The 57671-nt window shown below is 38.9% G+C and carries 57 protein-coding genes (1 of these 57 cut by a window edge); 49 read left to right on the forward strand and 8 right to left on the reverse strand.

The genetic code is table 11. The annotated features are described in order from the left end of the window. Positions 1-573 (forward strand): MucBP domain-containing protein (locus tag A5883_RS19605; protein WP_254907899.1); only part of this gene is annotated, 573 nt, incomplete at its 5' end. 104 nt (positions 574-677) lie between these two features. Here A5883_RS19605 and A5883_RS17675 read toward each other — a convergent pair. Then, entirely contained in the window at positions 678-1112 is a 435-nt protein-coding gene (locus A5883_RS17675; RefSeq protein WP_086339204.1) for a hypothetical protein, read from the reverse strand. Positions 1113-1642: 530 nt separating this feature from the next. On the opposite strand from A5883_RS17675, the gene A5883_RS17680 reads away from it, so the two are divergent. Continuing rightward, positions 1643-3145, forward strand: coding sequence for a helix-turn-helix domain-containing protein (locus A5883_RS17680; RefSeq protein WP_086339205.1), 1503 nt, complete (start codon positions 1643-1645; stop codon positions 3143-3145). A 585-nt stretch (positions 3146-3730) separates the two neighbouring features. Beyond that, positions 3731-5524, forward strand: coding sequence for a mucin-binding protein (locus A5883_RS17685; RefSeq protein WP_086339206.1), 1794 nt, complete (start codon positions 3731-3733; stop codon positions 5522-5524). A 210-nt stretch (positions 5525-5734) separates the two neighbouring features. On the opposite strand, the gene A5883_RS17690 is transcribed toward A5883_RS17685, so the two are convergent. The 3 genes from A5883_RS17690 to A5883_RS17700 all read right to left on the reverse strand — a co-directional run bounded on the left by A5883_RS17690 (position 5735) and on the right by A5883_RS17700 (position 6783). Beyond that, positions 5735-6085 carry a hypothetical protein gene (locus A5883_RS17690; RefSeq protein WP_016610497.1) on the reverse strand — a complete coding sequence of 117 codons (351 nt, stop codon included), beginning with the start codon at positions 6083-6085 and terminating at the stop codon, positions 5735-5737. Further along, the gene (locus tag A5883_RS17695) at positions 6075-6314 is read right to left on the reverse strand and encodes a helix-turn-helix transcriptional regulator (RefSeq protein WP_015509117.1); all 240 of its coding nucleotides are present in this window, start codon (positions 6312-6314) and stop codon (positions 6075-6077) included. The genes A5883_RS17690 and A5883_RS17695 overlap by 11 nt, the downstream gene beginning before the upstream one ends. A 148-nt stretch (positions 6315-6462) precedes the next feature. Next, positions 6463-6783, reverse strand: coding sequence for a DMT family transporter (locus tag A5883_RS17700; RefSeq protein ID WP_086339208.1), 321 nt, complete (start codon positions 6781-6783; stop codon positions 6463-6465). A gap of 380 nt (positions 6784-7163) precedes the next feature. Here A5883_RS17700 and A5883_RS17705 point away from each other — a divergent pair, with 380 nt between their 5' ends. Both A5883_RS17705 and A5883_RS17710 read left to right on the forward strand, forming a co-directional pair. Beyond that, on the forward strand, positions 7164-7754 hold the full coding sequence (locus tag A5883_RS17705) for a nucleotidyltransferase family protein (RefSeq protein WP_086339209.1): 591 nt from the start codon (positions 7164-7166) through the stop codon (positions 7752-7754). A 319-nt stretch (positions 7755-8073) separates the two neighbouring features. Next, on the forward strand, positions 8074-8502 hold the full coding sequence (locus tag A5883_RS17710; RefSeq protein ID WP_086339210.1) for a GNAT family N-acetyltransferase: 429 nt from the start codon (positions 8074-8076) through the stop codon (positions 8500-8502). Between the two features lie 84 nt (positions 8503-8586). Here the strand turns inward: A5883_RS17710 and A5883_RS17715 are convergent, their stop codons facing one another. Continuing rightward, a complete protein-coding gene (locus A5883_RS17715) occupies positions 8587-9414 on the reverse strand; it encodes a LysR family transcriptional regulator (protein ID WP_086339211.1) in 828 nt (275 codons plus the stop codon). A 150-nt stretch (positions 9415-9564) separates the two neighbouring features. On the opposite strand from A5883_RS17715, the gene A5883_RS17720 reads away from it, so the two are divergent. The 5 genes from A5883_RS17720 to A5883_RS17740 all read left to right on the forward strand — a co-directional run bounded on the left by A5883_RS17720 (position 9565) and on the right by A5883_RS17740 (position 14362). Then, positions 9565-10533: a TDT family transporter gene (locus A5883_RS17720; protein ID WP_086339212.1), complete on the forward strand. Its 969-nt coding sequence runs from the start codon at positions 9565-9567 to the stop codon at positions 10531-10533. Between the two features lie 93 nt (positions 10534-10626). Next, a complete protein-coding gene (locus A5883_RS17725) occupies positions 10627-11586 on the forward strand; it encodes an L-lactate dehydrogenase (protein WP_086339213.1) in 960 nt (319 codons plus the stop codon). Positions 11587-11904: 318 nt separating this feature from the next. Next, positions 11905-12981: an ABC transporter permease gene (locus A5883_RS17730; protein WP_086339214.1), complete on the forward strand. Its 1077-nt coding sequence runs from the start codon at positions 11905-11907 to the stop codon at positions 12979-12981. 5 nt (positions 12982-12986) lie between these two features. Continuing rightward, complete coding sequence (locus A5883_RS17735) at positions 12987-13688, forward strand: ABC transporter ATP-binding protein (protein WP_086294630.1); 702 nt, start codon at positions 12987-12989, stop codon at positions 13686-13688. 47 nt (positions 13689-13735) lie between these two features. Beyond that, positions 13736-14362 carry a TetR family transcriptional regulator gene (locus A5883_RS17740; protein WP_086339215.1) on the forward strand — a complete coding sequence of 209 codons (627 nt, stop codon included), beginning with the start codon at positions 13736-13738 and terminating at the stop codon, positions 14360-14362. A 115-nt stretch (positions 14363-14477) separates the two neighbouring features. Here the strand turns inward: A5883_RS17740 and A5883_RS17745 are convergent, their stop codons facing one another. Together A5883_RS17745 and A5883_RS17750 are read right to left on the reverse strand one after the other, a co-directional pair. Further along, a complete protein-coding gene (locus A5883_RS17745; RefSeq protein ID WP_074934531.1) occupies positions 14478-15905 on the reverse strand; it encodes an APC family permease in 1428 nt (475 codons plus the stop codon). 558 nt (positions 15906-16463) lie between these two features. Then, on the reverse strand, positions 16464-17003 hold the full coding sequence (locus A5883_RS17750) for a hypothetical protein (RefSeq protein WP_074934532.1): 540 nt from the start codon (positions 17001-17003) through the stop codon (positions 16464-16466). Positions 17004-17143: 140 nt separating this feature from the next. Here A5883_RS17750 and A5883_RS17755 point away from each other — a divergent pair, with 140 nt between their 5' ends. The 29 genes from A5883_RS17755 (at position 17144) to A5883_RS17895 (ending at position 51464) form a co-directional block, all read left to right on the forward strand. Continuing rightward, positions 17144-19621 (forward strand): vitamin B12-dependent ribonucleotide reductase, encoded by a 2478-nt coding sequence (locus A5883_RS17755; protein ID WP_086339216.1) that lies wholly within the window; start codon positions 17144-17146, stop codon positions 19619-19621. A gap of 87 nt (positions 19622-19708) precedes the next feature. Further along, positions 19709-20098 carry a DUF4430 domain-containing protein gene (locus tag A5883_RS17760; protein WP_086339217.1) on the forward strand — a complete coding sequence of 130 codons (390 nt, stop codon included), beginning with the start codon at positions 19709-19711 and terminating at the stop codon, positions 20096-20098. Between the two features lie 305 nt (positions 20099-20403). After that, positions 20404-23178 carry a sigma 54-interacting transcriptional regulator gene (locus A5883_RS17765; RefSeq protein WP_086339218.1) on the forward strand — a complete coding sequence of 925 codons (2775 nt, stop codon included), beginning with the start codon at positions 20404-20406 and terminating at the stop codon, positions 23176-23178. 82 nt (positions 23179-23260) lie between these two features. Continuing rightward, positions 23261-23680, forward strand: a complete 420-nt coding sequence (locus tag A5883_RS17770) for a PTS sugar transporter subunit IIA (RefSeq protein ID WP_034858298.1) — start codon at positions 23261-23263, stop codon at positions 23678-23680. A 10-nt stretch (positions 23681-23690) separates the two neighbouring features. Further along, the gene (locus tag A5883_RS17775) at positions 23691-24161 is read left to right on the forward strand and encodes a PTS sugar transporter subunit IIB (RefSeq protein WP_034858201.1); all 471 of its coding nucleotides are present in this window, start codon (positions 23691-23693) and stop codon (positions 24159-24161) included. Positions 24162-24178: 17 nt separating this feature from the next. Continuing rightward, a complete protein-coding gene (locus tag A5883_RS17780) occupies positions 24179-24964 on the forward strand; it encodes a PTS mannose/fructose/sorbose/N-acetylgalactosamine transporter subunit IIC (protein ID WP_074934984.1) in 786 nt (261 codons plus the stop codon). Next, positions 24951-25769, forward strand: a complete 819-nt coding sequence (locus A5883_RS17785) for a PTS system mannose/fructose/sorbose family transporter subunit IID (protein ID WP_373193366.1) — start codon at positions 24951-24953, stop codon at positions 25767-25769. Before A5883_RS17780 ends, A5883_RS17785 begins: the two co-directional genes overlap by 14 nt. Before the next feature lie 12 nt (positions 25770-25781). Continuing rightward, positions 25782-26831, forward strand: a complete 1050-nt coding sequence (locus tag A5883_RS17790; protein ID WP_086339219.1) for an SIS domain-containing protein — start codon at positions 25782-25784, stop codon at positions 26829-26831. Positions 26832-26842: 11 nt separating this feature from the next. Next, positions 26843-27847: an SIS domain-containing protein gene (locus A5883_RS17795; protein ID WP_086339220.1), complete on the forward strand. Its 1005-nt coding sequence runs from the start codon at positions 26843-26845 to the stop codon at positions 27845-27847. 989 nt (positions 27848-28836) lie between these two features. Beyond that, entirely contained in the window at positions 28837-29919 is a 1083-nt protein-coding gene (locus A5883_RS17800) for a replication initiator protein A (protein WP_086339221.1), read from the forward strand. Positions 29920-30017: 98 nt separating this feature from the next. Beyond that, the gene (locus A5883_RS17805) at positions 30018-34643 is read left to right on the forward strand and encodes a SpaA isopeptide-forming pilin-related protein (RefSeq protein WP_086339222.1); all 4626 of its coding nucleotides are present in this window, start codon (positions 30018-30020) and stop codon (positions 34641-34643) included. 164 nt (positions 34644-34807) lie between these two features. Further along, on the forward strand, positions 34808-35401 hold the full coding sequence (locus A5883_RS17810; RefSeq protein WP_086339223.1) for a class A sortase: 594 nt from the start codon (positions 34808-34810) through the stop codon (positions 35399-35401). 16 nt (positions 35402-35417) lie between these two features. Continuing rightward, positions 35418-35687 carry a DUF5415 family protein gene (locus A5883_RS17815; RefSeq protein WP_086339224.1) on the forward strand — a complete coding sequence of 90 codons (270 nt, stop codon included), beginning with the start codon at positions 35418-35420 and terminating at the stop codon, positions 35685-35687. Beyond that, a complete protein-coding gene (locus A5883_RS17820) occupies positions 35684-35956 on the forward strand; it encodes a hypothetical protein (protein WP_086339225.1) in 273 nt (90 codons plus the stop codon). Before A5883_RS17815 ends, A5883_RS17820 begins: the two co-directional genes overlap by 4 nt. Before the next feature lie 458 nt (positions 35957-36414). Further along, positions 36415-38592: a hypothetical protein gene (locus A5883_RS17830; protein ID WP_141108429.1), complete on the forward strand. Its 2178-nt coding sequence runs from the start codon at positions 36415-36417 to the stop codon at positions 38590-38592. A gap of 81 nt (positions 38593-38673) precedes the next feature. After that, a complete protein-coding gene (locus A5883_RS17835) occupies positions 38674-40989 on the forward strand; it encodes a pLS20_p028 family conjugation system transmembrane protein (RefSeq protein WP_086339228.1) in 2316 nt (771 codons plus the stop codon). Then, positions 40979-41290 carry a DUF5592 family protein gene (locus A5883_RS17840; protein WP_086339229.1) on the forward strand — a complete coding sequence of 104 codons (312 nt, stop codon included), beginning with the start codon at positions 40979-40981 and terminating at the stop codon, positions 41288-41290. Before A5883_RS17835 ends, A5883_RS17840 begins: the two co-directional genes overlap by 11 nt. Positions 41291-41294: 4 nt before the next feature. Continuing rightward, positions 41295-41861, forward strand: coding sequence for a hypothetical protein (locus tag A5883_RS17845; RefSeq protein WP_086339230.1), 567 nt, complete (start codon positions 41295-41297; stop codon positions 41859-41861). A gap of 9 nt (positions 41862-41870) precedes the next feature. Continuing rightward, positions 41871-42338, forward strand: a complete 468-nt coding sequence (locus A5883_RS19610) for a hypothetical protein (protein ID WP_254907900.1) — start codon at positions 41871-41873, stop codon at positions 42336-42338. A 30-nt stretch (positions 42339-42368) separates the two neighbouring features. Continuing rightward, positions 42369-43802 carry an ATPase gene (locus tag A5883_RS17850; protein ID WP_254907901.1) on the forward strand — a complete coding sequence of 478 codons (1434 nt, stop codon included), beginning with the start codon at positions 42369-42371 and terminating at the stop codon, positions 43800-43802. Between the two features lie 32 nt (positions 43803-43834). Next, on the forward strand, positions 43835-44956 hold the full coding sequence (locus tag A5883_RS17855; protein WP_086339231.1) for a lysozyme family protein: 1122 nt from the start codon (positions 43835-43837) through the stop codon (positions 44954-44956). A gap of 12 nt (positions 44957-44968) precedes the next feature. Continuing rightward, the gene (locus A5883_RS17860) at positions 44969-45625 is read left to right on the forward strand and encodes a hypothetical protein (protein WP_086339232.1); all 657 of its coding nucleotides are present in this window, start codon (positions 44969-44971) and stop codon (positions 45623-45625) included. Positions 45626-45653: 28 nt separating this feature from the next. After that, on the forward strand, positions 45654-45860 hold the full coding sequence (locus tag A5883_RS17865) for a hypothetical protein (protein ID WP_086339233.1): 207 nt from the start codon (positions 45654-45656) through the stop codon (positions 45858-45860). Beyond that, positions 45847-46674, forward strand: a complete 828-nt coding sequence (locus A5883_RS17870; protein ID WP_086339234.1) for a hypothetical protein — start codon at positions 45847-45849, stop codon at positions 46672-46674. The genes A5883_RS17865 and A5883_RS17870 overlap by 14 nt, the downstream gene beginning before the upstream one ends. Before the next feature lie 821 nt (positions 46675-47495). After that, complete coding sequence (locus tag A5883_RS17875) at positions 47496-48287, forward strand: hypothetical protein (RefSeq protein WP_086339235.1); 792 nt, start codon at positions 47496-47498, stop codon at positions 48285-48287. Between the two features lie 20 nt (positions 48288-48307). Further along, the gene (locus A5883_RS17880) at positions 48308-50068 is read left to right on the forward strand and encodes a type IV secretory system conjugative DNA transfer family protein (RefSeq protein ID WP_086339236.1); all 1761 of its coding nucleotides are present in this window, start codon (positions 48308-48310) and stop codon (positions 50066-50068) included. Continuing rightward, positions 50013-50471, forward strand: a complete 459-nt coding sequence (locus tag A5883_RS19745; protein WP_086339237.1) for a CPBP family intramembrane glutamic endopeptidase — start codon at positions 50013-50015, stop codon at positions 50469-50471. Before A5883_RS17880 ends, A5883_RS19745 begins: the two co-directional genes overlap by 56 nt. A 19-nt stretch (positions 50472-50490) precedes the next feature. Continuing rightward, positions 50491-50766: a helix-turn-helix domain-containing protein gene (locus tag A5883_RS19750; protein ID WP_176324025.1), complete on the forward strand. Its 276-nt coding sequence runs from the start codon at positions 50491-50493 to the stop codon at positions 50764-50766. After that, on the forward strand, positions 50748-51464 hold the full coding sequence (locus tag A5883_RS17895) for a hypothetical protein (protein WP_086339239.1): 717 nt from the start codon (positions 50748-50750) through the stop codon (positions 51462-51464). Before A5883_RS19750 ends, A5883_RS17895 begins: the two co-directional genes overlap by 19 nt. A 346-nt stretch (positions 51465-51810) precedes the next feature. Here the strand turns inward: A5883_RS17895 and pepG1 are convergent, their stop codons facing one another. Next, positions 51811-51951 carry a type I toxin-antitoxin system toxin PepG1 gene (gene pepG1 / locus A5883_RS17900; RefSeq protein WP_086339240.1) on the reverse strand — a complete coding sequence of 47 codons (141 nt, stop codon included), beginning with the start codon at positions 51949-51951 and terminating at the stop codon, positions 51811-51813. 226 nt (positions 51952-52177) lie between these two features. Between pepG1 and A5883_RS17905 the strand changes: the two genes are divergently transcribed. The 10 genes from A5883_RS17905 to A5883_RS17940 form a co-directional block, all read left to right on the forward strand. Beyond that, positions 52178-52738 (forward strand): hypothetical protein, encoded by a 561-nt coding sequence (locus tag A5883_RS17905; protein ID WP_086339241.1) that lies wholly within the window; start codon positions 52178-52180, stop codon positions 52736-52738. Positions 52739-52759: 21 nt separating this feature from the next. Further along, complete coding sequence (locus tag A5883_RS17910; RefSeq protein ID WP_086339242.1) at positions 52760-53872, forward strand: hypothetical protein; 1113 nt, start codon at positions 52760-52762, stop codon at positions 53870-53872. Between the two features lie 554 nt (positions 53873-54426). Continuing rightward, complete coding sequence (locus A5883_RS17915; RefSeq protein WP_086339243.1) at positions 54427-54951, forward strand: hypothetical protein; 525 nt, start codon at positions 54427-54429, stop codon at positions 54949-54951. A gap of 29 nt (positions 54952-54980) precedes the next feature. Beyond that, positions 54981-55124 carry a hypothetical protein gene (locus A5883_RS19300; protein ID WP_176324026.1) on the forward strand — a complete coding sequence of 48 codons (144 nt, stop codon included), beginning with the start codon at positions 54981-54983 and terminating at the stop codon, positions 55122-55124. Positions 55125-55144: 20 nt separating this feature from the next. Continuing rightward, positions 55145-55486 carry a hypothetical protein gene (locus tag A5883_RS17920; RefSeq protein ID WP_086339244.1) on the forward strand — a complete coding sequence of 114 codons (342 nt, stop codon included), beginning with the start codon at positions 55145-55147 and terminating at the stop codon, positions 55484-55486. Next, positions 55483-55641: a hypothetical protein gene (locus A5883_RS19305; protein ID WP_176324027.1), complete on the forward strand. Its 159-nt coding sequence runs from the start codon at positions 55483-55485 to the stop codon at positions 55639-55641. Before A5883_RS17920 ends, A5883_RS19305 begins: the two co-directional genes overlap by 4 nt. A gap of 30 nt (positions 55642-55671) precedes the next feature. Next, entirely contained in the window at positions 55672-56160 is a 489-nt protein-coding gene (gene ssb, locus A5883_RS17925; protein ID WP_086339245.1) for a single-stranded DNA-binding protein, read from the forward strand. 514 nt (positions 56161-56674) lie between these two features. Continuing rightward, complete coding sequence (locus tag A5883_RS17930) at positions 56675-57001, forward strand: hypothetical protein (RefSeq protein ID WP_086339246.1); 327 nt, start codon at positions 56675-56677, stop codon at positions 56999-57001. Between the two features lie 141 nt (positions 57002-57142). Continuing rightward, positions 57143-57295 carry a hypothetical protein gene (locus tag A5883_RS17935; protein ID WP_254907902.1) on the forward strand — a complete coding sequence of 51 codons (153 nt, stop codon included), beginning with the start codon at positions 57143-57145 and terminating at the stop codon, positions 57293-57295. Positions 57296-57355: 60 nt separating this feature from the next. Continuing rightward, on the forward strand, positions 57356-57671 hold the beginning of the coding sequence (locus A5883_RS17940; protein ID WP_086339247.1) for an N-6 DNA methylase. It continues 446 nt past the right edge of the window; the window shows 316 of its 762 coding nt (coding positions 1-316); the start codon lies at positions 57356-57358; its stop codon lies beyond the right edge, outside the window.

Below are 57671 nucleotides of genomic sequence, written 5' to 3' on the forward strand. Positions count from 1 at the left end.
CCCTATACAAGTGAAGCTAAAGCAATTAATGGGTGGTACGTTTCTCAAACACCAATTAACGCCAACGGGACTTACAGCGAAACAGCTCAAGAAGTCGTTTATGTCTATGAGCGAAGTGATGCAGCGCCAGTGACGGTCAAGTATGAAGATAAAGAAGGAAATCAATTAGCTGAACCAACGATCCTTAGTGGAAAAGTCGGCTTGTCTTATGAAAGCAACGCCAAAGAAATATCTGGCTGGCGGGTTTCAAAGACGCCTAAAAATGCAAAAGGTACCTTCAGTGATGCCGTCCAAGAAGTTATTTATGTTTACAGTGCTGATAAAGAGAATGAACCGGGAGAAGATTCAGGAGAAGATACACCAGAATCAGAAAACAAGACGCCGAAAGAAGAGAACGGGAATAGCTCAGGAAATAACAGCAAGCAAACAAACACACAAACCAAATCAAAAAATAAGTTGCCTGCAACAGGAGAACAACTTACAGGTCAACGAATCATGGGCTTTTTGGGAGTCATCACTGTTCTGATTTCTTTCGTAGTAATTTTGAGACGAAAAAGAAAAACTGAAAATTAAAAGCTATTTAATAGAGAGGAAAGAGTATCCAGAATTGATTATTTTCTGGATACTCTTTGTTTAACCCTATTTAAATATGAGCGAGAATATTAGATTTTTATCAGTTATCTTTCGAATGTTACGTTCTTGAATTCATCATTCAAGCCATCCCGATAGGCAATAGTCAAGACTAATTTTCCTGTTGTTTTGTCATAGTCTATCACGTTTAGTTCTAGAGAGAAGTTCTTAACATTGGCATCAATATAAGAAACAATTTCTTTTTCTTCCTCGCCGATTTTTATCGAAAGTGTACTTTCTCCTAATAAATTCGCCTCCTCCAGAGCTGATTTTGCTGAGCGAATTTCAGGCTGATAGAAGACAGTGTTTGTTTGAGTTAAATAGGTTCTATTTATTCGCAACGGAACGGTGATTTTTCCAAAGTCATTTGAGATAACGATCCTAGCTTTATTACTAGGGGAGAAAAAGACAGAGAGACCTATTAAAATTAGAACGAGAATACTAGCAACACTTGACCATACTATTTTTTTTGATATTTTCATTGATTTCAGTTCATTCAGCGAAGCATGAATAACTTTCCCCCATTCTTTTTAAATATCGTAAGAAGTTAGATTGATTATGGCGAAGATACTTTAAAAATGACTGTACTAATTTTCAATTTTATATAAGCGTAATTGATAGAAAGTAGAAGCTTTTGGAATTGTTGAAATGCTCAAAGGCTACCTAACTATTCGATTGTAAATACTCCTAAAAACCGAACCTCTTTTTATCGTAGCAAAATATACGATTTTTTACTTTTATTATTATAAAATAATTTTTTGATAAATATCGGTTTGGACTGTTTTGTCGTCTTAAACTAGCTGTTAGAAAGAGCAATGCTCTCCAGACGTAGTAACTCGTAGTTCTAAGTAGTTGTAGCCATGCTTTTGCTTATCCTAAATGATTCAGAAGGTGATAGTTTCAGAGATAACTTCTTATAAAATGAAATAAGTAATCAATGAATACACACTGAATGAAAATAGATCGTGAAAGGAGTATAATTACCTTAAAAATAAAGTTAAGAGGTATTAGTATGTATAAATTTCTTTTAACTAAATTAGACCAAGATGTTTATGAATTGTTTGCGCATTTTTTTGAGCAGGCTGTGGAGCGTGAAAAACTAAATATTCTTGCTGAAAAGACTAACTTATCAAAACGAAGAATCGTCTTAGTTTTTGAGCGAGCACTCGATTTGCAAACGGCATATCCTTATTTTGAGATTGCGTTGCATGAAGGTAGAGAGATGACGCTTTATTTTGCGCCCAATTTTCTTTTGTCTAAGCTTTATTCGGTCATGCTAGCAGAAAGTATGCCATTTCAAATTTTAGACAGACTCTTCAGTGATAAATATGTGTCGCTGGAAGAAACCGCCCAACAACATTATGTCAGCAATCGCACGGTTCAAAGAAAACTAAAGGAAGTAGAAACGATTCTTGAAAATTATCACATTCGATTGAACCTAAAAAGAAAACCGCTTTTTGTGGGCGAAGAATACCGCATTCGGCATTTTTTCCACATCATGTATTGGCAAATCTATGATGCAACGAACGCGCGTTATAGTGGATTGACGAAACAAAGTGTCAGTACATTGAAGAAAAAGTTGACAAGTTATCCCAGTTTTTATCGGGGGATTGATCAGGAGAAATTTGTTCAATTGCTGGCATTGAGTATTTATCGTTTTAAAAGAGGCTTTCCTGTAAAAGAGATTCCTCAAGAGATGAGGGAGATGAGGCATCTGACGATTTCCTTTGAAGAATTTAAAGAAGAGCTCATCAAGCCATTGCTAAGAGACAATTTGATTCTAAATGAGCTTCCAGAAACAGAATTTCTCTTCTTGTATTATATGTTTTCTGTCATGACGACGTACTTACCTGAAGAGATTCCTAGTCAGTTAACAATTGGGGAACATTTTTCTCCTCAAGCCATCGCTGCAGCAAGGCTATTTACGGAAACCGCCCAGAAAGTTTTTCTCGTTTCTGAAAGCAAGATTGATTATCTGTTGGTGAATGCCTTGAATATTCATTCGGTTTCGCTTCTTTTTGCATCGAAAAATAAGATCGATGCCTTTGGAAAAACAACAACAGACAAAGATTATCGTCGTGTCTTTCCTAAGATTTTTCCGCTTGTTCAGGAGATGTATCCATCGTTAGCGCAACAATCACCAATTTTTGCAACCATGTATGAAGCGAACAATCGCTTGCTTTTTCAATATAGTATGCTTCTTTCCCTGGTAGCGAAAATTGATCGTTCTACGGTTCGAATTTTTCACGAATCAAAATTCGGAAAAATCCAAGAAATCAGACAAAAGGAACGATTGAAACGCTGGTTCGGTTACACACTTTCATTTGTTTCCGAAAATCCCGATTTTGTCGTGACAGATTACCCCGTCAATCGGCAAGCCTTTATTGACCAAAACCCCAACGTCCAATTTTTTAAATGGAATAGTTTTCCAACGGGGGATCGCTGGCTTGAACTGATTGAAGCAGTTGAAAAATTCCAGAATGAGTTGCTCAAAGAAAAAGAGTCGAAGGAATAACCGTTTTCGTTTACTAAAAAATGCCAGAAGATTAAGACCGCATTACTTTTGTCAACCATGTATTTTTTTAGAAATCTATTCATTTTTTTATGACTGCAACAGAACTAGAACTACTCTCTCCATACGATGTTTTTCAATCGCAAGATGCGAAGGAAACAATAGTCATTTATCGTTAAGAGAAAGTTAGTTTAACTTCTTCTGTTGCAGTCTTTTTTTGATAATGTAGTGGTGAAGCAATGTGATTCAAGAATAGCGATTTTGGAAATAAGGGATCTGATAAGGCGTTCACAAATTTCTAAAATTCAATATACTTAGAAAGTATATTTATATTATTTCTCTACTCATTTTTCATAGAAAGAATTACTTTCTTTTTATTTCTATTTGCATAACGGATTTTGTATAACAGGACTTATTTTGTTTTTGCCAAGACATTTATTGACGCCTTTTCAATGAAAAACCGAGTGATAATACAGGCATAAGGAATGAGGACAACGAATAACCAACCAGCCGCTGGCAGTTGAGGACTTGTTTGTATCTGTAGAGTTAGACTGTTTTCATTCACTTAAATAGAAAGAGGTAAGAGTAATGAAAAAATCAAAGAAGCAAGAACTTTTATCACGTCTTATTGTCAGTTCCTCTATTTTTATCTTAGGAAGCCCAATTATAATGCAAGCAACTGTCAATATTCCAGCAGTGGCTGAAACATTCAGTACTCCAGAAACTGAGGAATCAACGATAGCTACAAGCGAAGCATTACTAGAACAACAAGAAATTATAGAGGAAGAAAAAGTACCTGCTGAGGAAACCAACACAACAGAACCTGAAGTAAGCAAAGAAACAACAGTTGCTGATGCGGAAAAAATGATAAACTATCCCATTAGTTCTATAGCCTCAGAAAACACACCAGTTAAGGTTCATTATGTTGATCTCAACGGCAATAGCTTAGCCAGTACTGTCACAATAGATGGCGCACCAACAGGTAAAGCCAATGCTTTTGGTGACTTCTCTTATGAGAAAGCTGTGGTTGATCCTAAAAATATTCAAGGGTACAGTTTAGTAAATGATCATAAGACATTACCAATTAACCAACTCCATCAATTGGAAGCCACTCTTTCATTAATGGGAGAATATGTGCTGAATCCTAATTTTATAGAAGATAAGATTATTTTTGCTACGAAGCAACTCAATGTACCTTATCCAGGATTCGCAGATAGATTCTATGATTTTGCTGGTAATATCGTGACAGATGGATCTGCGCCGTATGGAAGAGGCTACGGACAAACAGATGTCTATTACTTCTATGTACCAAATCAGCAAAAAGTGGTTTATAACGTGATTGATGATACTGATGGAAATATTTTAGAAGAAAATATTACTTTTGAGGATGGAGCAGCTGAAGCGAATCTAAATAAAAAACAAGCAGATTTACAAGCAATTGCAGAAGGATATTTACCAAAAGGATATGAAATCGTCTCTGTCGACTCCATTCCTAGTTTTTTTGACAAAGATGACATGAAAGATCAAGTTGTCAATATTCACTTGAAACATAGAACAGATGTCAAAGAAGAAACGAAAGAAGTCAAACAGACAATCTATTATGTTTATGAAGATGGCACGGAAGCAGCAGGCGATCAAAACGATAAGATCATCTTTACTCGCGATATAATCACAGATTTGGTTACTGGATTGTTCACCTATTCAGAGTGGGAAGCTAAAGATAATGATACAACATTTGATGAAGTAGCTAGTCCAGAAATTAAGAATTATATAGCTGATAAATCAATAGTTGATGAAGTGAATGGAGTAACGCCAGAGGACAGTTCTACCGAAATAACTGTCACTTACAAAGCTAGAATGAAAACCATAACAGAAACCAAAGAAGTCAAACAAACGATCCATTATGTTTACGAAGATGGTAAAGAAGCTTTACCAGACAAAGTAGATACAGTCTCTTTTACACGTACAGTGACAACGAATGAAGCAACAGGTGTTACAACATATGGAAAATGGCAAGCTAAAGATGACGATACAACCTTTGATGCGGTGAAGAGTGTGGAAATTGATGGTTATAAAGCTGATCTCGAAATAGTTAAAGAACAAACAGGAATGACAGCAGAAAATAAAGATTCAGAAATAACGGTTACTTATACAAAAAATACAACATACCCATCAACAGATTCTAGTGATTCTCCGACAAAATCGGGCGTTACCAAAGCACCGACAACAAAAGTGTCAGTAAAGCAATCAGCAGCAAATAAACAAAGCTTACCAAAAACTGGTGAACAAATAAATTCATACGTTTTATATAGTGGGGTCACGCTAATCACTGCAACATTGCTTGGTATTTTTGTGAAGCGTTCAAGACATAATGTGAAGTAACTCTAGAAAAAGATGAATAAATAAAAAGACTGAAATGGTTCCTTTATAAAAAGCTTCTCACAGGAATGATAGTCTGCAAGACTGCAGACGTTAATCGTATTTTGACTGTTATTGCAGTTTTTCTCTGAATAAAAAGTGAGTGATCTATGAACAGGTACTGATCACAGAAAACAAACTCGGCTCCCATCTTAAAGGGACCGAGTTTGTTTTTTATAAAAATTGTTTTCTATACTGATAAACCAAACTCAGCCCGCTCACTATAAAAGCCAGAGCATACTTGTAAAGGAAAAACTGATTCCACATGTAATCTTTTGGAAAGAGAATGTCTAAAAAGACGATCGTTAGCAGCATCGCATTCACGGAGATGTAATAAATTTTTTGCGAATGTTCATCTTCTTTGCCAATTTTTTTAGTGTAAACATAAACCAAAGCAATGCCAAAAATCAGTAAAAGCATACCGATACCTAGCAATAGGTTCCAGTTGGCATTAGAATATTCTGCCCAAGTTTTCAGACGGTAAAATAATGCGCTGGGAATATCTGAAAGTGATTTAATGACCATATTTCCTCTCTCCTTCTGTATAAGTAAATAAATCTGTGATGTCCACTTGAAAAACGTTCGCTAGACGATAGGCTAATAAAAGCGTTGGCGTATAGTTGCCTTTTTCCATGACAAAAATCGTTTGTTTTGAAACACCTACTTTGTCCGCAAGTTCTTGCTGAGTAAGCCTAGCTAACACCCGATATTCATATACTTTATTAGCAATAGAGTCGCCAAAATCTTCCTTCAAACGATCACCTCCCACAATCATTGTAAACCATAGTTTTATAAAAGTAAAGTTTAATTATACTAAAGCTAACTATATCTATACTGAAACTGAATGAATTGCCATAAAATAGCCGCCAGAAATGAACTGACGGCTGTTTTTTTAGATATCATCAATGTCCGCTGGTAAACTTGATGCCCAAAATCCCGACTATTAATAAAGCAACGAACACCCAAGTCAGAAGGGATAGCTGGTCTTTGAAGAACACGACGCCGATAATGATCGAACCAACTGCGCCTATCCCTGTCCAAACGGGGTAAGCAATACTTAATGGTAAGTTTTTTACCGCTAAAGCCAGGAAGCCAAAGCTGAAAATCATTCCGAGTAGTGTAGAGAGACTATACCAAAAGTGGGTAAACCCATTACTTAGCTTCATAGTCGAAGCCCATACTACTTCAAAAAAACCGCCTAAAAATAAATACATCCATGTCATATACTTTTTCCTCCTCAAAAAAAAATAAGCATCCAGTAAACTCTTCAAGGACCTAATGAGTTTACCAAACACTTCTATCACCCGGTGGTGGTTTGGATATTCAATTAATGTGACAATAAGAAAATCTTAGCTGAAAAGGGAGGGATTGTCAAATAAGTGGAAATTGTTGGTAACTATCGCTCTTTTGATTTTTAGTTGATAGTTGTCATTTTTTTCTATTGAAAGCAATTACTTTGAATAAAATGATACAATGTCTATAAGTAAAAAAAGCTTTGTCAGAGTCTAGTTAAATATACATTCTCATCTTATTTAGATGGTATAGAATCTCACAATTATTTTGAAAATTAGTTAAAAATAATCTTTAGGGAAGGAGAAGAACAATGTATCAGAATAAGAGTCTAGCTATTCAAGAAACGGTATTGATTGATATTTTGAAAAAAGATACTACTCTTTACAAGATCATTAAAGATGTCTCGGCTTTAGGTATTCCAAACCTTTATGTCGGCGGTGGAAGTATCACGCAGTCTGTATGGAATCATCTTTTTTCTAAGCCCATCGGTTACGGAATAAGTGATGTGGATATCGTTTATTTTGACACAGATTTGAGTCAAGAGAAAGAACGAATGGTACTAGAACAAATAGTGAAAACTACTAAACAAAATCAATATGCGCTGGATGTAAAGAATGAGGCAAGGGTGCACCTATGGTATGAAGAAGAATTCGGGTTTTCTATTCCCGCATATACCTCTACTGAAGAAGCGATCAGTACTTGGCCCAGTACTGCAACTTCGATCGGTGTTTTTTTCGATCAGGAAAGCAAGCTCCAGGTTTTTGCCCCTTATGGCATGTATGATCTCTTTTCTGGGATAGTAAGACCAAACAAAGCGATGATTTCCCGTGAAGTTTATGAAAAAAAGATTGAAAAATGGTGTTCGAAGTGGGCAGAACTTAATGTGATTGGCTGGCAGTAATGAATGCTTAGAAAAAAATTTTTTCGTTTTTTTATACTATAGCATTATCCGTCCCTATGCTCACTAAGCAATAACATATTGAATACTATTAGCTAATTTACACCTGACACCTCCCTTAAAAGATGTGTAATAGTCTCTCATTTGTTTCAGTAAGAAAGGGTGAAACAGACTGTTTGCCGTTTTTCATTCATTTCTTGTTTGAATCTCAGTTCGTGTACTTTTATCGTGTTTCACACTAGCAATGCAGAACGAGCGTTTCTTGACAAATAAGCATTCAAAAAATATAGTTAAGTCAAAAGCTGCAAGACAGGAGAATACTATGAAAATTAGAGCCGCAGCATTGTCTGATCGTAAAGAACTAGCTCACTTATCGAAGGTGCTAGGCTATCCAATCGAAGAAGAAGTATTGATCGAGGGTTTAAAGAGGATCATAGCTGAGGAGGACCATCTCTTGCTTGTTGCCGAAATAAAGGGTAAAGCAGTTGGGATGATTGAAGCACAGCCGTATTCAACAGTTTATTCTGCTGGGCAATTTTTTAATGTCTTAGGTTTGGTAGTGGATGATCAAGTGCAAAAGCAAGGCGTTGGCGGGAAACTACTGTCGGCAATTGAAGAAGAAGCCCGACAGCGAGGAATGCAAGGCATTCGATTAAATTCGAATGTTAAACGCCATGCTGCTCACAGGTTTTATGAAAACCATGGCTATCATAGCAGTCATGAACAGAAACGGTTTATCAAGGAATTATAAAAATACAAAGACGCTGGAGGAGTGACAAACGACACTCCAGCGTCTTTTTTTGTATTAACTTTAATTGGTTCAAAAGACTAATATTTATGGAATCAATGCCAACAACAGCCGTTTAATCTCCTCATACACCTCTCCGGTTTCCGGCGTCACACGTTGACGATTCTGAATGATAAAAAGATCACGATAGCGGTACTCTGGATCAAGTTCCTGCCAAGGCAACCCTTCTGGTAATGAAAGTTTCGAAATGATCGATTTGCCGATGTTTTGTTTTAATAGGGACAAAATCACTTCACTGTTATTGGCTTTGATGATTTGCGGATGCAGGTGCTGTGCGTACAGATAGGTTTCGTTAATGTAATACATCCCCGAGTCGTTTTCTCGCAAGACCCAAAAATCAGAAGCGATGTTGCCTGCTAACACCAATTCATCGCGATAAACGAATTCTTTTTGGATCAATGGCGAAACGATTGATTTTTCGATCAGGCCGATATGGGCTTTGTTTGATTCGACGGCATCGATCACTTCTTGCGAATTCATGATTTTGATTTCAAAGGCAAACGTTGGAAATTCTGCAATCAGCTGTGCCATGATGCTGGGCAGTAAGTAAACGGCGGTGGTATTCGAACAAGCGAGCACACACGCTGTTTTAAAATTTTTGGTGTCTTTGGCTTGCGAAAAAATAGTGGACAAAGAGCGGAGGGACTCGACCACACGAGGATACAAAAACTCCGCTTGGCTAGTGGGTAAAATCAATTGTTTTCCTTTACGTTCAAAAAGTTTGAAGCCAAGTTCCGCCTCTAATCGTTGGATTTGTAAGGAGATCGTTGGCTGAGTTTTATAGAGCCGTTTGGCGGCAAGACTAAAATTTCTCGTTTCATAAACAACAATGAAGGTTTTGAGCAATTCAATCATTTTGCGGACTCCTTTATTATTAATAAAATTTATAATTAGTATTTAAAAGTGCAATTTTACAAATAGTTATCAGGTGATTATAGTATAAGTGTAGAGAAAAAAGAAAGCAAATTTAATTGAAATTTTCATACGTTTAGAAAGGATGAGTTGATGAAAACATCGATCCAGCATTTTTTACATTCATTGCCAATCCCGATTTGCGGCTTGATTTTAGGCACTGTGTCTTTGGGGAATTTATTGTATTCAGAAGGAATGGAGACGGTTGGAAATGCGTTTTGCACCCTTGGTATTTTCATCATGGGGCTCTTCCTTCTGAAAGTATGCTTTACATTTAAGCACACGATGTCAGAGTTGCAAAACCCAATCGTTGCTTCGGTGGCGCCGACTTTTACGATGGCGCTGATGGTGATCTCCACTGTTTTTGAACGGGTCATTCCCAATGCAGTGGTGAATGATCTGCTCTGGTGGGGGGCTATCGGCTTACATTTTGCTTTAATGATCTATTTTGTTGTCGTGCATATTTTGCCTGTTGACCTTTCGCTGGAATACATTTATCCAAGCTGGTTTATTACCTTCGTCGGGATTGGCGTAATTCCCAATACTTCTGCTGTCTTTTTTAAAGAGCTAGGGGAAGTGATCGTCTGGATCGCATTGGTATTGTATTTTGCGCTTTTGCCGATTATTTTAAAGCGAGTCGTCCATCAAAAGCTGACGGAACGTGCGGCAGTTCCTTTGATCACGATTTTAACAGCACCAGGTTCTCTTTGCTTAGCAGGTTACCTTTCCGTATTTGAACAAGGCTCTGCTTGGTTTGTCGCCTTTATGCTGTTATTGTCACAAACGATTTATTTCTGTGTCGTCGCTTATATGAAAAACATGCTGGCAGTCGGGTTTTACCCAAGCTATGCGGCATTTACGTTTCCTCTTGTGATCTCGGCGACTGCAATGTTCAAATCAGCACTGTTTTTTGCAAATCACCCACTGATATTTGGGTTTCTACAAGCCTTAACGATTATTGAAACCAGCTTTGCCGTAATCGTCGTCAGCTATGTGTTAGGAAAATATGCTGTTCATTTGTATCAGCAAACCAAAGCGCTGATTGCCGGTCATAGTTACTAAGGAAGCACAAGAGATTATCTATTTTTTAAGAAAATGCGTACTCTACGCAAAACAATAGTACAAGTATTTGAAAAGAAAGGGAAGGGATCGCACATGAAAAGTACAAGCAGAAAAGTTGTCGTTGTCGGAACAGGTTTCGTTGGAACGAGCATTGCGTATTCCATGATCAATCAAGGACTGATCAATGAATTAGTCTTGATCGATGTCAATCGGGACAAAGCAGAAGGAGAAGCCCTCGATTTGTTAGACGGTATGTCATGGGGGCAAGAAAACATCAAAGTTTGGGCGGGAGAGTACTCGGAATGTAAAGATGCTGATATCGTCGTTATTACTGCAGGGATCAACCAAAAGCCAGGACAAACACGGCTTGAATTGATCGATGTGAACGCCGAAATTATGGCAAGCGTCACAAAACAAGTGATGGCTTCAGGCTTTGATGGCGTGCTTGTCATCGCTTCAAACCCAGTCGATGTCTTAACTTATCAAGCATGGCGTGTGTCAGGGTTGCCAGCCAATCGTGTCGTTGGTACGGGAACGACCCTCGATACCACAAGACTTCGAAAAGAAGTGGCGGCAAAATTAGCCATCGATCCACGGAATATTCATGGGTACATCATTGGGGAACACGGTGACTCGGAAGTCGCTGTCTGGTCCCATACAACGATCGGTGGGAAACCGATCGTAGAATTGATCAAGCAAAAGGATCGTTTGACCGTTGCCGATCTAGCGGTTCTTTCTGAACGAGTAAAAAATGCTGCCTATGAAATCATCGATCGAAAACAAGCAACTTTTTACGGGATAGGGATGAGTGTCGCAAGAATCGTTCGAGCGATCTTAAATGATGAGCAAGCGATTCTGCCGGTATCTTCCTACCTTAATGGGGAATATGGCATCAACGATTTATTCACAGGGGTTCCTGCAGTCGTGGATCAAAACGGCGTCCGCGAAATTATTGAATTGACGCTTACACCTGAGGAAAAACGGCAGTTTGATACTTCGTGTCATCAGTTACGAGCAGTAATTTCCACAATTGGACAAAGCAAAGTCAGCTGATCTCTAGAACACCAATAATGAAATCCTCGTGTTCGTTTTTGCCAAAGCATGGTTCGACTATTTACGGTCTGCCATGCTTTTTTTCATCTAGCAAAGAATGTTAAAAGGAAATGGCGTATTTTACGCGAAACGCCCAGTATTCAACTCTCTTTATTCACACTCCTTTAGGAAAAAACATCCTCAGTGAATGACAGAAAAAGAATGATCGATCAACCTTACAAACTTTCCGAGATGTATAAAGTGACAAAGTGTCACTTTATGTGGTATTCTTCAAAAAGTGACACTTTGTCAATATTTGGAAAGTAGGAGGAAAGAACAATGTTTCTGGCTATAAAAGAAATGCGTTATTCAAAATTAAGATATGGGCTGATCGTAGGAATCATGTTTTTGATCGCCTATGTTGTTTTTATATTGTCTGGGTTAGCAACGGGACTTAACTGGGATTTTAAAAAGGCCATCGTCGACTGGGATTCATCCGCGATCGTTTTATCAGAAGATGCGAATGACACATTTGCGGCTTCGCAATTGACGAGAGGGGATCTAGACCGTGTAGCAGGGACTCAAAAAGCCCCGATTGGTTTATATAGCAGTGTCATCACGGTCAATGATGAACAAGTCAATGTGACTGTTTTTGGTACACAAGACGATGCGTTCTTGTTACCAGAAGTCTTAGAGGGCAAGCTGTTTTCAAAAGAAAATGAGATCACGATTTCAGAAAACTTAGCAGAAGAAGGTATCAAGGTCGGGGATCAAGTGAAAATCGGGCGTTCAGATGAAACCTTCAAAGTCGTTGGGATCACCCCAGAAACGTCTTATACGGTGTCACCAGTGATTTATACTTCCCTGGATACTTGGACGAAAATGAAGTTTGCTAATCAACCATTTCCATCTGACAAGGAGCAGCCCATCAATATCATTGTGACCAAATCAAGTGATCCGAAAGTCGATAACCAAGAAGGAACCCAGCTCAAAGTGTTGGCAACGGAAGACTTTATTGAAAAGCTTCCTGGATTTTCTGCCCAAAACTTGACCTTAAATGCCATGATCTACTTCTTGTTTGTTGTTGCAACGGCAATCGTGGGGATTTTCATGTATGTGATCACCCTACAAAAAACGGCGATTTTTGGTGTGATGAAAGCCCAAGGGATTCGGACCAGCTTTATTGCCAAATCAATTATTGCGCAAGCATTTATGGTCGGTGTGATCGGGGTAGCCCTAGCCTTTGCGGCGGCATACGGCACCAGCTTGTTTTTACCAGATGCCATGCCATTTTTCTTTGAATTAAAGCAATGGCTGCTTTATAGCGGCATCTTGATTCTCGTGGCAGTTCTAGGCGGCTTATTCTCCATTCGGACGGTCACAAAAGTCGATCCAATTACGGCAATAGGAGGGTAACAAAGATGAAAGACATTTTAGTAATGAAGGATATTATAAAAAAATTTGGCAAGCAGCATACCGAAGTAACGGCATTAAAAGGACTGAATTTTCATGTTCAAGAAGGGGAGTTTGTCAGTATCATCGGTCCTTCTGGTTCAGGAAAAAGTACCTTTTTGACCATCGCTGGCGGCTTACAAAGTCCAACATCGGGAGAGATCATTATCAACCAGGTGAACTTTTCCCAATTAAATGAAAAGCAACGAGGAAAGTTACGTTTTAAAGAGATTGGGTTTATCTTGCAAAGCTCGAATTTGATCCCTTTTTTAACGGTAAAGGAACAATTTTATTTGGTCGACAAAGTTTCAAGAAAAGCCAAGGAAAAGGAAAGGATTGATGAATTGCTTGCTTCATTAGATATTCTCGATCTTCAAGACAAGTTTCCCCGCGATTTATCTGGTGGGGAACGTCAACGAGTAGCGATCGGCCGGGCGTTGTTTAATGACCCAAGCTTGATTTTGGCGGATGAACCAACTGCCAGCTTAGACACCGATCATGCGTATGAAGTCGTGAAGTTATTGGTGAAAGAAGCGCATGAGAAAAAGAAAGCGACAGTCATGGTCACCCACGACGAGCGAATGATCCAATGGAGTGATCGCATTTTCCGAATGGAAGATGGCAATCTGATCGAACAAAACGCCCCGTCAAGAGAAACTGCACAAGTCTGAGTGGAAAAGTAGAGGGATTTGTTTATAATAGAGGGAGTAGATTGCGAATGATGGAGGAGAATCCCTTGCCAAGTACAACATTTTTTCATTTAAAACAAGCGAAAAAAGAAAAAATCGATGCCGTGCTTTTAGAAGAATTCTTCAGCAAGCACATCAGTCAAGTCAAGGTCTCTGCCATCGTCGAAAAGTCGCACATTTCTAGAGGGGCGTTTTACAAGTACTTTCAAAACTTAGAAGATGCCTATGACTATGCGATCGCCGACTATTCAAACCAAATCCATTCTGCGATTTTTACGTTTATCAATCGCAACAAAAATGATTTTTTCAAAGGGATCGAAGAATACTTGGCTTGGTGCAGTCAATGGTCACCTGAAGATGATCATTGGAAAATGATCCACTTATGTACCCAAAGCAATGCCTGGACGAAGCGCGATGCGATCCCTGACGATTCGCCCATGATTCGCCAGTGGTTGGAGCTGTTGGAAGAAAATCGCTTCACGATCCATGATACGCAAGAAGCCGTCAGTTTCCTTTACTTTATTATGGCGGTCGTGATGGATAGTCTGACAGATTTTATTTCGAATGAATGGACCGCAAAAGAGCTGATCAAAGATTTTCGCTATAAGGTGCAATGGATCAAGTATGGAATCAAAGAGGAAAATGACGAAGAATGAACGCTTCGGCAAGAGGATGGAGCAAATGCCTCGCACGGCGGAAAAGTTCATATATAAGGAAAGAGGTGCCCGACAACCGAAATAGTTGTCGGACACCTCTTTTTTGAGGGAATGATTATTTTTTATTTACACGTTTCGCAATGATCGGCAAGATCAAGCCAATCAAAAGAAAGGCGATTGGCGTAATGATATTTAAGGCCAATTGGAAGAACCAAGCTTGCGGATCTGCCGCATAATCAAGTTTAGGAACCATCCCTAAAATGCAGGCAAAGGCCGTGAACAAGAAGCACCATAAGCCGATCCCAAAGCCAACCTTGGTGTTTTTCACGAATTTATAATCGGAAGTAAAGCGATTGGCGTGTTTGTTGACTAGCATAAAGGCTAAGAAGACCCATAAGTAACGCAATGGCATGACAACTGAATTCAAGTTCAGCAACCAACGATACAGTTCGGTCATATTGCCGATTCCTAGTGCTGGAATAATGATCAAAATGCTGACTAGGATACCAGTCATAATATACCCATTCATTGGTGTTCCTTTTTTGTTTAGTTTTGCTAAGCCATTTGGTACAAATTCTGAATCAGCATCAGACAATAATATTTTCAATGGGGCATCAATTGAAAATGCCAACGCAGAAATTTGCGCTAACGCATTGGCGATGGAATAAAGAATGACAAAGAAATTGCCGATTCCGTAGAAGTTTCCTAGTCGTTGAAAGGCTTCATAAGCGCCGTTGACCATCAAATCTTCTGGAATATGATTGGCATCAAAAAGCATCCCCATAGCAATCGAGCCGAGCAAGGCACATAACGCCACCATACCGGCTAAAAAGATCATGCCTTTTGGAAATTCTTTGGCAGGATTTTTTGTGTTATTTACGTAAGGCGAGATTTTTTCACAGCCACCTACCGCAAATACCAGCATCGAGATCGTGGTTAAATAGGTAAAGTCAAATTTAGGGATATAGGTTGAAACAGATGACATGTTTGGTGTAGCAATTTCAGCACCAGTCATTGCTGGAGCAGTGACTGCTAAAAGAATAAAAAGAATCGACATCACGAACATGGCTGTTCCGGCGATGTTCCCAATCATTTTTAAGGTCGTCAATCCTTTAGAGGCAATCCATAAAAAGAATAGAAAAATAGCTAAACAAATCAATGAGACTTCCATGGAGCCCATCGTTGATACAAATGTACCATTTCCTTTAAATAACCAACTCAATGACACTAAGATTCCTTGGGGTTTTTGTGCCAAATAAGGCACGTGAACGACCCAATAAGTCCAAGCAGCAAAAAAAGCCAACCGCTTTGTTGAGGTTTCTTTGATCCATGAGGAAACCCCACCACTTGACTCTTTGAAGGTTGATCCTAACTGACCAACACTTAATGCATAGGGTACAAAATAAAGAGCCATAATTAATAGCCACGAAACAACAACAGTCAACCCTTGTTGAGCGTAGTTGTTTACAACATTTCCCAGTCCCCAAACAGAGACGAACGCCATCAGCGCAATATTATACCAGCGTAATTGTTTCTCATTCATCGCTTTCTCCTTCTTAAAATGATTTTTCTGACTGGTTAAAATAGAGCGTTTTTTGAAATTTAGTGAGAAAAAAATTTCTTTCCATAAGCGCTTGATCACGATCAAGTTTCTTATGCACTTTTTCACAAATGTCAAAGGTCAAATTGAATAAAAAATTTCACTTGCTTCTTTTTTATCCAGTCGTTGATTTTCCATAGTTAGGATAAACCTCTGAATTCTTTTGGTCAAGAAAAATTAAATTGTTATTTAAAAAAAATAATAAATTTCTGATGATAGCAAAAGCAAACATCATCATTCATTAATAATCTGAAAGGAATCCAACTACATTCGGTCAAGGGCATGGATGAAAGAGGAATCGTTTCATTTAAATGGATGGACGCATAAAGATGGAAGAAACCCTTTCGAAAGGCTTTTCGCTGGTGCTTTTTGGATAGTTTTTAAGCAAAGTAAGTAGGAGAGTAGTCGTAGTTTTTTTGGTTTTCTAAGAAAAATTTTACGCGAACATTCTTTCAAAGAAACACGAAATCAAAGTTAGCCGAATGCTTCGTTCCATCGAAATCACTCGTTTTTTTTCGCCAATTTATAGGAAGTGGGTGTTATTCGCTCAAATACTGGCGATAAAAGCAGATAAAAGACGAAGTTTCCACTGGCATGGAAGAAATCGAACAGTAGTCCTTGAAGGTAATAGGCAAGAAACGAAGGAAACTGATAAAGCCAAACCTCCATCAACGAAACGATCAAGCCATAAAGAAGTCCGCAAAGAAAGGCAAAGAAAGCTTGCAAGAAGCGGTTTTTCTTGATGATCGGTATTTTTCCAATCTGATGAAAAAGAACGATGGTGACAGTAAGTGCAGCCAATTGACTGATCGTCCAGGGACCCATGCCTAGATAGATATTTGTTCCGAGCAAACTTAATAAGGCAATCATCAACGCATCAGATAAACGGTAAGAAAAAGCCATTAAAAATAAAAGGGCACTCATAGGCTGAATGTTAGGGATAAAGACAAAAACTAACCGTCCAACGATACAAGCCGCAGTGATCAGTGCTAAATGAGAAATTCTTTGGATGGAAAATATCTTGGTTTGGGGAGGAAGCATGAGAATCGCCGTCTTTCTAATTGATAATCATTCTCATTATACATGGAAAATAATAAAATTCAAGATTGAAATACACATTATATAGTACGATAATTAAAAACGAGCACAATATGTTGTGTTTTAGAAGGCGAGGGAAAGAAATGGAATACAAAAAACAAACGATTGAGAATTTGAACGAGGATATCAAGTTGTTCCAAGAAGTTTCGGCGATTACACCAGAAATGACCCAAACATTTGAGGGAATCGCTCGTTTGATTATGCTGGATCGTTATTCATACAAGGATCAAACCCATCATACATTGCGTAAGGATGATTTGGTGATTTTGACAACGAAAGCTGATCCTAAATATCCTGCAAGAGGAATCGGTGTTGTGAAAGCAATCGATGGGGAACTAGTCTCTATCGAAGTGGAAGAGGCCTATCGCTCAGCGTTAGAAGATATTGATGAACAAGCAAATGGACTTGTTAAAAGAAGAAAAAGTGACATTGAAAAACCATTAGAACTCTTTTTTGAGCAAGTGGCGCATCGTGTAGCCAAAGGGATTTCTGCCAACGAGTCCCATGACCAGGAGCGCTTCTTCGAGGCGTTTTACCAACAAATCGTAGCGCAAAACCTAATTCCCGCAGGCAGAGTACTTTATGGAGCAGGAACAAATTCTCAAGTTACCTACTTCAATTGCTTTGTGATGCCTTTCATCCATGATTCCCGAAAAGGGATTGCTGTTCATCGACAAGAAGTTATGGAAATCATGAGTCGAGGTGGCGGGGTCGGAACCAATGGGTCGACCTTGCGACCAAAATCAAGTGTGGTCCACGGTGTCAGTGGTCGGTCTTCTGGGGCAGTTTCTTGGTTGAATGATTTGGCAAACTTGACGAACCTTGTCGAACAAGGAGGTAGCCGCCGTGGAGCGCAGATGATTATGATGGCAGATTGGCATCCAGATATTTTTGCGTTTATTCTTTCTAAAATTCAAAATCCTGCTGTATTGCTTCACCTAAAAAAAACAATCACAAATGCGACGATCAAACAACTGATCAATGAAAAACTGCAATTTGACCCTCTGACAAAAATGGAAGAAAGAATGTTCACTTATCTAGCACAACTGCCTGAATCGTCAGATAAGGAACATAATGACATGATCCAAAAGGCAAAAGAAAAATTGCGCATAGGTGGCAGCTATACGGTGAAAGAAAGTGATTTCTTAACTGGCGCGAATATCTCAGTCTGCTTGACAGAAGAATTCATGGAAGCAGTGAAGACAGATGGGTGGTATGAGCTACGCTTTCCAGATATCGACAATTATTCAGAAGCAGAGATGGCGCAATATGATGCAAAGTGGGCTGAAGTCGGGGATGTGCGAGAATGGGCAGCTGCTGGTCATAAAGTCAAAACCTATCAAAGGATCAAAGCTCGTGAGTTATGGGAGTTGATTACTTTTTGTGCAACGTATTCTGCTGAGCCAGGTATTTTCTTTATCGATAATGCCAACAAGATGACGAATGCTACAGCATACGGACAAAAAGTCGTGGCAACCAATCCGTGCGGTGAACAGCCCCTAACCCCTTATGCGGTCTGTAACTTGGCAGCCATCAATCTCGCAAACATGGCGGATCACCAAAAGGGCACCGTTGATTTTGCCAAACTAAAAGAAACCGTGAAAACAGCGGTTCGTTTCCAAGACAATGTTATTGACGTAACGCCTTACTTTTTTGACAAAAATGAGCAGCAGGCGAAAGGGGAAAGACGTGTTGGATTAGGGATCATGGGCTTGGCAGATTTATTGATCTACTGCGGGAAAAAATACGGATCGGCAGAAGGAAATCAATTCGTTGATCAAATTTTCGAGGCAATGGCAGTCACTGCCTATGAGGCATCCATTGAATTGGCGAAAGAAAAAGGCAGCTTTCCCTTCCTGATTGGAAAAAATGACCAAGAGACGCAAGCGTTGCGGAAGAAATTTATCGATACAGGATACATGAAAAAAATGCCAGCGCACATCCGCGAAGGCGTGCTGCGATTCGGTATTCGCAACTCTCATCTTTTGACTGTTGCGCCAACAGGATCGACAGGCACGATGACGGGAGTTTCAACTGGTTTAGAACCTTACTACTCCTTTTCTTATTTTAGAAGCGGTCGACTAGGTAAGTTTATTGAAATCAATGCGGAAATCGTTGACGAATACCTGATGGATCATCCTGAACGAACCAAAGCGGAGTTGCCGGCATGGTTCATTTCCGCTATGGAGTTGACGCCCGAAGAGCATGTCGGTGTGCAATGTACCATACAACGCTGGGTGGATAGCTCCATTTCAAAAACGGTCAATGCACCAAAAGGATATACAGTAAGCCAAGTAGCCAAGGTTTATCGAGATCTTTATGAAGGAGGAGCCAAAGGAGGGACCGTCTATGTAGACGGCAGCCGAGATTCACAAGTACTTACCTTAGAAGCGGTTGAAAATGAGCTGACCGCACAAGTTGAACCGCTGTCTGTCGTTCAAGTAGATGAACCCGTCGCCTCTGGTGAAATCTGTCCCATCTGCCATGAGGGAACCATTGAGGAAATCGGCGGCTGCAGTACCTGCACAAACTGTAAAATCCAATTAAAATGCGGGCTCTAAGAAAAAACGAGATTGATAAAATAACTCTTATCCGCATACTGGATAGAAAAACGATTAGTATTTTGACTATTGGAGAGGAAGAAATAGATGAAAAAAGTATTTGTCGTATTCATGCTAGTGAGCACACTACTTGTCGCTACAGGATGCCAACAGGCAAGTGTAACGCCAGAAAGCACGCAGCAAAGTTCCTTGAAGCAAGAACAAGGAACAGCTACGATCGTCATCCAAAATCAAGAAGCTGTGACCTCAAAAGAAGTAACGTTCCGAGAAAATGAGTCGCTGCTGGAAGTAATGAAAGAAAACTTTGCGATCAAAGAAAAAGATGGCTTTATCACCTCTATTGACGGCATCAGTCAAGATCAAAAAGCCAATCTATTTTGGGTCTATACCGTCAATGACGAAATGACCGATAAAGGGGCACAAGCTTTGTTTTTAAAGAACAATGACAACATCACATTTGATTTGAAAGCATTCTGATTTGGCGGGACTACGAGCCTCTGCTAGTACAATGGTAAAGAGTTAGGGGGAAAGAAAAGAGGTGAATAGCGCAATCATATTGAAATTAATAATTTTTAGCAAATAGAAATGAATCAGAACGAATGATAGAAATATTATCTATTGGTCGTAGAAGTATTATTTATAAAAAATAAAAAGCGGCAGCCATTACTTAGGATGCTGCTTTTTGCGTGTTTTGAAAAAACGATCAATCTACTACAAGTTGTCTAGCTTCTCTGATCTTTTTAAGATATGATAATCAGATAAAGAGGACAAGGAGAACGGCGATGAAGGAACAATTACTTGCTTACTTACAAAATCAAACAGCTTTTTTCTCTACCGAAAATGTAAGCGATGTCTTTACTGCGAAGGATATTGCTGAGAAGTTTTCAGTCAAGAGAAACACGATCAGTCACTATTTAAATCAGTTAACGGAAGAAGGTCGACTAGTCAAAATTGCGACCCGGCCAGTGTATTTTTTCCATAAGCAGGCATTTGAAATCCAAAATTATCCTTTAACAAAAAACGTATATGATAGTCTGGCTGCTGTGGCGGCAGAAAAGCCCTTTTTTGATCAAAAAGAAGATTTTTTTTCCAGTGTGATCGGCAGCAAAGGCAGTCTAGCAGAAGTCATTGAACAGATCAAGATGGCAGCTTTCTATCCAAATGGCGGACTTCCCTTCTTGCTGACGGGAGAAAGTGGAACTGGGAAGAGTTTTCTTGTAAAAATGTTCCATCATTATTGTGTGGCAAATGAATTATTAGACAGCGATGCTCCGTTGATCACGATCAATTGCGCGCAGTATGCCAACAATCAAGAGTTATTGACGAGCAATTTATTTGGACATGTGAAAGGTGCCTTCACTGGGGCAGAAGAAGATCGTGGCGGTGCATTTGAAGCAGCAAACGGCGGGGTCCTCTTCCTCGATGAAGTTCATCGACTGAATGCAGAAGGTCAGGAAAAATTATTCACTTTTCTAGACCAAGGCGTCATTTATCGAATGGGGGATACGGGGCGGTCGATCCCATTGGATTGTCGGCTAGTGTTTGCAACAACCGAAGATCTGAAACAAACATTTCTAACAACCTTTTTGCGACGAATCCCGATTCAAGCAACACTGCCCGCTTTGGAAGAACGGACAATTTCCGAACGGAAACAGCTGATCTTGCAAGCATTCTTTGACGAGCAAAAACGCATCGGCTTACCATTGGAGCTCTCGCCCCAAGTGATCGAAATATTAACGACTAGTCATTTTTCTGGGAATGTCGGCGAATTGAAAAGTACGATCAAAATTATTACAGCCAAAAGCTATACAGCCAGTCTAAAACGGGAAGTAAAAAAAATAGCGGTCACTGTGTATCATTTACCAGAACAGTTATTGCAATTGACAGAGGAACCCAATGAATTAGCGATGATGCAGCCGATCCTTATTGATGGACAAACTCAAATTCAGCAGCTGACTGCGGAAAGTGAGCCAGAACAGCAAAAGATCATTCAAACGTATGAACAGATCTTGCTCAATTATGTCCAAGCGGGACAGGACTTTTCAGCAGCTGCCTCGCCTATTTCTAAAGTGATTGAAAGACTGTTTGAAAATTTATTGTTTGACCATAAGCAGGAACAAAAGCAGCGGACAATGATTTTTGTGACAGAGCATGTCCAGCGAATGATGGAGCAAATCGAGCATTCTTTCCAAATCAGCTTTAACGGCAGTATGGTTTATACGATTAGTTATTATTTGTGGTTGCGCAGGAATGTGGAGTGGCTGCCAGATGATCAAGATAAACTTTTATTGACAGAAAACCTGTTGAAAAGTGTTAAGAAGCATTATTCTACAAGTGATCGCTACACCGAAAATCTGATAGGCTTAGTGCAAAACGCATTGGATATTGAGCTAACGAGTATGGACCGAATCATTTTTACGCTTTATATCAATGATATGGGGTATTCCAAAGAATCGCTGCTTCCACGAAGCATCATAGTGGCCCATGGCTATGCAACCGCCAGCAGTATCGCAAACGTCGCCAACCGCTTACTGAATGAATCGGTTTTTCAGTCTTTCGATATGCCCTTAGAGGTCACTCCTAAGCAAATTGCGGAAAGGGTCACCGCATATATTCAGAAAAACGATGTATCTAATGGACTCGTTGTCTTATTCGACATGGGTTCTTTGAAAGAAGTCTATCAATATATTCCAGAATTGACGGTACCGATCGTCATGATGAACAATGTAACGACAAGTGTAGCCATCGCTGTTGGAGAATGTATTCAGCAGAAGATTTCGTTTAGGGAGATTCCAGAACGGGTAAGTGATTACCACCAAAACGAATGGGAAATCATTCTTCCGAAATTGAAAAAAGAGAAAGTTGTTATTACAACTTGTTCAACAGGTCTTGGAACCGCCGTACAAATCTCAAATTTATTAGAGAAGAGTATTCCTGATCAGTTGAAGATTCGGATTCTTCCTTATGAATTCAACCATTTGGAAAATAGTGAACAGGTGAAGCAGACATTGACTTCCTATGACATTGTTGGTGTTGTGGGAACCAATAGACCTCGCCAAGAGCTGGCTCCCTTTATTTCTTTAGAAGAACTGATTTCGGGTGCTGGAACAGAGAAACTGTTAAGTTGGTTGAAGGAAGAATTGGATGAAGAGATGATCGCATACGTGAACAATCAATTAGTAAGAAACTTTTCTTTGGATCGAGTCATTCAATCAGTGACGATTCTAGACACTGAAAAAGTGATTTCCCAAATGGAATTGTTTGTGGGGGAACTGGAGCGCATGCTGCAGCAGCGGATCGCCAATGATCGCAAACTTGCGTTGTTTGTCCATACGAGTTGCTTAATTGAACGTCTTATTCGAAACGAAGCCATTGAGCATTATCATGCCAGCGACACATTACTCCAGTGTCATGAAAAGCAGCTGAATGAGATCAAAAAAGCGTTTAGTGTCATTGAAAAGGTTTACAGTGTCGGAATACCTGAATCTGAAGTTTGTTATATCTACGATGTTTTATTCGGAAATACGGATTCCTCAATGGATGAAGCAGATTTTTAAGCGATAAGAAAAGCGTGCCGCTATTTTGGCACGCTTTTTGCATTTAGTAAGGTGTAACTTGGAGCAAAGTGAGGTGAAAGCAGTGAAACAAATCGTTATTTTAGCATCACACGGGCGATTTGCATCAGGAATCTTACATTCGTTAGAGCTTATTTGCGGAAATAAACAATCAGTTATTGCCATTGACTGTTACGTTCATGAAGCATTTGATCTAACGGTAACTGTGGATACATTGATGGAAACATATAAAGAGCATGAAATGATCGTTATCACAGATATTTTTGGCGGCAGCGTAAACAATGAATTTTTACGTTACATCAAACAACCCAATTTTTATTTAATCGCAGGTTTGAATTTGCCATTGTTGATTGAATTGACGACACAACTTAATGGAGGAGGTGTAATCTCAGAAACGATCCGCCAAACGTTGGCAAATTCCAAAAATATGATCCAATTTTGCAATGATAGTGCAGCAAAAGAAATCGAAGAAGAAGAATTTTAGGAGGGACGATATGATTATTTTGACACGAGTCGACCATCGACTATTACACGGGCAGGTCGCATTTTCTTGGACACAAAATTTAGGCGCGGACTGCATTTTGATTGCCAATGACGATGTGCCAACAAACGACATACGTAAAACAACAATCAAATTAGCAAAACCGCAAGGCGTAAAACTGGTGATCAAATCAATTGAGGATTCAATTCATGCCCTACAAAGTGGTGTGACGGATAAATACAAATTATTCATCGTAGTTGATTCCATCAAAGATGCGTATAAGTTAGCAGAAAACTATCCAGAGATCGACGAAATCAATCTAGGTGGAATCAAAGCCAAAGAAGGCTCTAAAAATATTGGCAAAGCAGTCAATGTATTACCAGAAGAAGAAGAACTTCTCAAGAAAATGGTCGCTAAAGGAATCGCTGTCGATATCCGTCAAGTACCTTCGGATAAAAAAGTCGCTGTTGAAGATGTTTTATAGAGAAAGGAGCAAAAGAGATGCTGCAAGCAATATTACTTGGAATTGTTGCATTTATTGCGCAGTCTGAATACGCATTAGGGACGTCATTACTGTCGCGTCCGATTGTCACAGGGTTGTTTACAGGAATCGTATTAGGGGACATAAGCACAGGAATTATTATGGGGGCTACACTGGAATTAGCTTTTATTGGTTCGTTTTCTGTAGGTGCTTCTATTCCGCCAGATGTTGTAACAGGAGGAATTCTTGGCACAGCATTCGCAATTACAGCAGGAGCAGGAACGGAGACGGCTTTACTATTAGGACTTCCAATCGCAACATTAACGCTGATTCTGAAAAATGTATACTTAGGACTGCTTATCCCTATGATGAATCAAAAAGCTGATTTATACGCGACAGAGGGGAACTACAAAGGTGTGGAACGAATGCACTTATTAGCCGGTTTTGGCTTGTCTTTGATGTTAGCCCTTGTAGTGACGATTTCCTTCATGGTGGGCAGCAATACGATGAGTAAGTTGTTAGAGATGATTCCGTCCTTTGTACAGAATGGATTATCAGTCGCAACTGGCTTGATCCCAGCCCTAGGGTTTGCCATGTTGGCTAGATTACTGATTAACAAACAAGTTGCTCCTTATTTCTTTTTAGGGTTTGCATTAGCAGCTTATTTAGAGATTCCTGTTACAGGGATTGCAATTTTTGGTGCGATAACAGCTGTTGTAGTTGTTAACTTGAGAAACTTTCGCGGACAAGGGCAATCTGTTCAAATGACTTCAGGGGAGGTATTAGATGATGATGAAGACTTCTAATGAGAAACCAGAAATTACTAAAAAAGAGTTGAATCGTGTCTTCTGGCGTTCGTTTCAAATGGAGTTCTCATGGAACTATGAGCGGCAGATGAACCTAGCTTATGTCTATGCAATGATTCCGATTTTAAAGAAACTCTACAAAACAAAAGAATCGATGGCCGATGCGTTGAAACGGCACCTGGAATTTTTCAACACGACCCCGCATATCGTCACGCTTATTTTAGGAATCAATGCGGCGATGGAAGAAGAAAATGTCAGTGATCCCAATTTTGATTCTTCAGCAATCGAAAACATCAAGACCTCTTTGATGGGACCTTTAGCGGGAATCGGTGATTCCTTCTTTTGGGGAACGTTGCGGCTAATTGCTACTGGGGTAGGAACTTCATTGGCATTACAAGGAAATATCCTAGGTCCTATTCTGTTTCTGCTGATTTTTAATGTGCCTCATCTACTATTTCGCTATTTTGCGACTGGTTGGGGTTATAAACTTGGGACAGGATTTTTAAAGAAAATTCAGGAAAACGGTTTGATGGAAAGCTTAACCTATGGGGCTGCCATCATTGGGTTGATGGTCGTAGGTGGAATGACCGCTACGATGATCGATATCAACATTCCGTTGCAGATTGGTTCAGGGGAGAATGCAGTTACAGTTCAAAGCATCTTTGATGATATCGTTCCGAAAATTTTGTCATTGGGTGCATTTGGTGCTGTCTTTTATCTTTTGAAAAAAGAAGTCAAACCGCTGATTATTCTGCTGGGACTAGCAGTCGTAGGTATTTTAGGATCCTTGATTGGACTTTTTTAAGGAGGAATTGTTGTGGCAACGATGATGGATTATATACAAGAAGAGCAAGCAACGTTAGTTGAGATCTTGCAGGGGTTTGTTCCTAAAAAAGAAGAAAAAAGAGCTGCAATCGAGAATTTATTGATTTTGGCAACGGGCTCTTCTGCCAATGCCTGTTTAGCAGCAAAGTATGCAATGGAGAAATTAGCGCAGATCACTGTCACGATTGAAGAACCATACCACTTTAATCATTACGGCCATCTTTCTAAAGAAATCGAGACAGTTTTGGCGGTTTCGCAAAGCGGAAAAAGTGCTTCTACGATAGATGCAGTGGCGCAGTTGTCCAAGCAAGATATTTATACGATCGGTTTAAGCAGTGATCCCGAAAGTCCCCTTGCTCAAAAAGTTAACGAAAGCATTGATCTAGGAACTGGGATCGAGACCGTTGGATTCGTGACAAAAGGATATGTAGCAACGGTATTGCAACTCTATTTAATAGGGGTATCTATTGGTTACAGCAAAGGTATATTATCCGACGACCAAGTGTCGACTATCAAAAGTCAGTTAGGGGAGATGATCGAGGCCATTCCTCAAGTTATCGATAAAACAATTGATTTTTTTGAGAAAAACGCAAGTATTTTTAAATTAGCGAACCGTTTTGTAGCAGTCGGTTATGGACCAAACTGGGGAACCGCTAAAGAATTTGAAACGAAGTTTACCGAAACCCTACGAGTCCCTTCTCAAGGATTTGAATTGGAAGCATATATGCACGGACCATATCTTGAAGCAAACCATGAACATGTGCTTTTCTTTATTGAAGCTCCTAGTCTAAATCAATCAAGATCCCAACTATTGCATGATTATATCGCTTCTTATGTGGGAAAAGCTTATACGATTACCACAGCAACGGCAAAAAATTCCGATACACTTGGGCTGGATGTTGCATGTGAAGAAACGTTTTCTTCTTTGCTCTTAGTTATTCCGTTCCAAATTTTCTCCTATCTCGGGGCTGCTGCTAAAGGGATCAATTTGAGTAAACGTATTTTTGATGACTTTGATCAAGTGCTAAAAAGTAAAATTTAGAGGTGGAAAAGATGCTGAAATTTAATGAACAACAACAAATTGACGATATTCAAGGAATGTTAGATCTACGTCCAGAAATTGAAAAATTAGTCGATGCCCTTGACGAAAAAGGCTTTGATGCGATCTATTATCTAGGAATTGGCGGTACCTATGCTTCGGCCATGCAAGCAGTTACTTACATCAATGGAAAAAGCGATTTACCAGTTTATGTCCAACATGCGGCAGAATACTATACAACCGGCAACCGTCGATTGACGAAAGACTCATTAGTCATCTTGTCCTCTGTTACCGGAACCACACAAGAAGTGGTAAAAGCTGTCGCAGAAATCAAAAAAGTAGGAGCGACATTATTAGGATTTATTGATACAAAAGGCAGTATCTTAGCAGAACAATGTGACCATGTCATTACGTATCCTGCACCAGGAACAGAACAAATTAAATTTTTTATGGTGGCAGATCGGTTAATGAAAAATCACGGAGATTTTCCTGATTACGACGCCTACTATCAAGAATTGGATCAATATTTAGCGAAAGGATTAGTGGAGGCCGAGAAACAGGCGGATGAATTTGGGCGAGCGTTTGCGGAGCAGCATCGTCATGATGCGATGCATTATTTCATCGGTGCAGGAAATCAATGGGGTGCAGTCTATTCTTACGCCATGTGCTACTGGGAAGAACAAAGCTGGTTGCGTTCAAAATCGATCCATGCTGCTGAGTTTCTTCACGGAACCTTAGAAATCGTTGACGAAACCACACCTGTCACAGTGTTTTTGGGAGAAGACGAGCAGCGCCCATTATCAGAAAGAGTTGCTAAATTATTGCCAAGGATTTGTGGAAACTATACATTGATCGATACCAAGGACTATCCTATTTCAGGAATCAGTGAAAAATATCGCGGCCGAGTGTTATCGCACTTATTGATGCATTGTGTGACGCAGCGCATTGATGCCTATGTCGAACAAATGAATTGTCACCCAATGGAAATTCGGCGCTACTATCGCCAATTTGAATACTGACAGAAAACCAAGAGGAAGAGGATTGATAGAAAGATAACCCAAAAGAACACTGAAATATAATGTTTCTATGGAGTGGATAGGGAAGCTATCTGAATAAGAAAAAGTGATCTATTCTTAAACACCATAAATGAAGAACACCTGAATTCTTAATTTAACAATGTATAGAGCGTTTCGTTAACCAAATGTTGATGGAACGCTTTTTTGGTATTTATTGGAGGAGCAAAAAGAAAAGAAAAGAAAAAGGGAAAGAATTTGAAAGGACTTAAACAGTTACTAAAATCTAATACCTTCTGGATGATAATAAACTAACGAAGTGCAATTAAGTTAGTTTAAAGTTAACGGGAAAAAGAGGGAGGCTGAATCAAAAGGTTTCTAATATTTGTAAAAAATGGCAGCAATCTATCGTTGAAAGACGTCTGAAAAGTGGGCGTTCTTCCTAAGAAGTTAGACCGAATTATTTTGATTCTTGAAAAGAACATAGCTGAACTACTTAGAAGCGAAGTGTTTTTGGGGGATAGAGATGAGTGTTAAAGATAGTCATGTAATCTTCCGAACGATCAACAGTGAAGAAGAAAACCCTTGTGCATCTTTTCAAGATAATAAAAATAAACAAAAAAATGGAACAGCATAAATGTTTTCGAAATGCTTTCGCACCAACATTTACCTGTTCCGTGGGTTTGGCACCCAATGGGCCGTGAGGGGTTCGAACCCGCGACCCGCTGATTAAGAGTTAAATAATTAATAGTTTTATTTAGTTTGAAAATGCTTTGGATGTGTTGAATTTTATTAGGTATACCAAGGCTTTTAGGTTTGTTTTAATACTAGTTAATAAACATAAATATAAAGAGTAAAAGAAGAAATACAGAAATAAACAAGAAAATTGTTGGCATGATGGAAAACGATTCTAACAAAAAAAGTTTTTTTTAAAAAACATCATTATATTTAGCTATTAACCAGTATGTAGGAATAAAGATAGGTGATAAAAGAAATTGGAAAGAAAACTCAATATATCAGTTTATCAGCAGGGAAATTTTTATAGAGTTCCCAAACTATTGATTCAAGGAAAAAAGTATGAAAAATTAACTTCCGATGCAAAATTACTTTACGCAGTCTATCAGGACAGAGCAGAGATCTCAATCCAAAATAAATGGACAGATGTAAATGGTGATATTTACTTTCTTTTTTCCATAGATGAAGTGTGTTTTTTTATGGGATGGGGAAGAGATAAGACTATAAAAATAAAAAAAGAGCTAATAGCATTTGATCTTCTATCTGAAAAAAGGCAAGGGAGAAATCTAGTAAATAAAACTTATTTGCATCTAATTGATTTAAACACAGATATACGAAAATTTATTTCTAAATCATTAATGATAAAGGAAATCGATAGAAGAATTATTGAGAACGAGAAAGTTTGTCAAAGTGAATGTTTTGAGGAATTTGAGAATAACTGCATTCTGGGCTTAGCACAAAACTTTCATTGTGATATTGGTAATATCAAATATTTTCTGAAAAAGTATCGAATTTCTTTAATTCAGAAGTACGATGATGGTAAAAGCTGTTTGTTAACTAAGGAAGTCGGAAAAGCAGACTTCCAAGAAATCTTTGATGAAACTGGGAAGACGGAAAAACCGATTTCTAGAAATAGGGTTAACAGACTTCTTAAAGTCGGCAAAAACGATCCTAATGATATTAATATAAACAAAAATAATAATATAAAAAAAGACGAAGAGAACTTAAAAAGAGAAAGTGAAAGATTATTAGGTAATAATTCTGTTATTCGGAAATATGCTCAACGATTGTTGTCGGAAAAAAAGTGTAGTACAGAGGTAGAGTATCAAATTATCAACTCTTTAGACAACTGTTGGCAATTATTACTTTTTGAACGTGACCATGGTAATGAAAAATTAACAGCTCATATGCATTTATATGGTAAAACGTCATTAGAAATCTTGTTTAGAGAAGTTTTTGAGAAGCAGCTCGACTATACTCAGCATAACTGTAGAAACTCCGAATATTTTTTGAGGTATTTTGCTGAAGGTATGAAGAATAGAATTGAAAATTTAATTTTTTGAAGGAGATTAGTCCATACTAAATTAGGTAGTCTAGTCAGATAGAATAATTTTAATTAAGACGAATGAGAAATCATTAGTCTTTTTTTTAGGGGGATATTATGAAAATAAAGAAATGGCGAAAGATAATCAGTTTGTTTTTCATAGCATTTGTGCTTACTACGAGTTTACCAGTGGAGATTTTCGCAGAATCGGTTGTTGACTGTATTTCAGAGAGTTCAACTGATAATAAAGAAACCAAAGAATTTGAAAATCAAAACAAAAGTAGTGATCAGAATAACGAAAAACAAAGTGTCACAGATGCAGACAATAAAGACTTTGTCGAACCAATAAAAACTGGGGAGAGCCAAAAGGCAAATGATGGACCAAATGTTGAAGTAAGAGAAGCTCCTGAAGACATGAAAGAATTCTTTATAGGTGAAAAAGATTTACATTCACTTGGTTCGTACTCAGAACAAGAAGAGCTGGCTGAACAGTCAAAAGAATGGCAAGCCCTGAAAAGGGAAAGTTTTGCGAGAAGTACTACTTATCGCTTGTCAGAAAACGGTCGAATGACTGCAAATGTAGCGAGATACACACCTGATGGCACATGGTATACGCATGATATTATCATTCGTTGGCAGATTGATGGCGAAGATGTATTTTGTATTCAAGAAGGTGTGTTTACTGAAGCAGGCATCAATTATGAAGCAAGAGCCGATCTAACGGCGATACAGGGAAGTAATAGTTTCCGAATGAGTCTGATTGGTTATTTTGGTTATTACAGCCAACGCAGTATGGAGAATTACGCCCTCACTCAAATGATGATTTGGGATGAATTGGGTGGTAGCTTCATTAATTACGGTGTCTTCGGTATGTCGAAATACAACACGTTCAAAAATACTGTTAATACAGCTATTTCGAATTACAGCTTACGTCCGTCATGGCATAACACAAAAATCCAAGTAAAAGTTGGCGAAACAGTAAGAATTCCTGATACAACAAATCGCTTCGCTTCTTGGAATGGTGAAGTACGTGCGAATACAGCGGGGGTTATAGTAGAAAAAAGTGGTAATGATCTATTAATCACCGCCACAGCTAGCTCAAACACTGAGGGAGCTGTTCAGCTAAATAAGCATGGAAGCGGTGAGTCCGGAGTCGGTACCGCGTATGCTTATACGCATGGATCTGCACAAGACCTGGCAAGACTATATTTATATGACCCACTTTCGGCCCATTTAAACATTGAAGTCTTAAAAGAAGGGCATGCACGAGTTCAAAAAGTAGATGAAACAACAGGAGAAGCATTAGCTGGTGCTGTTTTCCGCTTTACTACAAGTGACAACCAATCCAGAGAATTTACGACCAATGCACAAGGAATCGCTGAATGGCGTGATTTGATGCATGACACAGAAGTAACGATGGAGGAAATCAAAGCCCCAACAGGGTATGTCTTAAATAAAACACCGCAAAAAATCATGATTCGCGCGAATGAAACGACCACAGCGACGTTTGATAATCGCGCGCAGCTAGGAACGATCACGATTGATAAATCCGGTGTCGAGTTTGATAAAGATATGCCAAATGGTAACTATACTTTAGCAGGAAATGTCTTTGAGATTTACGAAGGTACAGATATCAATGGTAACTTAGTAGATACGATCACGACAGATGCCAAAGGAACTGCTAAAAGCAGAAACTTGCCTTTAGGCACCTACACAGTGAAGGAAATCGAAGCGTCTGAAGGCTTTGTGCTGAACACAGAAACATGGACGGTGGAAATTGAGTATGCCGGACAAACAGTGGAAATCACAAACGTTGATCAAGCAATTGAAAATAAAGAACAAAAAGGCAATGTTGTCTTGAAGAAACGTGACAAAGAAACAAATGACGTCCCACAAGGGGAAGCAACGTTTGAAGGCGCAAAGTTTGATTTGTTCCGTACGTCAGATGATGAAAAACTAGGCACCTATACGACAGACGCAAACGGTGAGCTTACCGTTCGTGATCTTCTTTTAGATAACTATTACTTTGTTGAGGTCGAAGCCCCTGAAGGATACGTGCTTGATGATACACCAGTACCTTTCACGATCGCTTATGCCGGACAAACTGCTGAAATCGCAGTTGAAGCAAATGCTACAAAAGAAAATCAAGTGATCACTGGCGGTTTTGACTTAATCAAAATCGGTAACTACAGCTGGTGGAATAACGCTTGGAACTGGATCACAGGAAAAGACGAATCAGATCAACCCCTGGTATTAGAAGGCGTTGAGTTTACGGTGTATCAAGACTTTGGAAACAAAGAAGAAGTCGCACGAAAGGTGACGGATGCAACTGGCCATGTAAAATTTGATGCACTACCGTACGGCACGTATCGCGTTTCAGAAACTAAAGTACCGACAGGGTACCATGGAATCAAAGATTTCTATGTTACGATCACAGAACATGGTCAAAACTTCCACTATGTGATTGAAAACAAAGTGAAAGAAGCGCAGATTCGGTTTGTGAAAGTAGATGAGGAAACGGGCAAAGAAATCGTTCGTGACCGTGCTGGATTTGAAATATATTCAGAAACGACCGGAGAACAATTGAAAATGAAGGACTTTGAAGGTGTCGAACATTCAGTGTTTTATACCAATGAACAAGGTGTCTTACAACTTCCTACATGGTTTGCGTTTGGCAAATATAAAGCCGTTGAGGTCGAAGCACCTACGGGCTATGTATTAGCTGATGAACCCGCTTATTTCGAAGTGACCGGCGAAGAAGAAGACGGTGTTGTAGTTGTAGTGATCACGAACAAAAACCAAATGGGTCAAGTCGAAGTAAACAAAACGGTCGAAACGAATGTGTCCATTTCAACACAAGAAAGCGAACATGGCGAGTACAGCCAATTTGATTTTGAGCAACATGCAGGCGTCGGCTTTGAGTTTAAGATTCGCCCAACGGAAGATATCGTTACAGGAGACAACACGGTTCGTTATCCAGCTAACGAGTTCTTACAAGAAGATGGCGAGGATCTTGTTTGGACGACTGATGAAGAAGGACGTTTCGTTACTGATCCAATTCTCTATATCGGAAAATATGAGTTAATTGAAGTGGGTGCGCCAAAAGGGGTCGTCTTATTGGAAGATCCAATTCCTTTTGAAATCGAATATGCCGGACAAGCACTAGAAATCACTTCAAGCAATCTAGAAGTAGAGAACTTCTTGCAGGATATCAATATTTACGGCCAAAAGGACCAAGAAGTAGTGGTTGATTGGGCAGAAGGTCAAGCAGTGATCGATGTCGAAGCAGCGAACAATGGCCAAGTATTTGCCTTACGATTGGCAGAAGAACTGACGATCGGAGATACTGTTTTAGAAGCCGACACGACGTTGGCTTATACCATCGTAGAAGAAGGTGTTATTGCGTTTGAAGGCTTGAAATTGCCAAATCAGACGATTCAACTATACCTTCAAGAAGTAGACGCTGGTTCTGATCACGTATTGAATGAAGCGAAATACTTCTTCACTTATGAGCCAGAAACTAACGAGCAAACACATGATATTCATGTATCCGCTAAGCAAACAGAAATGGAAGGGTCGGAAGAAGATCCTGAACAGCCAAATGAAGAAGAACCAGCTGAAGAAGACGAAAACATTGAAGAAACAGATGTTGAAGCTGATCAAGAAAACGAAAATGATTCAGAAGAACCAGAAGCAGACGCTGATGCTTCTGAAGAGCAAGACAACGATTCGAACGAAACTGGGGAAGCAGAACAAGAAGACGCTGAAGAAGAGTCCGACGCGATTTTAAACAAACTGGCACGTGCCAATGTAAAAGTGATCAAGACGGACGGTATGGATCAAAAAGCACTACAAGGTGTTGAATTTGATTTGATTCGCATTGGGGAGTTCAAACAAATCGATTCAGAACCAGAAGACGAAACAACTGAAGGTGAAGAGGAACAAGCACCAGAAGAAGACGGTACTGAAGAATCTGAAGTAGAAGCACCAGAAGCACCGGAAACGCTCTCAGAAAGCGCAGAAGAACCAGACGAAACACCTGGCGATAAAGACGCAGAAGAGGAAGAATCGACGCTAGAGGACGAAACGCGGACGGTAATTGGAACCTACGTCACCGATGAAAATGGTGAAATCGCTATTGAAGATTTACCAACCGGTCAATATGTACTTGTTGAAACGAAACCACTTGAGTGGTATCACGAAAATGACGAAGAGTACGCTTTTGAGATTTCAGCTGAAAATAATGGTGAAACGATTATTATTGAAGTTGAAAACAATCGCTTGGATCTGGAAGTCGAAACACTTTTTGCGGAAACAGAAACAGGAGCAAAAGTGGTCGATCCGACCGTTGATAACAAATTAACGGATTATGCTTGGGCTTTAGGCGGCAAAGAAGGCCATGAGTACTTTGTTGTGACACAATTTATCAATGTAGAAACAGAAGAAGTGGTTGATACTGTGATTTCTTCCTTTGTTTCAACAGGAGAAGAAGAACAGGAACTTCTCTTTGATGTAACGATCCCAGCAAACACCATGAAAGACGGAGACGAGTTGGTCGCTACCCACATGGTGTATAGTGACGAGGATCTTACAGAACTTGTAAATGATCACTTTGATTTACAAAATAAGGAACAAACAGTCACATTTGAAAAACCAGCTGAAGAAGCGCCGGCAATCCCACAAGCAGGCAGCGTGACAACTTGGACATGGATTCAAGAAACATTTTCAAAGCTGTTCAAATAAAATTCTTGTTTTAAAGGCAAAGCTGATTACCAGTTTTGCCTTTTTCTATTAGTCAGGAGGTGAGAGACGTTAATAAGAAAAAAGTAATCAAAGTAGGGCGTTCGGGAGCAAAAAGAAAGAAACGAATCCTTATAACGGCAGGGGCTGCAGGTGTTTTTCTTTTTGTGTCTATTTTTTTCTTGATTGGGTATTTGCAACAACGATCGTTTGAAACAAGTATCGCAGAAATACAGGCTGAAGCGTTGACTGTGATGGAAAACAAAGACGAGATAAAGCCTAGACCAGCAGATTATTCGGGCATGGATGTAGAAACGTTAGAGCCAGGAACATTGAATGTAAATGTTCAGGATCAAATTTCTCAATTTGGTGTGGGAACGATCGAAATTCCTTCAATTGGGTTGAAATTACCGATACTGGAAGGAATCACTCAAGCAAACATTAGCATTGGTGTTGGTACAGTGAAACCGAATCAATCAATCGGAAAAGGCAACTTTGCCTTATTAGGACACTATATGACGAATAGCGGACTTCTGCTAGGCGGGTTGAAACAAGTCTCTAAAGGAGACGAGATCCACCTAACGTATTTTGACAAGCAAGCGACGTATCGAGTCGTCGAAAGCAAAGTGATACACCAATCTGAAGGGAAATACATGCTAGATGATCCTGAAGAACCACACTATTTGACCCTGCTAACGTGTGACGGTAGTCGAGTGGGAACAGACTATCGATTAATGGTTCGTGCCGAACTGATTGAGTAAATGAGGAGTGAAGGAAATGCCCGCAAAAAAGACCAGCCTGATTATTGATTCCGCTAAGGAACTACTAGAAGAAAGTGGTAGGAACTTTAATCAGTGGAAGAAAGAGATCCTAAGAACGAAAAAACTGGAGATTATGGAAGGGAAAAATCAACAATGGGAGCATTCCGTTGTTGAAGAGGCCGCATTAGAAGTGATCACCACAGATTTAAAGGAACGTAGGAAAAAAGAAAAAAACACTAGTGAAATAAGCAAAAATGTAGAAAAAGAAGGAGTCGAATACCCATGAAAGCAACAATCTTAAGCCTAGTCGTGTTACCTCAAAATGATTTAATTTCAAATTTAGTTAACTCTTTAAATTCATTAGTATCAGCAGCGCAGACATTAGCACCAGCAGTAGCAGCAGTGATCGGAGTAGGAGCCATGTTGATGTACATGTACTCAGATAAGTTTGCCGATGTAGCTAAAACAAAGATGTTCAAAATCTTTGTCGGGATGGGTGTTATTGCAGGGATCACCACGGTTATTAAATGGATGACAAGTACTGCAAGGTTCTAAAAATGTACCGGCTAAGTATTTGACTTAGCTGGTTTCCTTATTTTTAGCATTTAAAGAAATAGAGTGGAGGAAATGGCTTGTTCTTAAAAAAGAAAAATAAGCGACAATACCAGCGTGAATGCGAAAAGTTGATATTAGACTTCTACCATAGAGCGTTTTTACAGATAGTCGATATACATTTGAAAGAATCGACTTCCGAAGACTTACTTGTTGCGCAAAGAGTAATCAATTGTTTAGATACCAATTTATTTATGCTAGATTCTCAATGGATCAAAGGGAAGAAAAAGGAAGACGTCAGGAACAGATTACTTAGTATGGGTGAAGCTTTTGATCTTCATTCATTGCAGTAGACATAAAATTGTTCCATTTTTAGGACTAAAGGAAAGAAAGGAGAAAAAATGTATTTACTTAAGTTTGTTAAGGTACCTAAGACAGTAAAAAAACGGAAAGTAATTCCGTTGAAAAAGTGGCTATATCTCCCACAGGCGCAAGATTTGTATTTTCAAGTCATTGAAAATGAAGCGTATGAAGGTGAAATGACCGTATTAGTTCGGAATCAAGAAAACTTGCAAGAGATTCAGTTTGATATTTCCTATGAAGAAGGTTACACCTTATCGGATTTGATAAGCCAGGATTTAATCAAGGAGATTCGAAGTACAGCTGACGAAAATCTACGTACCTCTTTAGAAATTATGGAAAATGAGATCAGCTTGTCGTTTTCTGAACCTATTACCATAGAGTCAACGGAAACAGAAGGAACTAAAGCGAACCTTTTCTCGACAATTGGATCAAAACTTCCATTTAAGAAAAAAGAGAGCGTATCGGAAGAAACCGTTGAAGAAGAACAACCTGAACCAGTTGAAGAAGTGGTGGAACCAGAAGAAGAAAGTTACGTCCCAGATTATGAAGAGGGAGAGGAGACTGAAAAGGAGCTTTTGCTGCAACCACTTGAGGAAACTGAAGAACCAAAAGTTGATCAAAAAGCACAACATGATAAAAAAATGGAACCAAATACTCCAGAAGAAAGCAGACCAAAAATTCCTTCTCTACAGGAATATGTATCAGTTGAACAAGCACCGGTGATCAAAGAAATAGACCAGGTGATCGATCAGTTGGATGAAAGGGTAAAAAATGGATTAAACCACGTCTTGTCTGAATTCAATTTGTCCAACCCAACGACATTTATCGAGAAGAAACAAAAAGAATTTATTGAAAAATCTTTTACAAAAGATTTTTATTCGTCCCTCATTTCTAGCTTGGTAGAGACGAAAAGTAATTTATTAAATACGGCTATATTAACATTGACCGAACAGTATGAACGACAGGCAAAGCAAAGTGATCCCTCAGTGCTTCAAAAAGAGATTGCCGCCATTAAAGCGAATGTTGAGAGTCGCTGGCAACAAGAACTAACCAAACGAATCCAAACAATTTCAGGAAGACACAAACAAACGATCGATCAACTAAGAGTGAAACAAGAGGAAGAACTCGCACAACTGAAATTAAAGCATAGTCAAGAAATTGCCCACCATAACAATAGCTATGCAATCGAAAAAGAACAGCTTGAAAAAGAGATTCAAGAAATGATTGAACAAGAAGCACAGACCAATATCCAGAATTTCAAAAAAGAAGCAACTCGGAAAATGGAGTTGGATAATCTTCAAGCGTTAGAAACATTTAAAATTGCTCAAATTGAAAGTATGCGTAAGGTCGTGACAGAGACTTTAACGAATGCCAAAAAGAATGAAGGGAATTATCTAAATGCGCTCAAAAAACGGTTAGAAGACGAGCAACCAAGATTTGAACAGAAGTATAATCGATGGTTAGAAATGCAGCGAGCGGAGGAAATCAAAAGAAAGGAACAAGAAGAATTGAGACTTAAAGAGCGTGAAATCGAAGTCCAAGAGAAAAAAGTTGCCCTGGAAGAAAAAACGATTCAAGAAACCGTTGATTCCACAAAACGTATGGAAAAACAAAACCATGAACTCCTTGTCGCACAACAGGCCCAATTACTTGAAACAATCAAAGTTTTTCAGATAAACCCTCCGGCTACACTTCCTCAACCGACAGAGCCTAGTCCGACTCAGCAACCGAAAAATACCTGGTGGAAAGGATTCTTTGTCGCGACGATCACTTTTGTAACGATCGGTGGCATTGGCACATTACTTTATACGATTCATAATGTTTATGCTGCTCAAGAACAAACGACACAAGTGATCCAGAAACAAACCAGTGAAATGGAGCAACGCTTAATGGGAGTGATAGAAAATCAATCGACGCAGACCACAGAAAGTACGGAAGAAACACCACCAACGTTTGAAGATTATTTGATTGAAGACCAGTACCTAGAAGCCGCAGAGACGTTCCCAGAGAAGAAAAAAGACATTGTCAATTATTTACTTGCACAAGGAGATAAAAACCATCTGAATGAGTTTTTAGAGGCATATCCAACGACTGACAAATTACAGTTGTTACAGGTGGCAATCTTGAACGGCGACAGTGAGGAAATCTTTGATCTTTATCGGGAAAATGATTGGGATACACTCAAAAAATTGTCAGCTGGTCAAAAAGAAAAATTAGCATTGGTTTTATACCAAGAAAGCTATGCGGTAGAAGCGAATTTACTATTAGAAGATTAGACAAATAAAGCGTTTAAAAAAAGCAATCTAATTCTAGACTGCTTTTTTTGTTGTCTTTTTATTTGAAAAAGGAGAGAAGGAATGGAAGAACAAGCTTTAGAATTTCTACTTCGATATTCCGATTGGATCAAAGACGCAGGATTTTTTAGTTCTATTTGGCACATGTTTATCATGTGGTTAATTAAAATATCTTATCACATTGCCGTTTACACAGAAAAGGTCATTGATCAGATTTTTAAAGTCACAGGCTTTCTTGACGAGGGGATGATTGGGACCGTTTATACCAGCATGCGAATCTTGGCGGCTTCTATATTAACGGTGACACTCCTTTATATCGTTTACAAGTATATGTTCAGTGATCGTGTTGATTTAAAAGGAAGCCTTCTTCGATGGGTTATTTTCTTAAATTTGATTATTTATCTTCCTGGGTTGATGAACTCGGCTATGGATGTGACGAAAGCAACCTTTGATGCCACGAAAGACCTACATGGCACTGGATCAAGCTTATCCTACAATATCGTGCAAAGTAATATGGCGGATCTTACTTACTTATCGAGAAATGGCTTTGAATTACTTGATAGCAGCGACACAAAAGACCGGACAATGAATCTATCGGAAAATGCGTTTAAAAACGCCGATTTAACAGAAATGATTTTACCTAGTGATATCGGAGATTTAAAGAAAACAGCAAGCAATGAAGAAAATACAGAAGCTTTAGGTTATCAAATCAAGGTAGCAGATGATGGATCACTTTATGCGGACAAAATTAAAAATGGTTGGTTTTCAACGTTTGATAATGGGAAATTCCGATTTAGTGCAGATACTTCAACGATTTTGATTTCCTTATGGACAATGACATTTGTGTATCTTTGTTCAGGATTCACCATAGGTGCAGCCATCTTAGAATTGGTTTTTGCTCGAATTTTGTTCCCAGTTTTGGCGGCCATGGATATTGAAACTGGTCAAAAAGTGAAACGGATTTTTGAAGATATGGGCAATACGTTCGTGACGATCATGCTGACTGGTTTTTCAATCAGCTTATTTTCGATTTACTTCACCTATCTTGCCACATTGAACCTAAATATAGTCGCTTATGCCATTTTATGTCTTGTGGGTGTGTCTATGGCAATGACTGGTCCAAGAACCTTTGGGAAATATTTAGGTGTGGATACCAGCGTTCGAAGTGGGTTCAAATCAATCGTGGGTGGATACTATGGGGCGAAAGCGGCCATGGGCATTGGAAAATCTGCAGTTGGTTTAGGCGAAGCAGCGTTGCATGCACCGGAAACAATACGCGCGACAGGTGGCAAAATCAAGAATGGTGTCGCCAATAAACTAGATAGCGATAAGAAAATGCTGAAGAATATTGGTGAGGGCGCTCAAGATGGATTCAATAAAGCTAAGGATCATATCGACAATAAACTTGATGATAAAGTCGATGAAATCTTTGATAACCCACCAACGAATTTAGAAAACAGTAGTCCGATTCCAGAAGAGCAGTACGAAAAAGAGAATCTCAACCAATCGATCGATGGACAAGAAACTTCCAAAAATGAAGAAAGTAAAGATACCGATAAACCTACTGGTGAGCTTGATCAAGACGGAAAAGCCATTACAGCTGAAGGGGATAACAGTACGCACCAAGAACACAACACAGTACAAGATTCAGCTGACGAGAAATCTGTTTCTGATAGTGAGCTGAATACTGAAGGGCATGATTTGTCTGAAACCTCTGAAGCTCATGGAGAAGAAACCGACGAGAACGGAAAAGTGATCGTTCAAGATTCTTCAACGAAAGAGGATAAAACGATAAATGACGCTTCAGGTATCGACATAAATGGATCGGATCAACGTCCTGAAAAAATGGAAAATGAAGAACAAACGAATGGTAAACCGTCGGTTGATTCAGACGGAAGTACCGAATCTGATACTCAGAATAAAATGAATCCAGCAGTTGAAAATCCTGACAAGAAAAAAGTTAGCGAGGGTTCAGAAGAAGCACCTAAGAAAAACCCTACAGAAGTTGATGCACCTCAAGTAGCGCAAAATGCGGATGATTCTACGCAGAAACAGGTCGTACAAACTGAACAGTCAACCCCAGCAAGAAAAGAAGAACAGGTTGAAGGGAATCGCCCTGAAACTGTTTCTAAGGTCACTGAATCGACAAAGGATAATCAAGGGTCGACAAGACAGGAACAAGGAGCTATGAAGCCGTCAGAAACCTTAAAATCAACAGATAGAACAATTTATAAGGAATCTGAAGCGAAACCAATTTGGGAAGAAAAGAAACAAAGTGACACGCGATTTGCAAGTGCAAATGACAGCCTGAAGAACATGAATGCAGAAGATTATTTGCCACCAAGAAATAATGATCGAGGTGATAGAAATGGCGAATAAATACCAACAGATGAAAATCCAAAAAAATATTAAACAAGAAGTCCGACTGAAGGCGTTCTACTTTTTGGATCTCGCATTGATTCTAGGACTTTGTGGCGGCATGTTTTATCTGCAAGAGTTGATTCAGCTGCCTATTGGTCATTTTATCTTAGTTGAATGTTTGTTATTTGCTTTAGGCATATTCTTATGCGCGAAACCAAGTAGCAATGGTGGGCATAGAAACCTCTACACTCTTTATTGTCTGCTTAAAATGGATCGGACTACCTACGGCGTTCAGAGCTATAAGAAAGGAGGAAATTAGCGCAATGGCAAAGATAAAACAAGGAACAAGTCAGAAAAAGCGTCCCCTGAAAAAAGGGGAGCTTCCTTCTGTACAAGAAGTAATCCCTATCAAAAGAATGGATCAAAACGACGTTGTGAAGGACGACGATAGCTATTTGGCTTTCTTGAAGGTTTCTACCCAAGATATCAACGGACTCAGCGCACAAGAGCAACAGCAAGCACAGTCTCAATTTGAAAACCTCTCACGGATCTATGACGATGATATGAGTATTTTATCCATGATGTTTCCTACAAACATTGATTCTAACCTAACCTTTTGGAATAAAAAGCTGATGCAAGCAAGAAAAAGACAAAACATGGCGCAAATGGTGATTTGTCGAGAACAAATTCAGCGCCTCTTGTGGGTAGAAATGGAATTATCCAATCTGGAGTTTTACTTCATGGTCTATGGAAAAACAAAAAAAGACATCGTTCTGGCCAAGACGTTACTAAAACGTTCTGGTGGATCACTGCTAAAAATCAAAGACGTGAGTGCAGGTCAGACGGAACAAATACTGACAAAACTATTTAATATGAATACAGCGATTTAGGAGGAAATTATGCTATCGAGAAAAGAAGTATTGGATCTAGAAAAAAAGGGTTATGACTTAGACTTTATTTCTAGAATTCAGCCCCAGGGTGGGTTTAAGCCGACGGAAGACAAAATTATCGCTGGTGACGGCGTGTATGCGACGTTGCACGTTTATGAGCTTCCGAAAAATCCAGTGCCTTTTTGGCTTACCGCCCTAATGGGGAATAGCAACACAATAACGAAGGTTGATATTGCCCCTTTAGAAAAAGAACGTGCCTTGAAGGATATCAACAATTCTTTGAACGAATATCGGGAACAGGCAACAGAAGGACGGACACAAACTGATCGAAACGACGCCGCAGCTGAGTATGTGGCTCTAGAACGCTATGCTTCACAAATCAAGCAAGGGGGGGAGGTAACGAAATTAATTGATATCCGGATCTATTTGGTCGCCGATACCCAAGAGGAACTAGACAAGGAATTTACTACACTTTGAAAATCACTCAAAGCTTCAGACTACAAAGTTGTGGCATTTATTGGAAAACCGCTAACTGAATGGCTCGCTTTTGCCCAAAGCTACACCGAGCAACAGAAGATGCCAGGGGCAAGAGCAGGACTCACCGTCGGTACAACAGCAATCGGCGGTAGTTACCCGTTCAATCATAAATATTTAGTTGATCCAAGAGGGCAATATTTGGGTCAAACAGACACAGGTGGACCGTTCATTTATGATCCTTTTTACGTAACCAGCGTACGTAAATCCTTCAGCTCAATCCTTCTAGGAAAACCAGGAATGGGGAAGTCCACTCTCCTCAAGTTGATTGAGGAGGGGCTGTTTGGGAGGAATACGTGTATACGAGGATTCGAAAAAAATGGTGACTGGAAAAAGACGATCGGACACCAAAAGGGCAGAATCGTTGATTTGTCTGGAAGAGGCGGCATGTTAAATCCCCTGGAACCATTGGCCACAATTACGGATGAAACTGGAACGAAGATCGATCAGCTCAATAGTTATTTGCAACATCGAGCAAAATTCTTTAATCAAATTCGCTTCTTGAATCCGTCAATGCGTTCAGTTGATGTTCTCGATTTTGGAAAAATACTTGACGCTTTTTACATTGAAAAAGGACTTCTACCGGATAATTATATGGCAAAAGAAAATCAAATGAATATTAATATCATTGGTTTAGATCCCAAACAGTATCCAATCATGAGTGAATTTAATACCTTCTTAAATCAATATGTAAATAATGGCTATAAAGATCGAGTAACAAGTGTGAAAATGGTCGAAATGGAGAACTTCCTCTCTGTCATAGATTCAATGACCAACCAGTATGGTTCGATATTCAATGGTACTACGTCATTTAAGAATTTGAATGATGAACAGGTATTGTTTTTCGATATTGAAACGATCGGTCACTTTGACACAGAAATATACAAGTGCCTTTTGTTTACGGCTATGAACATTGTTTGGAATCAAGCACTGAACAACGGTCGGCGACAAAAAATCGCACTTGCGAATAATGAAATCGAGATCGACGATGTGGTATTCTTTGCTTTCTTCTTAGATGAGTGTCAGGAGATCCTCAGTCCGGACACGGTATTCGTCGTTACTCAAGTTGTTAAGTTCTTAAAAGAAATGCGAAAATTCTCAGCTGGTGCTTTCTTTGCGACACAATCTCCACAAGAATTGCTTCCTGAAAATTCCTCTGATGATTATATCTCAAAAATCAAACAGGTATTTGAATTGTGTTCAAGTAAGTTCTTTTTAGGGTTAGATGCTTCCGTTGCAGGCACGATGAGAAAAGCAATGGGGAGTCTCTTAACTGAAGGGCAATACAATGATTTAGCATTGATGGAACAAGGTGAAGTATTTATCAACTTAGGTGGAACGAACAACTACAAAATCACAACAGATCCTGATGAAAAACAATTGATACGATTTGCTGGGGGACATTAGTACTCAGATTTAGTTGAGGGAAGGAGGGCATTGTGTTTAGAAAAATTTTACGAGTCATAACTGGCGAAGCAACGAAAAGGGAAAAAATCATGCTTGCATTAAAGGCTTTCGGAAGTTTGTTTTTTACTACCGGTGGTCTTTTTTTAGTGTTTATTTTTGTGTCGGTCACTATGATTGTCTCCATGACGAACTCGTCAAAAGATGAAGGGGTAGGGAGCGCTGAAAATATACCGGCAGATGTATTAAAGTGGGAATCCTACTTTGTCAGAGAAGCACAAAAATACGATATTGTGGATCACGTGCCGATACTTATGGCTATCACAACAGTAGAAACTGGCGGACGTTTGCCAGACATCATGCAGTCCTCAGAGAGTGCGGGACTACCTATGAACACGATCGATAATGAACCGGATTCGATCGCTCAAGGGGTGAAACACTATGCGAGCGCATTACAGTTATCAGAAGCTGCAGGTACCGACAAATGGACAGTTGTTCAAGCTTATAACTTCGGGACAAGCTATATAGGATACGTATCACAACGCGGGAAAACTCATACGATCGATTTAGCAGAAGCTTATTCAAGGGATGTGGTAGCCCCTTCTTTAGGCAATGTTCTAGGAAGTACCTATCGCTATGTCAATGCTGTTTCAGAAGCGAATGGACGCCCCTATTTGTATTGGAATGGTGGGAATTTCCATTATGTTGATTTAGTCAGGCAGTATCTTAGTCAAGGTGAAGTTGGCGGAAACGAAGGGTTCATTTTACCGTTAAGTCCACCAAACATAACTTCATGGTTTGGTATGCGTATCTTGGGTGGAGTAGAACAATTCCATCGAGGAATCGACTTTGGCCATCCGCAAGGCACACCGATAAAAGCAATCGCTGATGGTGTCGTCATTGCATCTGAATACCATAATTCCTGGGGAAATTACGTCCGTATCGAACATGCCAACGGATATTGTAGCCTGTATGCACACAATGTTTTAAACAACGTAAAAGTCGGCGATCAGGTGAAACAAGGGGATATTATTGGTCATGTTGGAAACACCGGAAATAGTTTCGGCGCTCACCTTCATTTGGAAATTTCAACGTCACGAGATTTGACAGCCGCAAGCTTATTAGACCCAGCAGAGGTTTTGGGAATCAGTCGATGAAAGGAAAATAAGATGAAAGAAAACGAGAAAAAGATCATAGGAATTGGCGTAGGTGTAGGTGTAGTTATTTTAGCAATATTAGCTATGACAGGCTTCTTTCGCTCGGATAATGAAGAAGAACCAAGTACCGTTGAGAGTCGCACAGAAGAAACCATTTCTTCTGAAGCGTCCACTCAAATTACAGAAGATAGTACCCAAGAATCTTTATTAGAAGAAATACTTGGGGAAGAAAAAACAGAAGAATCGACAGGTGAAAGTTTAGAAGTGATCCCAGAATCAGATGTAGACAATGCGTATATCGAGTGGCAACAAATGACACAGTATGAAAGAGAAATGAAGAAAGTAAACGAGTCATTCATTGCTGCTTATTATGGAAACTTAGAACCAAAAGAACGAAATGCCAAGCTGAAAGAGTTAGTCACAGAATCTGTTTTTGAGGAAGAAGAAATGCCTGAAAGTGGCCAAGTATCCCAACCATACATTGAAGATTTAGAAACTGAATCGATCGTAAAAACTGTTGATCATATCCAAGGAACTGTAATCAATATTCTTTCAATGAAGGTCGATCATGTACCACAAAAAATGCTTGTGACAGTTTCAATGGTTCAATCAGATGGATGGATAATTGATCAAATAGGGTTCGAAGTTATTCTTTCTAATCAAGAGTAAGATCACAGAATAGAGAGGAAAAAGTGCAATGGAAGTAAACGATATCGTCATTGTTTCAGATGAATTTAAAACAACAAATGGCTATTTAATTGGACACATTGGGCGTGTTACCAGCATAAAAAAAGAAAAAGATAATCCGATTACGGTCACCTTTTTTCATACAGATGACATTAAAATCTTTCACGAATCGGAACTAACGATACTGAAAATGGGGGAGAGTAATGGGGGAAATTAAAAAATTTAAGCAAAAATATTTTGGTACAAAGAGCCAAGTATATTTCAAAACGCTGTTCGTTTTTCTCCTTTCCATAATCATTGTTTTTGTGCATGGCATGTCCCAAAAATCGGATTTGGATTACCAAGAAGTCGAATTATTTGAAGAACATTTGGTCCAACAAGGAGCCTTATCGGTTGTCAAAAAGGTCTTCAATGAAGAAGAAAAGAGCTTTCGAATGGACTTGTTTTTTGAACCAACGTCCCAATCCGTCGATGATTTACAAAGAAAAATAGAAGCTGATTTGGTCACAGATAAGAACCCAGAGGAACAAATAAAGGTAAAAGTTATTCCTGTTACCAGTCGCTATTTTGTATTAGTAGCGGAAGGAATTGAACCAGATGCAGCGACTGTAAGGTTGGATATTTCTTATTATACGACACAAGAAATGAATCAATCCTTGAGATTTTATACCTCAAAAGAGCATTCAACAGTCGAAACAGAATCAATTTTAAATACTCAAGAAATCGAATTACAAATTGATTCGATTCAAAATGATATTCGAATTCAAACCAAACTAATTGAAGAAAGTGAAAAAAATAGTCAAGAAATTAACCAAGATATTGCCCTTCGTTTAGATCAATATGAACAATTAACGGAAGAAAAAAGATTCCAAGTCGGAAGTGTTTTACAAGAAACAGAAGGTAAAATATCCGCGATAAAAAGTACCATTTCAAATTTAAACGACCAATTAGAAACAGAAAAAGATTTGAGAAATGAGGCAGTCGAACGTATTGAGTTACTAGAAAAAAGGATTGAAGAAATCAAAAAGTAAATGTACGAAGCCCTTGACCTAATCCGCCATTATTTTAATAGGGTCCGGTATTGGGTATGGTGTTGGGTCCGATATTCGAATTCTGCCAATTTATGGGTCCGGTGTTGGGTCTTTGGCGTGGACCCGCCGCCCGCCCCCGCAAATTGTGCTAAACGTTGTTATACCGCCTTTGTTGGGTGTGGGGGGTTAGCGCTCTTCGACCGCTAACCCCCCACACCCAACAATAATAAAATTTTTGCAAATTTGATTACCGGCAACATGGTATAACAAAGCACATTTGCGGGGGCGGGCGGCTAAGATAAGAGATCATATAAAGTACAAAAAAATTAAATAGATAGGATATAAAAGAATAAGAAAAGGGTGTGGAAGAGAGAAAATAAAGGGATAAGGTCAAGGTCAAAAGATCAACCCCCTACCCCCAGTCTTGGGGGTCTCGAACTAACTCCCTCCGCCCTCTTTCAATCGTTGTAAGAGGGAACTTACAACTACCCCTAGCGCCAACGCCCCTTCACCAAATCTTGAAGGGGCTGTCTTAATACCATAAAACCAAAAGAGAATGTTTGACTGATAGTTAGATTGGCATGTTGTCTTGTTCGATTCATAAACCTGAATGAGATCATATGACTGATGATAGAGTTTGGGTATGAGTTTTGATTCGAACCTAAAACCTTAAAGAATGCAGCTAACTAAGTTTTACAATGAGCACAAATGTTGTTCGAATAGAAAGAAGCGGAACCTCATTGCTTAGGCAATGATTTCCGCAGAAGGGAGAAAATAGTTCCACTATTTTCTTTTCTTAATTTGAAAGGTGAGGAAAGTATATGTTGTTAAACAATCGACTTGAACTAACTGATAGAGATTTGATGATGCTTGAAGTTGTTAATCGCTGGCGAATTGCACAACCGAAACATTTTTGTTCGTTACTTGGTTTTCCATCAATCGAATATGTACGTAAAAGAATTCGCAAATTAGAAATAAATGGATACTTAAAAAGAGATTTAAGACAAGGAAGGGAGGCGCAAATTTTTTCGCTAGGTAAGAAAGGAAAAGAGGTTCTCGAATTACAGAGTGTAGGAAAAGTGAGTGACGCAACAGTTCGTCATGAGTTGGGTGTATTAACGTGTACTTGCTTTTTTCGCGAGTATTTTCCTGAAGCAAAATTAGACTACCATTCTATTATTACGGATAGAGATTTTCGAGTTCATGAATACAAAAAAGGAAACTATCACGGTTATGGAAAAATGAATCGAACGGGTGATTTAACATTCAAGGTAGGAAACGATTGGTGGATTGTTGAATATGAGAAAGAGAAGAAAGACGCTTTTCGTTTACAGACGAATGTTAGTGCTAATAAAAACCGTGCTTACGGTCAAATTTGGGTTTATCCCAAAGTAAAAAGTTCGATTTATCATGGATTGTTAGAAGCGAAAGAGTACATTGGAATTGATGATGCTCAATTTAAATTGCTTACGTTTGAAGAGGTTGAGAAGGTACTAAAAAGACCGTCGAAGCGTCTTGCGACTCTTTCAACTAATCCTATCGATGTTCTCATTGAAGAATTCTATTCTTATTCCGAACACAGGGAAATGGACTTATTCCATACCCCTTATTAAATGAAAAGAAAGGTGAATGTATGTATCAAGATGTCGTTTTTGTTTGGCGAAGCCGATTATCAAAAGCAGGTATCGTCTTATGTTGTTTAGGAATATTTCTCTTTCCTTTACCAGGATCACTTGCTTTACTTTCGTATTTGATCCTTCAGGAATACTATGAAAAAAAATCGTCAAAGTTGATGATACTTACCTTTGGTTTTTTCCTAATTGTGGTAAGTATTTTTTATTTGAATCAGAAACAAATGAGTCGAAGTTCAATCGGCTTATTAAGCCTGATCTATACCCAACTCATTGCAAACCAAGATGGTTTTGCAAGTATGGTGGCATACGTTACAGCTGACGGATATTTCCGAGAACATTTCCTGCCGTCAGTGATTCAATGGATTTGCGGGATCAATCTATTTGGTTGGGGTATCGGAGTGATGATCGTCAGTTTCGGGCTACTATTACAGAAAAGTTCTTCAGAAATTCTCATGCACGAAACAGTCAAGCAGGAAACAAGAAGAGAAGTTATGTTGAATAGTCGAGGTGGGATCAACTTTAAAGACAAGGGGCACGTTGGTGCTTTCGGATCTACTCGTACAGGGAAGACAGCTACTATTTTGCATTATATCGAACAGGCGATTCGTGAAGGACAATTTACCGTTGTGATCGACGGTAAAGGGGGGACTTCAAACTACGATTTGAATATAGTCACCGAAAAATTGGCTAAAAAATATAACCGAAAGCTATATGTGATTAACCAATCAGAGATTTCAAAAACGAATCCGTGTAATCCGTTTAAAGGCATAACGGAGACAGAATTAAAAGATTTACTGTCTAGTTTAACCGAGTGGTCCGAAGAGCATTATCGAATTCAAGCACTTACTTACTGGCAAGTGATGGGACGTGTCATGAGAGCTGCCGACATTCAGTATAGCTTCCAAAGTATTATCAAGTATTCTGATCCCTCAAATTTCAAAAACTTAATTGAAGGACTGTATAGTCAAGACATTATTTCTAAGGAATTGTACAGTAGAGCGAAACAAGTATTAGCTTCTTGTAAAGATACTGTGGTCCAAGCGATCGGTCGTTTGGCGATTTTTAACGATGGAGACGGCCGCTATCTTTTTGGACAAGATGGTTTCACTTTACGCCAGGCATATGAGGAAGACGCAGTCGTTGTCGTGTACTTAAATGAATTCAAATACAGTGATTTTGCACGAAGCCTAGGAAAGCTGGTTGTTGCAGAGTATAAATTGTTTTTGAGTCAAAAAGCTGAAAGAGACGACCAAACAGAAGCTTTACTGGTAATGGATGAATTGGGTGTTTATGTTGATGAATCCTTTGAAGCTTTACTGAATAGAACCGCGTCCTTTAGCGTAAAAACTATCGTAGCTATGCAGGTAATCGCTGATGTAAATAAAGTTTCAGAAGAATTAACGAAACAGATTCTTGGTAATCTAACCAATTTTGTCATTCTACGTACAGATGATGATACAGCAAATGAATTATCAAAATTCATTGGAACAGAAAAACAAGTGAAGCAAACCAGTCGTAGCAATGAGGAAGGAAACACAGGAGAAAGTTCGAATAATGTGGTAGACGAATTTGTGATCAATCCAAATAAGATCAAGCGGCTTCCTAATCTTCATGGGTATTATTATTCTCACAATCGCCCAGGAGAACCCTCGAAATTTGTTACAACCTTTGTAAAAACTGGAAAGGAGAAGCCGACTAAAGAAAATGAGCGCAAAATTCATAAGAAAAAACCTGAAAGAATTGTTCTATCAAAAAAATAATCTGAATTGGGGCTTATTTGTCTTCAGTTTGGCGTTATTAGTTGGCTCCTCGTGGATCGTAACGTCCGCAGCTAACCATTTTTTTGGTGTCCCACCATTTGAAAATATCGCGCGTTCAGCAAGTCTCTTCAGTTTGATCGGAAGCATTACATGGGTACCGGTGATCGAGGAAATGATTTTTAGGAAATACCTAGTATCACTGCTACAAAAGATATTTTCTTGGAAAATAAGTGCAGGAATTTCTAGTTTCGTGTTCGCCATTCTTCATGGGCAAACGAACTTTTTGCCCTTTTTAATAAATGGACTCATTTATTCATGGACCATGAAAAAAAGTGGAACGATCGTTATGCCAATTCTGCTTCACATGGCGTATAACCTAATTGCAATAAAAACACAAATATAGTAAGGAGGACACCAAAATAGTGGTAAGGAAGGAGAAAACAATATTCAGTCAGCGATTATCCTCTCTTAGAGAAGAACGATATTTGACGCTGAGTGATATCAGTGAGCTTTTTGATCCGCCTGTAAGTAAAAGTACGGTCAGTAATTGGGAAAATGGTCATATGTATCCCAAGGGCCAACGGCTGATCGTTCTGTGTGATTTTTACAATGTAAGCATTGACTACCTGTACGGTCGTACAGATAGTCGAAAAATGAATAAAGAGGAGCGGATACAATCATGTACGAATACAAATTAATAGAAAAACTAAAATCAATCTATTGGCCGGGATTTTTATTAGAAAGCAGCAACGTGGTCGCACTCAAGATACTTATTGTTTTGTGTACACTTCTTATAGCATCTAATGGTACGACAATAAAAGAAGAGCTCATTTCATTTGCTTCTATGAATGATCTATCGTTAAATGGAGAGCTAGTGAGCGTTGAGTCTTTGAATAATGGTATTAATCTGATACTATTTTCGTCTATTTTCTATCTATCAGCATTTTTAACAGTTTTCTTGATGATTCGAATACAGGGAAATCCAAACATGAAAATGAATGGACCAATGAAGATTTGCCTAATTTTAATTGTTTCATCCGGACTAGTTAGAGCTTCTTACCAGGGTTCTGAAAGTATGTTTATGATCGGAATTGTTATCTGCTTATTGATTATGATATCTGTAAAAGTCAACACAGTAATCTTATGGCGTAAATACTTGAAGCCGCTTGTTAGAGCAAATACGGTTTGGGATCTGCCAGGAAGACTAGAAAATATAACCGAGGAGATTTCCGATGACCGCGTAGCCCTTTTTGCTTGTCTTTTTCGGAGCTATTTACCAGATAATGGTGTGATTATTTTAGAATCTTTACAAAGAAATGAGAGTCTGTCTTGTCAGTGGCTGGAAGTAACCTATCGATTAAAAAATTCGAATCGACGTTTAAAAAAAAGTGATTGACATACCTGACTTAAAGAAAGCGAATGACATTCCTGATGAAAGTCCAAGTAACTAAATAATGACACCTGATCTATTACTAAGAGAAGCACAAATTTTTCTTCTCTTCAGGTGGATTTTTTTTTGTTGCCCCGACACTCCGACCGCCTCCACCGCTTACGGGGCAACAAAAAAAGGAAAGACAAGCTTTCCCTTTTCGGCGTTTATGTGGTTTTTTCAGCGCTACCATGGTATAATAAGTATGTAAAGAGGAGTTGCGTCAACAACTCCCCAATGACAGCACCGTTTAAAGAACGGTGACAGATTAAGTTATTTTAAAAAATAAGCCGACCTCTGCTAAAGTGACGGCTTATTTTTTGTCGTTTCTAAGCATTTTCACAATCAGACTGATCAAAGCAATGGTAAACATACCAAAGCCAAGGATGGTCTGAATTGTTTCATATGCAGACAAAAGGCTTCTCCTTTCATAAGATTTTGTGAGTATTTTCATACGCACCACCTTCTTTCAAGGATTCGCCACCGTCGATTAAACTTTACTGTCACCTACTATTATACCATATGAACCAGTCTAAATCCTTAATTCTAAGGCATTTGGACTGGTTTTTTCTTTGCTGCATAGAGGTATTTCTTCCTTCGCTCCAACCACCACCGCCGCTACGGAAGAAGCCATGTGATCACTTCTAAAAAGGTCAAAATACTAGAAAGAGGGCGATTAAATGATTCAAACTAAGTATGTAAATTTTTCGGAAGATGGGACAATCATACAAGGAACATTGAGAAGAATAGAACGGATTAGTAGAGTACCTTGTCTATATGAACAAAATATTATTGAGTTTAATACGCAAGATCGTGAACACTTTCAAACAACAATAAAGAATATTTTATTATTTAGCAAATCTGAAGAGGAGTGTGTATATGAAATAACAAATTCGAAAATATTTGAGAATAGCGCTTCTTCACCTCTTGATCTAATCAATCATATGACGACTAAAATTATCCACACACTAAAAAAATGGGATTATCAGCTTATATTCATAACAATAACTGAAGAGACCAATCGAAGAAAATTACTAGATTTTCTGAGAAATGAATGTCTTGCATTCAAGTTGATCCTGATTATCAATCAATCCACTGAAAGTATATTACCGATAATTCAAAAAAATCTTACGAATACACAATCCATAGTTAATGTTGTAGGGTATCGCGAATACTATGATGAAAATTTTGATTTAATTGATCAGATATACAAAGTTATTAAGTATAGAATCATGATATAATGAATAAAAAAGGATAATTATATGGTTCAGAAATTTTATGCTTATTACAAAGGAAAGCCGATTAACGCCTATAAGGGTCTTAAACTAAAATTTGATAGGAAAATTTCTGTAAAAAAAGAATTAGCAGAAATATTTGATTCACCAAATAAAAAAATAGCGAAGCCTGTATTCCCCAAAGCAGGTAAGTACTTACCTTTCTATTCCTACTATAAAGATTCTGGAACAACTCCTCAGACTTCTGGTGAAGGGAAGAATTTTACAATAGCGCATGTACTGTTTAAATCGATTTTTGCTGATTTGAAAGAATTTACAATTCAGCAAGGAAACAACGATGCTATATCAGTCAGCGTAAAAAAATGTTATCCAGAATACAGAGTGAAGATATCTGAAAACAATGAACGAATTATTGAAATATTGTATACATTGGAAAAAACTTTTCCTTATAGTTACTATTACAAATGGAATGGATGTCTTGCTGTTGAAATATCACGAACCAATCGAATTGAAAAGACCAAGGTAGATGACTTAGAAGGAAAAGGGATCCAAATATTTGAAGTACCTGTACCCAAAGATGTGGTAGAAGGTTTGAACTATAAAGAAAAATATCTGACAAAAAATGATAAAAGTAAAATTATGTCAGAAACGGAGTTTGAATCATTATATAAAAAATACAGTTATCTTTATACATCCACTAACTTTATCGCTTATGGTAAATTTCTTGGAACTGCAGAATATCTAACTCCCATATGGAAAGAAAGGTACATGGAAATGAACAAGTACGAAGAACAGCTATCTCAATTGAAATCAGATATCGAAGAACAGCAAAGCAAGTGCAATAAAATGGAATTATCCATACAAGAAAAAATAAATGAATTAACAGAATTGAATAATAATATTAAAGAGGCTGAACATGTGTTAGGTGACATTGAAAAGTTAAAAAATGACAATGCTCGACTTAATGATTTATTGGCCCAAGAAAAGCAAGACAACCAAAATATCTCAATGGACTTGAAACAGACCAAGAAAGACCTAAAAAAATGTGAAGGGTATTCTCAAGAGCTATTGGAAAATAAAAAGTTCTCTAAAATAAAGAATCAAATTAAAGTGATCGTTAACAAAATAAATGGCAATTAAACAGCTGAATAGGCTGTTTTTTTGTTCATTAAAAACGGTAAAAATACTTTTCTCCAAATAAGGTCAAAAGAATCAAAACAAAGTACAAGTAATAAGAGAAGCGGAACCTCATTGACAAGCAATGATTTCCGCAGGGCGTAAGATTCCGATGCCGGAATCTTTTTTAGATTGTATTGACTGTCAGAGCGCAACGGATTTGTTTCATTCCTGTTTCTTGGTTTCGCGCCTATCGAGCAGCTGCTATCGGTTTGGCGAGAGTGCTTATACACCTTCCGCATTCAGAAAAAGAAGGGGCGGAAAAACTTTTGCAAAGAACACAAAACTTTTTCCTACAGCACTCCCTTTTTTTCTACCTGCTACAGGTGTAAGGGCTAAGCACGCCAACCCGCTATCAGCTTCAGCTCGAAATGATCGATATCAACCAACAAAGAAAGGAGAATTCTAAACAAATCGTTGCAGACAGTCAATACAATCAAATTTTTTCACCACCCACAAATCGCTTAACTGAAATGAACTTGTCAGGAACAAAAACCGACCAATAAGGAGAGATTCACATGGAAATTACCGCAGTAAATATCAAAAAGAGTTTGAGAGAGCAAGGAATTGATACGAAAAAGGTACGCATTCGGGTTGAAATGGTGGGCTACGGTAGCACTTCTATCAAAGTAAAATTACATGATTTAACGCTTGAAACTGAAAAAGTTCGTCACGAAATCCAAAAACGGTGGGGGAGCATTCGCTATGACGAAAAAGTACAAGGTGAGATTTTAGAAGGCTGTAATACGTACGTGTTTTGCGATTATGATGATGATGTTATAGAGCAAGCGATTCAAGCGAGATATGCGCAAGCAGAAACTATTTATCAACAGTTAGAGCAGTTAGACACATACGATGGTGAACAAATATTTGAAACTGAAACGATGAGAGCCGTTGCCTTTTTCAAAGACAAATCAATTTCATTGATGATGAAAGACCGGTCTAGTGATATTCGTTACCGAAGACATACGTTAAACAGTGTTTACGATTTAGCCCATGCCCTTGTTTTCCTCGAAACGATCGGACATTTTGGGGAACTCTAAGCCAAAGAATCAGGAAAGGAATGATTGAAATGCCAATTAATTGGATAGAGTTGGGCGAAAAATATACGTTGACCGAATTAGAGGGAATCAAGCAGGCAATCGAATCATTGAAGGACTTACACAAAGAACAGCACCAAGACAAGGAAAAGGAGGTATACGAAAGGGTTTCATAACCCTTTCGTACAAAAGAAAAATGAAAATCAATGACGGTAAAAAATATAAATTTAAAACTTCATTTGTCTTTCAGGAAGAAGAAATTTTACAGGAGGACATTATCGGAATCAACGATATCGAGTTACCAGTAGCCTATTGCGACGTGTATCGTGAAGATGAATATGGTATGAAACGGCTCAGAACGATTGAAATCAACTTGGCACGCTTAAAACAATCGATCGATTTTGAGAGTGAAGCGACTTATTACGGTGAGTGTGAAGAATGTCGCTACATGTTAAACGAATACCCAAGCGGTGCTTGGGGCGTTGGGTACGTTTGCGCACCTTGTGCAAAAAAACTAAGAGGTGAATATGAACTTTGACAGCTAAATATACGCCAACAAATCAAGAAGGAAGGTCTGAAAGTCAAAACCTTGGGCGTGGGTTACCAATCCACGCCGAGGGTTCGGCTGAAGACGAAGAACTATTTTTAGAATTGTTACAAAAAATGCAAGAAGAACACCCAGAAGATGACTAAAAATAAAGTAGATGAAAAGAGGAAATAATTATGATCAACAATATAACTTTAGTAGGACGCTTAACGAAAGACCCAGAATTGCGCTACACAGCTAACGGTACAGGGGTAGCGACGTTTACCCTTGCCATCAATCGAAACTTTACCAACCAAGCCGGAGAGCGTGAAGCAGACTTCGTTCAGTGTGTGATTTGGAGAAAGCCAGCGGAAACACTTGCTAATTATGCTCGCAAGGGAACATTACTAGGAGTGACCGGACGAATCCAAACACGTTCTTATGACAACCAACAAGGACAGCGTGTTTATGTAACTGAAGTTGTAGCAGAGAATTTTCAATTGTTGGAATCTAAGGCAACAAGCGAACAACGACAAAGCACACAAGCAAGTCAACCCACTCAGCAAGCCAATCGTCAGAATTACAACGAGCCATTAACATCCGGTTTCCCAAGTGATAGCGACATGCCAGCAGTCGCACCAGTAGGAGCCACGTTAGACGTTTCAGATGATGATTTGCCATTTTAAAGCAGAACAAGGAGGTCAGCCGCTTCGGCGGTTGACCTAGTACATAAAAAATGAAGGAACAAGAGAAGCGGAACCTCCTTGCTAAAGCAATGAGATCCGCAGGTGGAAAGATTCCGTACCGGAATCTTGGTTAGATTTGAAGAAATATCAGGGCGTTGGGCATTTGTTTCACTCCTGTTCGTTGTTTCGACCATCGATCATGCTGCTATCGGGTTGGCTAGTTCGCTTATACACCAGCGCCAGTCAGAAAAAAAGGGGCGAAAAAACTTTTGCAAAGATCACAAAACTTTTTTCTACAGCATTCCCTTTTTTTCTGCCTATCACCGGTGTAAGTTCTAAGCACGCCAAACCGCTATCAGCTATGCTCGAATGTCCGAGATCAACAACGAAGAAAGGAGAAATAAAAACAAATGCCCAATGACATTTCTTAAAATCAAAACTTTTCGCCACCCACAAATCGCTTAACTCAAATGGATTTGTAAAGACAAAAAACAAAAAATGGAGGAGATTTCAAATGGAATTTATCACAAATAACGCAATGATTGTTACGGCACTACCAAGCTTCAAAAAAGAGGTGAAGAAGGCACACGGCTTTGCTCAAGCATTGTTTGGGGGTTCAGTCACAACGATAGTAACAAATCCAATCGGTTATCAGACATTTTTTATCAGTATGACTGGTGCGTTGGAAGGAAGTGACCAATACAAGGAATTTGAAAGTAAAAGAGGAGAATTCACTGAATTCATTGTTAGTTTTGGTTTTGAAGACGATTCTAATCTTTTCCAATTAATCGATGTTTCGTACAACGAAGTGGGAAAAATCGCGATTGATAACAGCTTGTAAGAGGACAAAAAATTGTCAACCGCTTCGGCGGTTGACTGATATTTCTAAAAAGGAGACGTGATACAGATGGCTGAAGAGTTAACTTACTATGATAAAAAGTATGACCGAGGGTGGTATCGAAACGGTAAGAGGTACCGATTTTTGTATATAGTCGCAATCGGTAATGTCGCAAAGTACCAAACAAAAACCGCCTATCTAAGAAATTGGGAAACGATGTCGTGCGAGAATCTAGAATTACATGAAGAATGGTTTAAAGAAGCCGAATATTTAGGATTAGATTTGCCATTTGATTAATTTATTTTCTGATACGCAGGAAAAAGAGTGTAAAACCAACTGAAATTATTGGAGGAAAACATGAAAGACAAGCGAAACTATCGAAAAATGATCACTACGAAATTACAGAGTCTAGCAGGAAAACAAAATATCTCTACCGTTTTCTTCGATTGGGTGCATATGATGGCTTATGCTTTTTCAAACAGTGTGGATAAAGGTCAGTACGAGGAGCGAGAAGCCGCCTATTTAGCGACTGTTGTCAAATATACGAGGGAAGAAGCTTTTCTGCTTACGGACTGCTTAGGATTGCTTAGAATGGCGTTTGAATACAAAGTGCAAGATTGGCTAGGTGCAATTTACATGGAATTAAACATAAACAGTAAAAATGCAGGTCAAT

This window comes from Enterococcus sp. 5B3_DIV0040 (assembly GCF_002140755.1).
Classification (GTDB): domain Bacteria; phylum Bacillota; class Bacilli; order Lactobacillales; family Enterococcaceae; genus Enterococcus_D; species Enterococcus_D casseliflavus.

What these genes read in the sequence shown, in the direction of transcription:
- A5883_RS17675 (WP_086339204.1), bottom strand. Translation starts at nt 1,112, where the DNA reads ATGAAAATATCAAAAAAAATAGTATGGTCAAGTGTTGCTAGTATTCTC.
- A5883_RS17680 (WP_086339205.1), top strand. Translation starts at nt 1,643, where the DNA reads ATGTATAAATTTCTTTTAACTAAATTAGACCAAGATGTTTATGAATTG.
- A5883_RS17685 (WP_086339206.1), top strand. Translation starts at nt 3,731, where the DNA reads ATGAAAAAATCAAAGAAGCAAGAACTTTTATCACGTCTTATTGTCAGT.
- A5883_RS17690 (WP_016610497.1), bottom strand. Translation starts at nt 6,085, where the DNA reads ATGGTCATTAAATCACTTTCAGATATTCCCAGCGCATTATTTTACCGT.
- A5883_RS17700 (WP_086339208.1), bottom strand. Translation starts at nt 6,783, where the DNA reads ATGACATGGATGTATTTATTTTTAGGCGGTTTTTTTGAAGTAGTATGG.
- A5883_RS17705 (WP_086339209.1), top strand. Translation starts at nt 7,164, where the DNA reads ATGTATCAGAATAAGAGTCTAGCTATTCAAGAAACGGTATTGATTGAT.
- A5883_RS17710 (WP_086339210.1), top strand. Translation starts at nt 8,074, where the DNA reads ATGAAAATTAGAGCCGCAGCATTGTCTGATCGTAAAGAACTAGCTCAC.
- A5883_RS17715 (WP_086339211.1), bottom strand. Translation starts at nt 9,414, where the DNA reads ATGATTGAATTGCTCAAAACCTTCATTGTTGTTTATGAAACGAGAAAT.
- A5883_RS17720 (WP_086339212.1), top strand. Translation starts at nt 9,565, where the DNA reads ATGAAAACATCGATCCAGCATTTTTTACATTCATTGCCAATCCCGATT.
- A5883_RS17725 (WP_086339213.1), top strand. Translation starts at nt 10,627, where the DNA reads ATGAAAAGTACAAGCAGAAAAGTTGTCGTTGTCGGAACAGGTTTCGTT.
- A5883_RS17730 (WP_086339214.1), top strand. Translation starts at nt 11,905, where the DNA reads ATGTTTCTGGCTATAAAAGAAATGCGTTATTCAAAATTAAGATATGGG.
- A5883_RS17735 (WP_086294630.1), top strand. Translation starts at nt 12,987, where the DNA reads ATGAAAGACATTTTAGTAATGAAGGATATTATAAAAAAATTTGGCAAG.
- A5883_RS17740 (WP_086339215.1), top strand. Translation starts at nt 13,736, where the DNA reads ATGATGGAGGAGAATCCCTTGCCAAGTACAACATTTTTTCATTTAAAA.
- A5883_RS17745 (WP_074934531.1), bottom strand. Translation starts at nt 15,905, where the DNA reads ATGAATGAGAAACAATTACGCTGGTATAATATTGCGCTGATGGCGTTC.
- A5883_RS17750 (WP_074934532.1), bottom strand. Translation starts at nt 17,003, where the DNA reads ATGCTTCCTCCCCAAACCAAGATATTTTCCATCCAAAGAATTTCTCAT.
- A5883_RS17755 (WP_086339216.1), top strand. Translation starts at nt 17,144, where the DNA reads ATGGAATACAAAAAACAAACGATTGAGAATTTGAACGAGGATATCAAG.
- A5883_RS17760 (WP_086339217.1), top strand. Translation starts at nt 19,709, where the DNA reads ATGAAAAAAGTATTTGTCGTATTCATGCTAGTGAGCACACTACTTGTC.
- A5883_RS17765 (WP_086339218.1), top strand. Translation starts at nt 20,404, where the DNA reads ATGAAGGAACAATTACTTGCTTACTTACAAAATCAAACAGCTTTTTTC.
- A5883_RS17775 (WP_034858201.1), top strand. Translation starts at nt 23,691, where the DNA reads ATGATTATTTTGACACGAGTCGACCATCGACTATTACACGGGCAGGTC.
- A5883_RS17780 (WP_074934984.1), top strand. Translation starts at nt 24,179, where the DNA reads ATGCTGCAAGCAATATTACTTGGAATTGTTGCATTTATTGCGCAGTCT.
- A5883_RS17785 (WP_373193366.1), top strand. Translation starts at nt 24,951, where the DNA reads ATGAAGACTTCTAATGAGAAACCAGAAATTACTAAAAAAGAGTTGAAT.
- A5883_RS17795 (WP_086339220.1), top strand. Translation starts at nt 26,843, where the DNA reads ATGCTGAAATTTAATGAACAACAACAAATTGACGATATTCAAGGAATG.
- A5883_RS17805 (WP_086339222.1), top strand. Translation starts at nt 30,018, where the DNA reads ATGAAAATAAAGAAATGGCGAAAGATAATCAGTTTGTTTTTCATAGCA.
- A5883_RS17815 (WP_086339224.1), top strand. Translation starts at nt 35,418, where the DNA reads ATGCCCGCAAAAAAGACCAGCCTGATTATTGATTCCGCTAAGGAACTA.
- A5883_RS17820 (WP_086339225.1), top strand. Translation starts at nt 35,684, where the DNA reads ATGAAAGCAACAATCTTAAGCCTAGTCGTGTTACCTCAAAATGATTTA.
- A5883_RS17835 (WP_086339228.1), top strand. Translation starts at nt 38,674, where the DNA reads ATGGAAGAACAAGCTTTAGAATTTCTACTTCGATATTCCGATTGGATC.
- A5883_RS17840 (WP_086339229.1), top strand. Translation starts at nt 40,979, where the DNA reads ATGGCGAATAAATACCAACAGATGAAAATCCAAAAAAATATTAAACAA.
- A5883_RS17845 (WP_086339230.1), top strand. Translation starts at nt 41,295, where the DNA reads ATGGCAAAGATAAAACAAGGAACAAGTCAGAAAAAGCGTCCCCTGAAA.
- A5883_RS19610 (WP_254907900.1), top strand. Translation starts at nt 41,871, where the DNA reads ATGCTATCGAGAAAAGAAGTATTGGATCTAGAAAAAAAGGGTTATGAC.
- A5883_RS17860 (WP_086339232.1), top strand. Translation starts at nt 44,969, where the DNA reads ATGAAAGAAAACGAGAAAAAGATCATAGGAATTGGCGTAGGTGTAGGT.
- A5883_RS17865 (WP_086339233.1), top strand. Translation starts at nt 45,654, where the DNA reads ATGGAAGTAAACGATATCGTCATTGTTTCAGATGAATTTAAAACAACA.
- A5883_RS17870 (WP_086339234.1), top strand. Translation starts at nt 45,847, where the DNA reads ATGGGGGAAATTAAAAAATTTAAGCAAAAATATTTTGGTACAAAGAGC.
- A5883_RS17875 (WP_086339235.1), top strand. Translation starts at nt 47,496, where the DNA reads ATGTTGTTAAACAATCGACTTGAACTAACTGATAGAGATTTGATGATG.
- A5883_RS17880 (WP_086339236.1), top strand. Translation starts at nt 48,308, where the DNA reads ATGTATCAAGATGTCGTTTTTGTTTGGCGAAGCCGATTATCAAAAGCA.
- A5883_RS19745 (WP_086339237.1), top strand. Translation starts at nt 50,013, where the DNA reads ATGAGCGCAAAATTCATAAGAAAAAACCTGAAAGAATTGTTCTATCAA.
- A5883_RS17895 (WP_086339239.1), top strand. Translation starts at nt 50,748, where the DNA reads ATGTACGAATACAAATTAATAGAAAAACTAAAATCAATCTATTGGCCG.
- pepG1 (WP_086339240.1), bottom strand. Translation starts at nt 51,951, where the DNA reads ATGAAAATACTCACAAAATCTTATGAAAGGAGAAGCCTTTTGTCTGCA.
- A5883_RS17905 (WP_086339241.1), top strand. Translation starts at nt 52,178, where the DNA reads ATGATTCAAACTAAGTATGTAAATTTTTCGGAAGATGGGACAATCATA.
- A5883_RS17910 (WP_086339242.1), top strand. Translation starts at nt 52,760, where the DNA reads ATGGTTCAGAAATTTTATGCTTATTACAAAGGAAAGCCGATTAACGCC.
- A5883_RS17915 (WP_086339243.1), top strand. Translation starts at nt 54,427, where the DNA reads ATGGAAATTACCGCAGTAAATATCAAAAAGAGTTTGAGAGAGCAAGGA.
- A5883_RS19300 (WP_176324026.1), top strand. Translation starts at nt 54,981, where the DNA reads ATGCCAATTAATTGGATAGAGTTGGGCGAAAAATATACGTTGACCGAA.
- A5883_RS17920 (WP_086339244.1), top strand. Translation starts at nt 55,145, where the DNA reads ATGAAAATCAATGACGGTAAAAAATATAAATTTAAAACTTCATTTGTC.
- ssb (WP_086339245.1), top strand. Translation starts at nt 55,672, where the DNA reads ATGATCAACAATATAACTTTAGTAGGACGCTTAACGAAAGACCCAGAA.
- A5883_RS17930 (WP_086339246.1), top strand. Translation starts at nt 56,675, where the DNA reads ATGGAATTTATCACAAATAACGCAATGATTGTTACGGCACTACCAAGC.